46 protein-coding genes and 2 pseudogenes are annotated in these 50,869 nt (G+C 71.3%); 21 read left to right on the plus strand and 27 right to left on the minus strand.

Annotated elements, in window-relative coordinates; all coding sequences use genetic code 11:
• Window positions 1-205 (plus strand): annotated as a pseudogene (locus tag BM076_RS34325) (IS5/IS1182 family transposase); the annotation flags it as partial.
• Window positions 206-220: 15 nt separating this feature from the next.
• Here BM076_RS34325 and BM076_RS34330 read toward each other — a convergent pair.
• The 7 genes from BM076_RS34330 to BM076_RS34360 form a co-directional block, all read right to left on the minus strand.
• The gene (locus tag BM076_RS34330) at window positions 221-1,471 is read right to left on the minus strand and encodes an alginate lyase family protein (protein ID WP_093717698.1); all 1,251 of its coding nucleotides are present in this window, start codon (window positions 1,469-1,471) and stop codon (window positions 221-223) included.
• 156 nt (window positions 1,472-1,627) lie between these two features.
• Entirely contained in the window at window positions 1,628-1,981 is a 354-nt protein-coding gene (locus tag BM076_RS34335; RefSeq protein WP_093717734.1) for a VOC family protein, read from the minus strand.
• A 99-nt stretch (window positions 1,982-2,080) separates the two neighbouring features.
• Window positions 2,081-2,593 carry a peptide-methionine (S)-S-oxide reductase MsrA gene (msrA, locus tag BM076_RS34340; protein ID WP_093717699.1) on the minus strand — a complete coding sequence of 171 codons (513 nt, stop codon included), beginning with the start codon at window positions 2,591-2,593 and terminating at the stop codon, window positions 2,081-2,083.
• A 150-nt stretch (window positions 2,594-2,743) separates the two neighbouring features.
• Window positions 2,744-3,559, minus strand: coding sequence for a phosphatase (locus BM076_RS34345; protein WP_093717700.1), 816 nt, complete (start codon window positions 3,557-3,559; stop codon window positions 2,744-2,746).
• A 156-nt stretch (window positions 3,560-3,715) separates the two neighbouring features.
• Window positions 3,716-7,798 carry a discoidin domain-containing protein gene (locus BM076_RS34350; protein WP_093717701.1) on the minus strand — a complete coding sequence of 1,361 codons (4,083 nt, stop codon included), beginning with the start codon at window positions 7,796-7,798 and terminating at the stop codon, window positions 3,716-3,718.
• A gap of 301 nt (window positions 7,799-8,099) precedes the next feature.
• On the minus strand, window positions 8,100-9,065 hold the full coding sequence (locus BM076_RS34355; RefSeq protein WP_093717702.1) for a glycoside hydrolase family 6 protein: 966 nt from the start codon (window positions 9,063-9,065) through the stop codon (window positions 8,100-8,102).
• Between the two features lie 102 nt (window positions 9,066-9,167).
• Window positions 9,168-11,408, minus strand: a complete 2,241-nt coding sequence (locus BM076_RS34360) for a glycoside hydrolase family 9 protein (protein WP_093717703.1) — start codon at window positions 11,406-11,408, stop codon at window positions 9,168-9,170.
• Between the two features lie 330 nt (window positions 11,409-11,738).
• Here BM076_RS34360 and BM076_RS34365 point away from each other — a divergent pair, with 330 nt between their 5' ends.
• The 5 genes from BM076_RS34365 (at window position 11,739) to BM076_RS34385 (ending at window position 17,430) form a co-directional block, all read left to right on the plus strand.
• Window positions 11,739-13,028, plus strand: a complete 1,290-nt coding sequence (locus BM076_RS34365; protein WP_093717704.1) for an extracellular solute-binding protein — start codon at window positions 11,739-11,741, stop codon at window positions 13,026-13,028.
• A 94-nt stretch (window positions 13,029-13,122) separates the two neighbouring features.
• Window positions 13,123-14,091: a carbohydrate ABC transporter permease gene (locus BM076_RS34370; RefSeq protein ID WP_245796659.1), complete on the plus strand. Its 969-nt coding sequence runs from the start codon at window positions 13,123-13,125 to the stop codon at window positions 14,089-14,091.
• 2 nt (window positions 14,092-14,093) lie between these two features.
• Window positions 14,094-14,915 carry a carbohydrate ABC transporter permease gene (locus BM076_RS34375; protein ID WP_218160145.1) on the plus strand — a complete coding sequence of 274 codons (822 nt, stop codon included), beginning with the start codon at window positions 14,094-14,096 and terminating at the stop codon, window positions 14,913-14,915.
• A complete protein-coding gene (locus BM076_RS34380; protein ID WP_093717705.1) occupies window positions 14,912-16,234 on the plus strand; it encodes a GH1 family beta-glucosidase in 1,323 nt (440 codons plus the stop codon). Before BM076_RS34375 ends, BM076_RS34380 begins: the two co-directional genes overlap by 4 nt.
• A gap of 194 nt (window positions 16,235-16,428) precedes the next feature.
• The gene (locus tag BM076_RS34385) at window positions 16,429-17,430 is read left to right on the plus strand and encodes a LacI family DNA-binding transcriptional regulator (protein WP_093717706.1); all 1,002 of its coding nucleotides are present in this window, start codon (window positions 16,429-16,431) and stop codon (window positions 17,428-17,430) included.
• A gap of 118 nt (window positions 17,431-17,548) precedes the next feature.
• Here the strand turns inward: BM076_RS34385 and arfA are convergent, their stop codons facing one another.
• From arfA to BM076_RS34410, 5 genes are all read right to left on the minus strand, one after another.
• Window positions 17,549-19,057, minus strand: a complete 1,509-nt coding sequence (gene arfA, locus BM076_RS34390) for an arabinosylfuranosidase ArfA (RefSeq protein ID WP_245796660.1) — start codon at window positions 19,055-19,057, stop codon at window positions 17,549-17,551.
• Between the two features lie 70 nt (window positions 19,058-19,127).
• Window positions 19,128-20,063: a carbohydrate ABC transporter permease gene (locus BM076_RS34395; protein ID WP_093717707.1), complete on the minus strand. Its 936-nt coding sequence runs from the start codon at window positions 20,061-20,063 to the stop codon at window positions 19,128-19,130.
• Entirely contained in the window at window positions 20,053-20,982 is a 930-nt protein-coding gene (locus tag BM076_RS34400; RefSeq protein ID WP_093717708.1) for a carbohydrate ABC transporter permease, read from the minus strand. Before BM076_RS34400 ends, BM076_RS34395 begins: the two co-directional genes overlap by 11 nt.
• 5 nt (window positions 20,983-20,987) lie before the next feature.
• Window positions 20,988-22,271, minus strand: a complete 1,284-nt coding sequence (locus tag BM076_RS34405; protein ID WP_093717709.1) for an ABC transporter substrate-binding protein — start codon at window positions 22,269-22,271, stop codon at window positions 20,988-20,990.
• Between the two features lie 117 nt (window positions 22,272-22,388).
• Window positions 22,389-23,591, minus strand: a complete 1,203-nt coding sequence (locus tag BM076_RS34410; RefSeq protein ID WP_093717710.1) for a LacI family DNA-binding transcriptional regulator — start codon at window positions 23,589-23,591, stop codon at window positions 22,389-22,391.
• Window positions 23,592-23,883: 292 nt separating this feature from the next.
• Between BM076_RS34410 and BM076_RS34415 the strand changes: the two genes are divergently transcribed.
• A complete protein-coding gene (locus BM076_RS34415; protein WP_093717711.1) occupies window positions 23,884-25,740 on the plus strand; it encodes an arabinofuranosidase catalytic domain-containing protein in 1,857 nt (618 codons plus the stop codon).
• A gap of 15 nt (window positions 25,741-25,755) precedes the next feature.
• On the opposite strand, the gene BM076_RS34420 is transcribed toward BM076_RS34415, so the two are convergent.
• Window positions 25,756-28,110: an FUSC family protein gene (locus BM076_RS34420; protein WP_245796661.1), complete on the minus strand. Its 2,355-nt coding sequence runs from the start codon at window positions 28,108-28,110 to the stop codon at window positions 25,756-25,758.
• A gap of 275 nt (window positions 28,111-28,385) precedes the next feature.
• Here BM076_RS34420 and BM076_RS34425 point away from each other — a divergent pair, with 275 nt between their 5' ends.
• A complete protein-coding gene (locus tag BM076_RS34425) occupies window positions 28,386-28,592 on the plus strand; it encodes a cold-shock protein (protein WP_093717712.1) in 207 nt (68 codons plus the stop codon).
• Between the two features lie 76 nt (window positions 28,593-28,668).
• Here the strand turns inward: BM076_RS34425 and BM076_RS34430 are convergent, their stop codons facing one another.
• Window positions 28,669-29,202: a TerD family protein gene (locus BM076_RS34430; RefSeq protein WP_093717713.1), complete on the minus strand. Its 534-nt coding sequence runs from the start codon at window positions 29,200-29,202 to the stop codon at window positions 28,669-28,671.
• A gap of 362 nt (window positions 29,203-29,564) precedes the next feature.
• On the opposite strand from BM076_RS34430, the gene BM076_RS34435 reads away from it, so the two are divergent.
• Window positions 29,565-30,440 (plus strand): GH25 family lysozyme, encoded by an 876-nt coding sequence (locus tag BM076_RS34435; protein ID WP_093717714.1) that lies wholly within the window; start codon window positions 29,565-29,567, stop codon window positions 30,438-30,440.
• Window positions 30,441-30,567: 127 nt separating this feature from the next.
• Here BM076_RS34435 and BM076_RS34440 read toward each other — a convergent pair whose 3' ends face one another.
• Both BM076_RS34440 and BM076_RS34445 read right to left on the minus strand, forming a co-directional pair.
• Window positions 30,568-30,819 (minus strand): hypothetical protein, encoded by a 252-nt coding sequence (locus BM076_RS34440; protein WP_245796662.1) that lies wholly within the window; start codon window positions 30,817-30,819, stop codon window positions 30,568-30,570.
• 148 nt (window positions 30,820-30,967) lie between these two features.
• Window positions 30,968-31,777: a VOC family protein gene (locus BM076_RS34445; protein ID WP_093717739.1), complete on the minus strand. Its 810-nt coding sequence runs from the start codon at window positions 31,775-31,777 to the stop codon at window positions 30,968-30,970.
• A gap of 398 nt (window positions 31,778-32,175) precedes the next feature.
• Between BM076_RS34445 and BM076_RS34450 the strand changes: the two genes are divergently transcribed.
• Genes BM076_RS34450 through BM076_RS34460 form a run of 3 tightly spaced genes read left to right on the plus strand, consistent with a single transcriptional unit; the run spans window position 32,176 to window position 35,725 of the window.
• Window positions 32,176-33,858: an FAD-dependent oxidoreductase gene (locus BM076_RS34450; RefSeq protein ID WP_093717715.1), complete on the plus strand. Its 1,683-nt coding sequence runs from the start codon at window positions 32,176-32,178 to the stop codon at window positions 33,856-33,858.
• On the plus strand, window positions 33,855-35,378 hold the full coding sequence (locus BM076_RS34455) for an ATP-binding protein (protein WP_093717716.1): 1,524 nt from the start codon (window positions 33,855-33,857) through the stop codon (window positions 35,376-35,378). Before BM076_RS34450 ends, BM076_RS34455 begins: the two co-directional genes overlap by 4 nt.
• Window positions 35,375-35,725, plus strand: a complete 351-nt coding sequence (locus BM076_RS34460; protein ID WP_093717717.1) for a UBP-type zinc finger domain-containing protein — start codon at window positions 35,375-35,377, stop codon at window positions 35,723-35,725. Before BM076_RS34455 ends, BM076_RS34460 begins: the two co-directional genes overlap by 4 nt.
• 33 nt (window positions 35,726-35,758) lie before the next feature.
• Here BM076_RS34460 and BM076_RS34465 read toward each other — a convergent pair whose 3' ends face one another.
• Window positions 35,759-37,309: an FAD-dependent oxidoreductase gene (locus tag BM076_RS34465; RefSeq protein ID WP_093717718.1), complete on the minus strand. Its 1,551-nt coding sequence runs from the start codon at window positions 37,307-37,309 to the stop codon at window positions 35,759-35,761.
• A gap of 210 nt (window positions 37,310-37,519) precedes the next feature.
• Between BM076_RS34465 and BM076_RS34470 the strand changes: the two genes are divergently transcribed.
• Window positions 37,520-38,710 carry a zinc-dependent alcohol dehydrogenase gene (locus BM076_RS34470; RefSeq protein WP_093717719.1) on the plus strand — a complete coding sequence of 397 codons (1,191 nt, stop codon included), beginning with the start codon at window positions 37,520-37,522 and terminating at the stop codon, window positions 38,708-38,710.
• A gap of 20 nt (window positions 38,711-38,730) precedes the next feature.
• On the opposite strand, the gene BM076_RS34475 is transcribed toward BM076_RS34470, so the two are convergent.
• Entirely contained in the window at window positions 38,731-40,026 is a 1,296-nt protein-coding gene (locus BM076_RS34475) for a preATP grasp domain-containing protein (RefSeq protein ID WP_143120723.1), read from the minus strand.
• A 154-nt stretch (window positions 40,027-40,180) separates the two neighbouring features.
• Here BM076_RS34475 and BM076_RS34480 point away from each other — a divergent pair, with 154 nt between their 5' ends.
• The 3 genes from BM076_RS34480 to BM076_RS34490 are packed head-to-tail and all read left to right on the plus strand — an operon-like array spanning window position 40,181 to window position 42,124.
• On the plus strand, window positions 40,181-40,819 hold the full coding sequence (locus BM076_RS34480; protein WP_322937086.1) for a HemK2/MTQ2 family protein methyltransferase: 639 nt from the start codon (window positions 40,181-40,183) through the stop codon (window positions 40,817-40,819).
• Window positions 40,803-41,084, plus strand: a complete 282-nt coding sequence (locus BM076_RS34485; protein WP_093717722.1) for a CDGSH iron-sulfur domain-containing protein — start codon at window positions 40,803-40,805, stop codon at window positions 41,082-41,084. Before BM076_RS34480 ends, BM076_RS34485 begins: the two co-directional genes overlap by 17 nt.
• Window positions 41,081-42,124 (plus strand): iron-containing redox enzyme family protein, encoded by a 1,044-nt coding sequence (locus BM076_RS34490; protein WP_093717723.1) that lies wholly within the window; start codon window positions 41,081-41,083, stop codon window positions 42,122-42,124. Before BM076_RS34485 ends, BM076_RS34490 begins: the two co-directional genes overlap by 4 nt.
• A gap of 59 nt (window positions 42,125-42,183) precedes the next feature.
• Here the strand turns inward: BM076_RS34490 and BM076_RS34495 are convergent, their stop codons facing one another.
• A complete protein-coding gene (locus BM076_RS34495) occupies window positions 42,184-43,089 on the minus strand; it encodes a sensor histidine kinase (RefSeq protein ID WP_093717724.1) in 906 nt (301 codons plus the stop codon).
• A pseudogene (locus tag BM076_RS37135) lies at window positions 43,086-43,307 on the minus strand (winged helix-turn-helix domain-containing protein); the annotation flags it as partial. The pseudogene BM076_RS37135 and the gene BM076_RS34495, both read right to left, overlap by 4 nt.
• A 275-nt stretch (window positions 43,308-43,582) precedes the next feature.
• Here BM076_RS37135 and BM076_RS34505 point away from each other — a divergent pair.
• Window positions 43,583-43,813, plus strand: a complete 231-nt coding sequence (locus BM076_RS34505; RefSeq protein WP_245796663.1) for a P-loop NTPase family protein — start codon at window positions 43,583-43,585, stop codon at window positions 43,811-43,813.
• Here BM076_RS34505 and BM076_RS34510 read toward each other — a convergent pair.
• From BM076_RS34510 to BM076_RS36320, 3 genes are all read right to left on the minus strand, one after another.
• Window positions 43,761-44,111, minus strand: a complete 351-nt coding sequence (locus BM076_RS34510; RefSeq protein ID WP_093717725.1) for a DUF190 domain-containing protein — start codon at window positions 44,109-44,111, stop codon at window positions 43,761-43,763. The genes BM076_RS34505 and BM076_RS34510 overlap by 53 nt on opposite strands.
• Window positions 44,108-44,464, minus strand: coding sequence for a DUF190 domain-containing protein (locus tag BM076_RS34515; RefSeq protein ID WP_245796664.1), 357 nt, complete (start codon window positions 44,462-44,464; stop codon window positions 44,108-44,110). Before BM076_RS34515 ends, BM076_RS34510 begins: the two co-directional genes overlap by 4 nt.
• A 209-nt stretch (window positions 44,465-44,673) precedes the next feature.
• A complete protein-coding gene (locus BM076_RS36320; protein WP_143120724.1) occupies window positions 44,674-44,973 on the minus strand; it encodes a hypothetical protein in 300 nt (99 codons plus the stop codon).
• A gap of 214 nt (window positions 44,974-45,187) precedes the next feature.
• On the opposite strand from BM076_RS36320, the gene BM076_RS34525 reads away from it, so the two are divergent.
• Window positions 45,188-46,393: an amidohydrolase gene (locus BM076_RS34525; RefSeq protein WP_093717728.1), complete on the plus strand. Its 1,206-nt coding sequence runs from the start codon at window positions 45,188-45,190 to the stop codon at window positions 46,391-46,393.
• 31 nt (window positions 46,394-46,424) lie between these two features.
• Here the strand turns inward: BM076_RS34525 and BM076_RS34530 are convergent, their stop codons facing one another.
• Window positions 46,425-46,898 (minus strand): hemerythrin domain-containing protein, encoded by a 474-nt coding sequence (locus BM076_RS34530; RefSeq protein WP_093717729.1) that lies wholly within the window; start codon window positions 46,896-46,898, stop codon window positions 46,425-46,427.
• 188 nt (window positions 46,899-47,086) lie between these two features.
• On the opposite strand from BM076_RS34530, the gene BM076_RS38105 reads away from it, so the two are divergent.
• Together BM076_RS38105 and BM076_RS34535 are read left to right on the plus strand one after the other, a co-directional pair.
• Window positions 47,087-47,215: an LPFR motif small protein gene (locus BM076_RS38105; protein ID WP_265737128.1), complete on the plus strand. Its 129-nt coding sequence runs from the start codon at window positions 47,087-47,089 to the stop codon at window positions 47,213-47,215.
• Between the two features lie 21 nt (window positions 47,216-47,236).
• A complete protein-coding gene (locus BM076_RS34535; RefSeq protein ID WP_093717730.1) occupies window positions 47,237-48,367 on the plus strand; it encodes a carboxylate-amine ligase in 1,131 nt (376 codons plus the stop codon).
• Between the two features lie 108 nt (window positions 48,368-48,475).
• Here the strand turns inward: BM076_RS34535 and BM076_RS34540 are convergent, their stop codons facing one another.
• The gene (locus BM076_RS34540; protein ID WP_093717731.1) at window positions 48,476-48,802 is read right to left on the minus strand and encodes a plasmid stabilization protein; all 327 of its coding nucleotides are present in this window, start codon (window positions 48,800-48,802) and stop codon (window positions 48,476-48,478) included.
• Window positions 48,803-49,083: 281 nt separating this feature from the next.
• Between BM076_RS34540 and BM076_RS34545 the strand changes: the two genes are divergently transcribed.
• The gene (locus BM076_RS34545; RefSeq protein WP_093717732.1) at window positions 49,084-49,950 is read left to right on the plus strand and encodes an alpha/beta fold hydrolase; all 867 of its coding nucleotides are present in this window, start codon (window positions 49,084-49,086) and stop codon (window positions 49,948-49,950) included.
• 12 nt (window positions 49,951-49,962) lie between these two features.
• On the opposite strand, the gene BM076_RS34550 is transcribed toward BM076_RS34545, so the two are convergent.
• A complete protein-coding gene (locus BM076_RS34550) occupies window positions 49,963-50,292 on the minus strand; it encodes a SpoIIE family protein phosphatase (protein ID WP_093717740.1) in 330 nt (109 codons plus the stop codon).
• On the minus strand, window positions 50,289-50,705 hold the full coding sequence (locus tag BM076_RS34555; protein ID WP_177246759.1) for an STAS domain-containing protein: 417 nt from the start codon (window positions 50,703-50,705) through the stop codon (window positions 50,289-50,291). The genes BM076_RS34550 and BM076_RS34555 overlap by 4 nt, the downstream gene beginning before the upstream one ends.
• Window positions 50,706-50,869 lie beyond the last annotated feature (164 nt).

Consider the following 50,869-nt stretch of genomic DNA (forward strand, 5'->3'; position numbering starts at 1 on the left):
AGCCGCCAACCGCAAGCGGCGCGGCCGGCTCGGGGGCCGTCCACCGGCCTTCGACCGCAACGCCTACAAGCAGCGCAACACCGTCGAACGGTGCATCAACAAACTCAAGCAATGGCGCGGCCTGGCCACCCGCTACGACAAGACCGCCACCATCTACCTCGCCGGACTCCACCTCGCCGCCATCTTCATCTGGTCAGCCAGATGATCCAAAAGAAACGGCCTAGTTGGGATTCTCCGCGTTCGTCAGGGTCTCCCAGGCGACGAAGAGATTGTTGGAGCCCGCGGGCCGGTTGTTCTGCGTGAGGGTCTGGGTGTTGGTCATCGCGACACCCCGCCGGGTGTGCAGGGCGTTGAAACCGGTTTCTGTGATCGGGCCGAGGCCGCGATTGACGCTGCCGTTGCACAGCCAGCTCGGCGGCGCGGTGCCCAGTTCATACTTGGCCTGGAAGCCGAGCGCCTGCCGCAGCCGCTCGCCCACATCGGTGCCGTACAGGTCGTTGCCCTGGATGCGGCTGGTCTCGGCGATGTGCGAGATCGCGGAGATGCCGTATCCGGTGTGCACGAAGTCACGGCAGGTCTCCTGGGTCAGGCCGTCCACGAAGGTGGACTGCCCCTGCCAGTAGCTGACGATCTTCGCCTTGGTGTCGAGGTGCTGGCTCGGCACGGTCTTGGGCAGCGCGCCGTCCGAGGAGAGGTAGACATAGGCCGCGGCGCGCGTGCGGAAGATGCCCATCGCCTTGTCGTAGTCGGCCTTGTCGTCGAGGAAGACCGAGATGCCGACGGCCGCCTCCATCATCGACAGCTCCCAGTTCCCGTTGGAATTGGAGCCGTTGATGATCTCGGGCAGGTAGACGTCGCGCAGCATGGTGCCGAAGCGGCCGGCGTTCGGCCAGCCGCCGGTGTAGGTCGCCTTGATGATCTCGGCGGCCTTGGGCCAGGAGGAGCCCGCCCAGCCGGTCTGCAGCGGTGCGTTGCTGTTGGTGTGGCTCCTGATCGTCGCCGACCACGCGTCCATCAGCTTGATGGACTCCTGGGCGTAGCGCGCGTCGCGGGTGAAGTACCAGGCCAGCGCGTCGGTGTAGGCCGCTATCGCGTCCTCGCGCTCGTCGGTGCAGCCGTAGTTGGGGTTGGAGTACGAGCCGCACTCGACGGTCGCGCGCGGCTTGGGCGTGCGCGTCAGGGAGGCGTACGGGCTCGCCATCATCTGGTTGTACGCGCTCTTCCACGGCTCGGCGCCGGCCTGCACCTTGGTGCGCGCGTAGTCGAGCTGGGCGGCGGAGACGGTCACGCCTGGGTGGACGAAGGAGGCCGGTGCGGCATCGGCGCGCGAGGCGCTTCCGGGCCACATCGAGAAACCGGTTACAAGAGCGGCAGCCGCACAGGCGGCGGTTGCCAGCAGAACAGGGCGCCGGACGCGGCGGCGGTGGCGCGCGGGCGTCGGCGTGGGGGTGCCTGCCATGCGGGAGTCCATTCGTTCTCGTCTGTGAACGGAGCATTCATTTCTGAACACCTGGTTGACCGGAGACCATAAGTACGGACCAATCTCCCGTCAACCCCCGCCGCAGCCCCGGCAGTCGACCCGTGACGCGCCGCCGGCCTCACGCCCGTACGCGAGCAGCCGCGCCGATCACGCGGCGCGGCTGCTCAGCACGCAGAATTCATTGCCCTCGGGGTCGAGGAGTACGGTCCACGGGCGCTCCCCCTGTCCGATGTGGGCGCGCCGGGCGCCGAGCGCGAGCAGCCGGTCGACCTCGGCGTCGTGGTCGTCCGGCCGGAAGTCCGGATGCAGCCGGTTCTTGACCACCCGCCGGTCGCCGACCGGCACGAAGATCAGGCCCGGCAGCCGGTCGGCCGCCGGGCGGATCTCGTACTCCTGCGCCGAGTCGTTGAGCACCGTCCAGCCCAGTGCCCGCGCCCACCACTGCCCGAGCGCCACCGGGTCCGCGGCGTCCACGACGACCTGTTCCCATTCAAGAGCCATGCCCTTGAGCGTAGGCCCGCCGATCACCGCCCGCTCATCACCGCCCGCCGGGGAACAACCCCCCGGCAGGGCCGCCGGTCCTGTCGACCGGACCGCGCCTCAGTCCTTGGCGCGGGCCGGCAGCCGCCAGTTCGGACGGGGGAAGTGGCAGGTGTAGCCGTCGGGGTAGCGCTCCAGGTAGTCCTGGTGCTCGGGCTCGGCCTCCCAGAAGGGTCCGGCCGGCGACACCTCGGTGACGACCTTGCCGGGCCACAGGCCCGAGGCGTCGACGTCGGCGATGGTGTCCTCGGCGATCCGCTTCTGCTCGTCGTCCTCGTAGAAGATCGCCGAGCGGTAACTGAGGCCGATGTCGTTGCCCTGGCGGTTCTTGGTGCTCGGGTCGTGGATCTGGAAGAAGAACTCCAGCAGGGCCCGGTAGTCGGTCTGCTCGGGGTCGTAGGTGATCTCGATCGACTCGGCGTGGGTGCCGTGATTGCGGTACGTGGCGTTCGGCACGTCGCCGCCCGCGTACCCGACCCTGGTGTCCGTCACGCCCGGCAGGCGGCGGATCAGGTCCTGCATGCCCCAGAAGCAGCCGCCGGCGAGGACGGCCTTCTTCGTCTGAGCGGTCATCTCAGTCCTCCTCGTGTTCCGTGGCGGTAACACCTGACGTGCGCCCGGTGTTCCGGGCGCCGCGCGGGGGCGTCCGCGACGCTGGGGGCACCCCCGGCAGCGTACTGGCCGCGGGTCCGCCGGGCGCCGTACTCGACGGGTTCGCGGCGGTTATCGGACGGCCGTCAGGCCCGCCGCCGCCAGCAGATAGGCGGTCATCGGCTCGTACGACTGCGGGTCCACCACATGGTCGTCCAGCGGCACGGTCACCGCGACGGTTCCCTCCGCCTCGCCCAGGAAGAGCGCCGGGTCGTTGCAGTCGGCGAAGGCGACGGCCTTGATGCCCCGCTGCGCCGCGCGCCCGGCCCAGCCGTGGTCGGCGACCACCAGGTCGGGCAGCGGTTCACCGGCCGCCTCCAGCGCGTCGAGGATCGCCGACATCGGCTGCGGCGCGTGGGTGTGCCACAAGGTGGCACCGCGTTCCAGTACGGCGACGCTGCCGAACTGCCGCACATCGCCGCTGGTCCCGTCGTCGCCCTCGCCCACCGACAGGCCCTTGGGGATCGCCACCACGGTGGCGCCGGCCGCGCGCAGCGCCCGGGCGACGGCCTGGTGCACATCGAGCAGCCCGCCCGGGTGCCCGGTGGCGACCAGCACCCGCGCGCGGCGCGCGGCGGCCTCGCGCAGCGCCTCCGCCATCCGGTCGAGGCCGTCCACGGTGAGGTCCGCGTCGATGGTGTCCTGGCCCTCGCGGTGCGCGGGGTCGGCGACGACCCCCACCCGCTCGGCCATCACCGCGAGCACCTTCTCCTCGCTCCACCGCTCCCCCAGTTCCAGGCCCAGCCAGAAGCGCCGGTTCCCCTCGACCAGCTCCCGGTAGTGCCGGAGGTTGTTCTCCCGCGGGGTGGCGACGTCACCGGCGATCCGGGTGCGGCGCAGGTGGTCGGTCAGCTCGTCGCGTGTCAGTGGTATGTGCACCGAAGTCATGCCTCCATTGTCCGTGGCGCGTCCGCCGCTGCCGCACCGGACCCCCGCCACGCTGCGCGAACGCTGTGTGAATGCCGGACGAACGCCGCGCGGCACGCGCCTCCGGCCCGTCGCGCGTGCTGCGCGACGGGCCGGACGCGGCGGCTGCGGGGGGGGTCAGCCGCGGGTGGTGGTCGCCGGGGAGTTGTACGCCTCCGTCCGCAGCGCCGGGCGGTGCAGCGGCAGGGCGCTCGCGGGATAGCTGACGGTGATCTCGCGGGATTCGCCGGGGAGCAGCCAGAGGTAGTTGTCGCTGTAGAGGGTGGGCAGGACGCGGTCGCCGCTGTGGGCGTCCAGCAGTGACAGCCGGACCATGGCGGCGACGGCGTCGCCCCGGTTGCGGACGGTCGCGGTGACCGAGGCGCGGTCGCCGGAGCGGGTGACGCGGCCGAGGTCGGTGGAGATCCGCACCTGCTTGGCCTTGCTCAGCACCCGCATGTCCTCGGGCGCGCGGTAGCGCCAGTAGGTGTTCTCGGACAGCACGTGGCCGAGCGGGTCCTCCAGCCGCAGCCGCAGCAGGTGGAAGGCCGGCAGCCCGTCCATCTTGTCCGCGGTGAAGGCGGTGGCGGTGGAGGACGGCGCGATGTTGACCAGCTTGCGCTGCTCGGGCACGATCCGGCGGCCGTCGAGGTCGTAGTAGGCGGCCGTGACCCGGGCGCCGGTGACCGGGTGCGGGGTGTGGTTGACGGCGATGACCTGCCACTTGTCGGGGTCGGCCTGGACGTGCAGCGGTTCGCACGCGGTCCGCGCACCGTAGTAGGTGCCGTTGACGTCGAAGTCGTAGTCGTAGGTCTGCCAGACCGTGCTGTGCCACGCGGGGTGCGACATCCACAGCATCAGGCCGCTGGCGTCCTGCCACAGGTGGGCGTTCCACGCCTCGAACATCGCGCGGGTGTTCTCGTAGTTGACGAACTGCGCCTTGCGGGCGAAGTCGTCGAGGCCGGTGGCGGCGCCGAGCCGGGACTCGATGGCGGCCTGGTAGTTCTGCGGGGCCTGATTTCCCCGGGTGCTCCAGTCGTGGTAATACCAGGCCCCGCCGACCGGCCACTCGGGCTCGTCGCCCACCAGATTGCGCATGCTCTCGGCGGTGGAGACCACCGGCATGCCGATCTCGGTGTGGAAGCCGAAGCCGCCGCTGCCGTACGTGTCGGGCGAGTAGTAGCGCGCGGGCTCGACCCATCCGTACGGTCCGCCGCCGCTGATGATGCCGCCCGCGGAGTTGTTCTGGTACAGGATGCCGGGGGCCTGGGACTGCACCGCGGCGCGCATGCCGTTGTCGATCGCGGCCGGCGGATTGCCCTCGTTGGCGCCGCACCAGACCACGACGCTGGGGTGGATGCGGTAGCGCAGCACGGTGTCCGCGGCGAGGTCGTTGTACGCCTGGTGGTCCGGCGGGTCCATGCCCCACGCGTTGGGGAAGTCGTTCCAGACCAGCAGCCCGTACTCGTCGCACTTGGCGAAGAATTCCTCGCGGTTGCTGGAGGCGACCCAGTTGCGGATCATCGTGAAGTTCATGTCGCGGTGCATGCGCACCGCGGCGTCCATCCGCTCCACCGGCATGCGGCGCAGCAGTTCGTCCCAGCCCCAGTTGCCGCCGCGGGCGAAGACGCGGACGCCGTTGACGCTGATCTTCAGCGGGACGGGCGCGTTGTCGACGCTCTTCACATCCGTCCAGCTCTGCCCGTCGTCGGAGGTCTGGATGGTGTACGTCTTCGGGTAGGCGGCCTCCCAGACGATGACGACGCGGTCGAAGGTCCGCGCCTGTCCGAGGTCCACCTGGATCCACTGGTCGTCCAGGTACTCCGAGGACCAGCGGGAGCCCGGATTGCCGTCGGTGGCGTTCTTCGCGGGGTTGCCCGGGTCCTCGCTGGAGGCGGTGACGTCCTGGTGCAGGGCCAGGTCGGTGCTGGGCGCGGAGCTGTCGACGACGGACAGGCTCCACAGCGAGTTGCCCCAACTGGTCGCCCGGGCGCCACCCTTGATCCGTACGTAGCGGGCGGTCCTGGCGGTGAAGTCCTCGGTCTGCAGGCTGGCGTCGCCACCGTTGAAGGGCAGCGGCACCGCGGTGTTGTCGACGGCCTTGGCGTCGGTCCACGCGGAACCGTCGGCGGAGACCTGCACGACATAGGTCTGCGCGTACGCCTGCTCCCAGGTCAGGTCGACCCGGTCGAAGGCGACGGACGCGCCGAGGTCGACCTGGATCCACTGGTCGTCGTCGAAGGACGAGGACCAGCGGGTGTCGGGATTGCCGTCGGTGGCGTTCTCCGGGCCGTGGTCGGACTCGTCGGTGGAGGACGCGGTCGCCGTCTTGTGCAGCGCGAGGTCGGTGTCGGGCGCGGAGCTGTCGAAGACCCCCAGCGTCCACAGCGAGGAGCCCCAACCGGTGGCCCTGGTCAGGCACCGCACCCGTACGTAACGGGCCTTGCGGCCGCCGAGGTCGAGCGACTGGGTGTACGCGTCGCTGCCGCTGGTGAAGGGCAGCGGGGTGTCGTACTCGTAGCCGAACTGCCGGATGCCGAAGCGGGTTTGACGGCGGTCGCTGAGCCGGCCGCCGATCTCGGCGGTCAGCGTGAGGTCGTGCAGGTCGGGCGCGCCGTAGCCGTTGGGCCACCACAGTTTGGGGTTGCGGAGCTTCAGCTGCGCGTACGCGTCCGGTGCGAAGGTCACCTCGGCGCTCTCGCCCGCGGGCACGGTGACGGTGCGCGAGACGCGGACCCGGTCGAAGGCGGCGGTGACCGTCACCTTCTGGTCGGTGCCGGCGGCGTTGCGGACGGGCACCACGATCGTCACCTCGGCGCGCCCCGTGTCGGGCAGGCCGGGCAGGGTCGTGTCGACCCGGGGGTCACCGATCACGGCGTGGCCGGTGGAGCGCAGTCTGACGTGGTTCCAGATGCCGGCCACCCGGTCGCGGACGGCCGGCATCCAGTCCCAGCCGGAGGAGGCCAGATACGTGGGCGAGTTGCGGTTCATCATGGTGGCGCCCGCGTCCACGAAGGACAGGCCCTCGGGGCCCTTGTCGCCCGGGCTGCCGGGCAGCGGCATGGGGGTGATCCGCACCGCGAGCGCCTGCTCGCCGCGGGCGGTGAGCAGCGCCGTCACATCGTGCGCGGAGCGGGCGAAGGGGTAGGTCATGCCGCCGACCCGCTTGCCGTTCAGCCAGATGTCGGCGCTGTGGTTGACGCCGTCGAACTCCAGCCAGACGTGCCGCCCCGGGCCGGTGGCCAGGCCGTGCGGCAGGTCGAAGCCGCGCCGGTACCACCACGAGTGGCGGGACAGTGCCTCGGGGATGTGCAGATTGTTCAGGCCGGAGACCGGGTCGGGCAGGTGGCCCTGCTCGACGAGGCTGGCCAGGACGGTGCCTGGCACGGTCGCGGGCAGCCAGCGGCTGGTGTCCACCGCGGGGCGGGAGAGGTCGGCGCCCTCGCCGCCGGCCCAGTCGTCCATGGTGAGCGTCCAGCCGGACTCCAGCGGCACGGTGCCGTCGGCGGCGGTCTCCAGGGCGGGGGCCTTGCCGTGGTGGGTGCCCCAGTCGGTCCAGCCGGTCGCGGTGGGGCGGTGGCCGCGGGCGGTGCCGTAGACCTGGAAGCCGTTGAGGCCGAGGGGGTTGGCGTTGGAGCGCTTGCGGACGGTCAGCCGGACCCAGCGCGCGGTGACCGGGCGGTCCAGGGCGATCTTCACCACGCCGCCGGTGCCTGAGGTGGTGCGGTAGGCGGTGGTCCAGGAGTGCTGGTCGCGGGAGGTCTCCACGACGAAGTCCACCGCGCAGCTCGACAGGATCTCCTGTCCCGTCGTGCTGTCGCGCGGATTGCCGCCGGTGGAGGGGGTGAAGACCGGGTCCTCCACCGTCGCCTCGAAGACCAGGGTCACGGCGTCGACATCGCAGTCGGACTGGAGGTCGACACAGATCCACTGCGGGTCGCCGGCGGCCGCACGCCAGCCGGTGCCCCGCACTCCGACGGTGCCGATCCCGTCCACGGCGAATGCGCCGGGGGTGGGCGCGTAGTCGGTGGACGACACGGTGATCGGCCGGTAGGCGGCCAGTTCACCGCGGGTGGTGCCCGCGTTTCCCGCGGTGCTTCCGGTGGTCGGCGCGGTGGCCGAGGCGACGGACGGGAAGGCGGCCGTCAGACCGAAGCCCGCCAGGAGGGTAGAGCCGGTGGCGACGATGGTTCGCCGGGAGAGGTGAGGGTGATCCGACATGTCCAAAAGGTCCAATCCCAGGCGGGCCGGCGGAAGCGGGCAGCCCGGCTCCCAGTTGAAATGACAACGTTGCCATAGGCTGTAATCCCGACCGGCTTCTGTCAAGAGGCGCCGCGATGTCCGTTTCAGGAAAGGCCGGTGACATGGTTTCACGAAGGTCCGGTGACGCGGCCGGATCCGGGTCGGACACGCGGGGCGATCAGGCCGTTTCCGTCCGGCGGCGGGCGCGCCGATCGTGCGCGCCCGCCGCCGGGTCGGCGGTCCGTCAGGCGGTCTGTCGGACAGTTCGTCAGGCGGTCCGTCAGGTGCCGTTGATCAGCCGGGTCGCGAGATCCGGGCTGAAGGTGCCCGCGGGGACGGTCGGCGCGATGCCGCACTGCCCGTCGGAGTTGCCGGGCGTCTTCACCCACAGCAGCGCGTCCGCGCCGCCCCCGCTCTGCGGCGGCGTGCCGAGCTTGCGCCCGGCGGGATTGCACCAGACGCCGTTGGACCCGTTGCCGTTGCGGCTGGTGTCCACCACGAAGTGGGCGCTGCCGCCGCGCGAGGCCAGTGCGGAGTTGACCGCGCCCGCGTAGCTCTCCGAGGCGGAGGTGCTGTAGTAGTTCGAGACGTTGACGGCGAAGCCGCGCACATTGTGCACGCCGGCCGCGTTCAGATTGGCGGCCATGCTGTCGGGCGCGGTCCAGCCGGCGTTACCTGCGTCGAGGTACGCCCAGGTGTTGGGCGCCTTCTGCTGGAACATCCGGGTGGCGTAGCCCAGCATGTCGAGCCGGTCGGCGATCCGCGCGGAGGTCATGCAGTCGAAGTCGCCGAGCGCGTCGGGTTCGATGACGACGATCGCGGGCCGGTCGGCGACGGCCGCCGCGAAGGTGGAGATCCACGCCTTGTACGCGGCGACGCTGCCCGCGCCGCCCGCGGACTGGCCACCGCACGCGTCCCGGCCGGGGATGTTGTACGCGACGAGTACGGGCAGCAGGTCATGGCTGTTCGCGGCGCCCACGTAGCTCGCCACCTGGTCGCCCGTGCTGCCGGTGCCGAACCAGCGGGCGATGGGCCGGGCGGCGATGTTCGTATTGATGGCGGCCGCGCGGGAGTCGCCCGGGTGGGCGGCCACCCAGGCGGCCGGGCTGGAGCCGGGGTTGACGTAGAAGCCGGAGGTCAGGGTGATGGGGTCGGCGGCGGAGGCGGTGCCGGCGCCGGTGAGCAGGACGGCCGGGACCGCCACCAGGGCGGCGAGTACCGTCGTGAGCAGGGGTTTCGCACGCATGCTCGTGCTTCTTTCGGTGGGGGGTGGGGCCGCCGTCGGCCCCGTGGCTCGGTGCCGGTCCGCGCTCGTCCGGCGTGGGCCGGCACCACGGCCCGCGCTCGGTCAGCGTGCGGCGGCGAAGGTCGCCACCCAGGCGAGCGCGGAGTTCCAGTTGATCGCGACCTCATTGGTGGAGTACGCGAAGATCTCGTCGATGTAGCAGGTCGCGGGCGCGCAGCCGGGCAGATTCTGCTGGGCGACCGGGTCCTGGAGCGCCGAGTCGGGGCCGCCCGCGAGTGATCCCTTGGGCGGGTTGGGCAGCGCGGGGTCCAGTTCGTGCGCCCAGATCCGGGTGTGCTGATTGTGGCTGGCCCGCTCGCCGTAACCGGTCACAAAGGACTGGTTGAGCGCGTTGCGGCCGAGCAGGTAGTCCAGCGATTCCAGGACGGCGTCGCGGTAGCGGGCGCGGTGGGTGAGGTCGTAGGCGGTGGCGATGACCACGGCGTTGTTGGCCGCGGCGCTGTTGGAGCCCCAGACGTAGCCGCCGTCGGCGGGCAGGTACGGGTTGGGGTAGCCCTGGCGCTGCTCGTCGCGGACGAAGGCGTCGGCGACTGCGGTGACCCGCTTGCGGGCGGCGGCGGCCATGGGGGCGGGGAAGCGGCCCGGGAGGCGGGCGATGGTCAGGTCGGTCAGCCCGTCGGTGTCGCGCCAGGAGAATCCGTCGGTGCTGATCCGCGCGTCGATGTGCCGCAGATACGTGCGGTCGCCGGTGGTCGCGTACAGCTCGGTGGCCGCCCAGGAGAATTCGTCGGCCACGCGGGTGTCGTCGTAGGCGCCGCCGCCGACGCTGTCGCTGTCCGGGGCGAAGAGATCCGGGTGGGCGAGCGCGGCGTGCCAGGCGGTGGTGGCGGCGGTCAGGCAGCGGGCGGCGAACGCCTTGTCGTAGCGTGCCCATACCCGGGCGCACTGGGCGCCGGCGGCGGCCAGGTTGAGGGTGGCGGCGGTGGACGGGGCGTGCAGGTAGCGCGGCTGCGGGTCCTGGTCGGGGCGGGTCGGCAGTGCGGTCCAGGCCAGGTCGTGGATCTTGTGGTGGACCGTGCCGGCCAGTGGCTGCCCGGCGGGCACCTGCATGGAGAGCAGGAATTCCATCTCCCAGCGCGACTCGTCGAGCACGTCGGGCACGCCGTTGTGGTTCTCCGGGATGCTCAGCAGTCCGTCGCCCGCGCCCTGATGATTGCCCTGCGCGCGCGAGCGTTCGTAGGAGTCCATCAGCTGCCAGGCGGCCAGCGCCCCGTTGACCACGTATTTGCCCTGGTCGCCCGCGTCGTACCAGCCGCCGCTGACGTCCAGGGAGTAGTCGCAGGTGCCGGGCAGGCACGGGACGTCCGTGTCGCCCTTGTTGGGCGCCACGCCGACGTGGCCCGCGGGCCGGGCGTAGTCGGCGCCGGCGTACGCGGCCTCGATCGGGGTGCCGCTGCGGGCGGCGTAGAAGTAGCTCAGCGCGTCCTTGCTCAGGGCGGTGTACGGGTCGGCGCCGATGTCGAAGGGCTCGCTGCTGTCGTCGCCGACGTGCAGGGTGTAGCCGGTGCCCGGCCTGCGGTAGGAGCTGAAGTCGGCGATGTGCACATGGTCGCCCGATTCGGCGTCGTCGCCCTGGACACGGGTCATGCCGCCGCGCACGGTGCGGCCCCGGTCGTCGAGCAGCCGCCAGGGGACGGGCCTGCGGGAGGCGTTGACGACGGACGCCTTCTTGGGGCCCGAGGTCTGGTAGCCGTACTGATTGGCGCGCACCGGTGAGCCGAAGCTGCGCCCGCCGCCGGGCGGCACGACTCCCCCGGTCAGCGAGACGTCGTCCAGGCAGAGGGTGAACGGGACGGCCGCGCCGCCCTGCTGGAAGGAGAGCTGGCCGTGCAGGTCGGCGGTCTTCGACACGCCGGTGACGGTGAAGGTCCGCGGGGCCGGGGTGAGGGCGATCGCCTTGTTGAAGGTGGTGGTGTGCGGGGCGATGCCGAGTTGCAGCACGGCGTGGGTGGTGGCGTTCACCGAGGCGGACGCGGTGAACGTCAGGGTGTAGGGCTGATCGGCCTCCAGCGGGATGGTGTCCTCGGCGATCATCGAGTCCCACACGTTCGTGGTGCCCGCGGGGACGTCGGCGCAGAGCCGGCCGCCGGTGACCGTCGTGGGGGTACTGCCGCTGCTCCACCAGGGCGTCTTGGCGGTGTCGAAGGTGCCGTTGAGCACTCGTTCGTAGGGCGGGGCCGGCGTCGCGGGACCGGATGTCGCGGTGGCCGGGGCGGTGTTCGCGGTCGCCGCCAGCGCCGCCAGGGTGACGGGCACGGCGGCGGCGCGGAGTGTGCGTCTCATGGGATTCCGGGTCCTTGTCGAACAGGCCCTGGACAGGGCCGGGTCGGTTGCGGGAGCCCGGCTGGGAACGGCGTCAACGCCAGATCGTGAACCCGTGGCGCGGGGGTGTCAACGGCTGCGGTCACGTCGATTTTTTTCGTCGGACACTTCACAGCAACACGCGGACGTCCTACAGTCCCGACTGTAACCGCTCCCAGTTTTTGTACAGGAGTGGTCGCGCACACCGGCTGCACTGCGGCGTCATCCCAGGTGATCGGTGCCTTGATGGGCTTGGACCACACCATTCCGATTGTTACCGCTCCCGGTTTCCGGGGCTGGAGGGACTCGACAATGGCTCGACACAGACGCGGCGTCCTGGCGGCGCTCGCCGCCGCCGCGTCGCTGGCACTACTCGCGGCCTGTGGCGGCGGGGGCGGCGACGGCGGCTCGGGATCGGGCAGGACCACCCTGGTGGTCAAGACGTTCGGTCAGTTCGGCTACGACGAGCTGTACAAGAAGTACGAGGCGGCGCACCCCGGAGTGACCGTCAAGGAGGAGAACATCGCCAAACTGGGCGACTACGCGCCCAAGCTCCAGCAGTGGATGGCCACCGGGCGGGGCGCCGGCGACGTGGTCGCCCTGGAGGAGGGCATCCTCACCCAGTTCAAGGCCGACCCGGGAAAGTTCGTCAATCTGCTGGACTACGGCGCCGGTTCGCTGAAGGGGAACTTCCTGGACTGGAAGTGGCAGCAGGCGCTCACCACCGACGGCAAGGACCTGATCGGCCTCGGCACCGACGTCGGCGCGCAGGGCATGTGCTACCGCACCGACCTGTTCAAGAAGGCCGGGCTGCCGACCGACCGCGACCAGGTGGGCGCGCTGTGGCCGACCTGGGAGGCGTATCTCGCCACCGGTGAGCGCTTCACGAAGGCCGGCACCGGGGCGCACTTCTTCGACTCCTCGGGCAGCATCTACAAGAACATCCTGATCCAGCAGGGCGACCACACGTACTACGACACCTCCAACAAGCTGGTCATGGAGTCCAACCCGGGTGTGAAGGCGGCCTGGGACCAGACGGTGCGGATGATCACCGCCGGTCTGTCGGGCAACATCCTCAGCTACAGCCCGCAGTGGAACGCCGGCTTCAAGAAGGGCACCTTCGCCACCATCCCGTGCCCCTCGTGGATGCTCGGCACCATCGAAAAGCAGGCGGGTCCGGAGAACGCCGGCAAGTGGGACGTGGCCAAGGTGCCGGGCGCCGGCGGCGTCAACGGCGGCTCCTTCCTCGCCGTGCCCAAGCAGAGCAAGCACCAGAAGCAGGCCGCCGATCTGGTGAAGTACCTCACCGCCGCGCAGGGCCAGACCGCGGCCTTCCAGGCCAAGGGCAACTTCCCGTCCTCGCCGCAGGCCATCGACAGCCCGGCGGTGCAGGGCTACACCGCCCCGTACTTCGGCAACGCGCCGGTCGGGAAGATCTTCGGCGAGAGCGTCAAGGCGCTCAAGCCGCTGTATCTCGGGCCGCAGAACAACCCGATCAACGACGAGGTCACCAACGCCCTGATCGCCGTCGAGCAGGGCAAGCTCTCGCCGGACGCCGCCTGGAAGAAGGCCGTCGGCGACGCGAAACGGCTGGTCCAGTAGCCGCCGGCGGCGGGGTGCGTACGGCAAACCTGACCCGCCCGCGCACCCCGCCGCACCGGACCGGTCTCCTCCCGCGACTCCCGAAGGACTTCCCTTGGCCACCCACCTGCGGCCGTCCACGGCCGCGCCCCCGACCCGGGACGCCCCCGCGCCCGGCGCGCACCGCCCGCGCGAGAAACTGCTGTCCCGGCTGGACCGCGGCGGCTCGCCCTATCTGTTCATCGCCCCCTTCTTCCTGCTCTTCGCCGTCTTCGGCCTCTACCCGCTGGGCTACACCGCCTGGGTCTCCCTGCACGACTGGACGATCTCCGGCAAGGGCGACTACGTGGGCCTGGCCAACTACCGTCAGCTCTTCGGCGATCCGGATTTCTGGAACGCGCTCGGCAACACCCTGGGCATGCTGGTCGTGGCCACCGTGCCGCAGCTGGTGCTCGCGCTGATCGTGGCGAGCCTGCTCAATCAGCAACTGCGCGCCATGACCTTCCTGCGGCTGGGCATCCTGCTGCCGATCGTCACCTCGGTGGCCGCCGTCGGGATCGTCTTCAGCCAGATCTTCGACCGGGACGCAGGCATGGCCAACGGGCTGCTCGGCCTGGTCGGTGTCCATCCGGTGGACTGGCGGGCCGACAAGTGGTCGTCGTGGCTGGCGATCTCCACGATGGTCGACTGGCGCTGGACCGGCTACAACTCGCTGATCTACCTGGCCGCGATGCAGGCGATCCCGCGCGAGCTGTACGAGGCGGCGGCGGTGGACGGCGCGGGCCGGATACGGCAGTTGCGCAGCATCACCGTCCCGATGATCCGCCCCGCGGTGATCTTCACGGTGATCTCCTCGACCATCGCCGGGATGCAGCTGTTCACCGAGCCGCTGATCTTCGGCCAGGGCCCCGACGCCATTTCCGGCGGCAGTCTGCGGCAGTTCCAGACCGTCTCGATGTTCATGTTCGAAAAGGCGTTCAGGAACTTCGACTACGGCTACGGCTCGGCCGTCGCCTGGATGATCTTCCTGGTCATCATGCTGCTCACCGCGATCAACTTCTTCATCGTGCGAAGGATGAAATAGCCGTGCGCAAGGCAGGACCTCTGGTCTACCTCACTCTTTCCGGCGCCATTGTGCTGTCGGCCTTCCCGCTCTACTGGCTGTTCGTGATCGCCAGCCGGTCCAACGACGTGGTCGGCGACTGGCCGCCGCCGCTGCTTCCGGGCAGCCATCTGTTCGGCAACGTGTCGCGGCTGTTCGCCGCGGAGGACGCCAATTTCCTGAAAGGCATGGCGAATTCGGCGATCGCCTCGCTCGCCGTCACCGTCTCGGTGGTCTTCTTCAGCACGCTGGCGGGCTTCGCCTTCGCCAAACTCCGCTTCCGCGGCAAGAACTTCCTGCTGATGATCATCCTGGCGACGATGATGATCCCGGTGCAGATGGGCATCATCCCGCTCTACATGATCATGGTGAAGCTCGGCTGGGAGGACCGGCTGCAGGCGGTGATCGTGCCCTTCCTCGTCTCGGCGTTCGGCGTGTTCCTGATGCGGCAGTACGCCGAGCGCGCGGTGCCCGACGAACTCATCGAGGCGGCCCGGATGGACGGCTGCCACACCTTCCGGATCTACTGGACGGTCGTGCTGCCCGCGCTGCGGCCGGGCGCGGCGGTGCTGGCGCTGTTCACCTTCATGGGCACCTGGAACGAATTCCTGTGGCCGCTGGCCGTGCTGGAGTCGGACAACCCGACCGTGCAGTTCTCCCTCAACCAGCTCTCCACCAGCTACTACACCGACTACACGCTGATGTTCTCCGGCGCCCTGGTCGCCACCTTGCCGCTGCTCGCGGTCTTCGCCGTCTCCGGGCGGCAGATCATCGGCGGCATCATGGAAGGTGCGGTGAAGGCATGAGCACCTTCGGCCCCGACTTCCTGTGGGGAGCGGCCACGTCCGCCTACCAGATCGAGGGGGCGGTCGCGGCGGACGGCCGCGGCCCGTCCATCTGGGACACCTTCTGCGCCGTGCCCGGCGCGGTGCACGGCGGCGACACCGGCGCCGTCGCCGCCGACCACTACCACCGCTACCGCTCCGACGTGGCGCTGATGGCGGAGCTGGGCCTGCGCGCGTACCGCTTCTCGATCGCCTGGCCGCGGGTGCAGCCGGACGGCTCGGGCCGGATCGACCAGCGCGGCCTGGACTTCTACCGCCGGCTGACCGACGCGCTGCTCGACCGCGGCATCGAGCCGCGGCCCACCCTCTACCACTGGGACCTGCCGCAGCCGCTGGAGGACGCGGGCGGCTGGCCGCACCGCGACACCGCGGCCCGGTTCGCGGAGTACGCGGCCGCCGTCCATCAGGCGCTCGGCGACCGCATCGGCCACTGGACCACGCTCAACGAGCCCTGGTGCTCGGCCTTCCTGGGCTATGCGACCGGCCGGCACGCACCGGGCCGCCGCGAACCGGCGGCGGCGCTGCGGGCGGCGCACCATCTGATGCTCGGGCACGGCCTCGCGGCCCGCGCGATGCCGGGGGCGCGGATCGGCATCACGCTCAATCTCACCGATGTCAGCCCGCGCACCGGGGCGCCGGACGACCGGGACGCGGCCCGGCGGATCGACGGCATGCAGAATCGCTTCTTCCTCGATCCGCTGCTGCGCGCCGCCTATCCGGCCGATGTGCTGGACGACCTCGCGCCGGTCAGCGACTTCGCGCATGTCCGGGACGACGATCTCAAGACGATCGCGGCGCCGCTTGACCAGCTCGGCGTCAACTACTACTCCCCCATGCTGGTGGCCGCCGCCGGCACACCGGAGCCGTCGGCGTACGTCGGCTCCGAGCACGTACGGGTCGCCGACGGCGGCCGGGAGCGGACGGCGATGGGCTGGGAGATCGACGACGCGGGTCTGCTGGCGCTGCTGCTGCGGCTGCACGCCGACCATCCGGGGCTGCCGCTGTGCGTCACGGAGAACGGCGCCGCCTTCGACTCCGGGCTCCAGGACCTGGACCGGATCGGGTACCTGGAGAGCCATCTGCGGGCCTGCGCCCGAGCGATCGAGCTGGGCGTGCCGCTGACCGGCTATTTCGTCTGGTCGCTGCTGGACAATTTCGAGTGGTCGCACGGCTACCGGCACCGCTTCGGCATCGTGCACGTCGACTACCCGACCCAGCGCAGGACCCCCAAGGACAGCGCGTACTGGTACGCGGACGTGATCCGCCGCGGCGGCCTGTGAACGGCGGCCGGCACCGTACGGCGGGCCGCGCCGCGTTCCGTATCCGGACCCGCGCGCTGTACGGAACTGGGAGCGGTTACAGTGCGGGTACGCGGTCCGCGCCGCGGGCCCCGCCCGCGTCCGGTCCCGCCGCCTCCGCCGTCCGGCGCGCGCCGCGCCGCCGCTTCCGCACCCGCCCCAGGAGCCGTCCGCACATGACCAATCGGCAGCCCACGCTCGACGAGGTGGCGCAGCGCGCCGGTGTCTCCCGGGGCACCGTCTCGCGCGTGATGAACAACCGCCAGCACGTCAGCGGCAAGGCCCGGGAGGCGGTGGAGCGCGCCGTACGGGAGCTGGGGTACGTGCCCAGCATGGCGGCGCGGTCGCTGGCCTCGCAGCGCAGGGGCGCGGTGGTGCTGGCGATCTCCAGCGACGACAGCGCGCTGTTCTCCAATCTGTTCTTCGCCGAGGTGATCACCGGGATCAACGATGTGATCGAGGAGACCGATCTGGAGCTGCTGCTGGTGCTGGCCGCTTCGGAACGCGGCCGGAACCGGCTGGCCCGGATCCTCCAGTCGCGCGGCGCGGACGGCGTGCTGCTGCTCGCACTGCGCGAGAACGACCCGCTGGCGAAGATCGCAGAGAGCGGCGGTGTGCCGGTGGTGCACGGCGGCCGGCCGCTGGAGCGGGCGCCGCGCCATTACGTGGACGCCGACAACCGCGGCGGCGCCCGGCAGGCGGTGGAACACCTGATCGCCACCGGGCGCCGTGCCATCGGCACCATCACGGGACCGCTGGACATGCACGCGGGCGTCAACCGCTATCTCGGCTTCCGTGAGGCGGTGGCGCTCGCCGGCCTCGGCGACGAGCGGGTCGCGCACGCCGACTTCAGCCAGGCCGGCGGCGCCGCGGCCATGGCGGAGCTGCTGGACCGGCACCCCGACCTGGACGCGGTCTTCGTCGCCTCGGACGCGATGGCCGTCGGCGCCCTCGAGGTGCTGCGCGGCCGCGGCCGTACGGTGCCGGGCGATGTCGCGGTGATCGGTTTCAACGACATCGTCACCGCCCGGCACACCAGTCCGCCGCTGACCACCATCCGGCAGCCGATCGAGGCTCTGGGCCGGGAGATGACCCGGATGCTGGTCCGGCTGATCAACGACGAGAAGCCGACGTCACTGATCCTGCCGACGGAGCTGGTGATCAGGGAGTCCGCCTGAGGACCTCAGCAGCTCCCGCGACGGGGAATCCGGCCGGCGGGCAGGAAGTGCTTGCGAGGCACGCTGGGCACCGCCTGCCCGCCGGCTCCTTCCGCGGCGGGTCGCACCGCCGCGGAGCTCACTTGCGCACCGGCGCCGTCCTGATCATCGTCCAGGACACGGGCGGGAGTTCGGCCGAGAAGCCGCCGCCCTCGACGAAGTGGCGGGTGCTGGAGCGCGGCTCCACCCGGCGCGGCGCGTCCTTGGAGTTGGTCGCCAGCAGGTCCTGGCCGCCGAGCACCACGTGCTCGACGATGTCGTGCTCCTCGCCGGCCATCGCCAGCCGCAGCGTGGCGGCCTGGCTGTCGTCCCGGTTGACGGCGAAGATCGTCGTCTGACCGGTCTCCGGATCGCGGGTCGCCGTCACGTCGACCGCGGCCACGTCGCCGAGGGTCTCGGAGTGCAGGACGGGCGAGGTCGGCTCGACGCGCAGCACCTCGCCGCGGGCGTGCCGGGCGGTGAGCGCGAACGGGTAGAAGATGGTCTGCCGCCAGGCGCCGGTGTCGGGCTCGGTGCGGATCGGCGCGATGACGTTGACGAGCTGGGCGAGGCAGGCGATGTCCACCCGGTCGCTGTGCCGCAGCAGGCTCATCAGCAGATTGCCGAGCACCACCGCGTCCTCGACGGTGTACTCGTCCTCGATCAGCCGCGGCGCCCGGGCCCATTCGAGATTGTCCTGACCGGCGAACCGGCTCTCGTACCACAGGTTCCACTCGTCGAAGGAGAGCTTGAGCTTGCGCCGGGACCGCTTCTTGGCGGCTATGTGGTCGCAGGTGGCGACGACACCGTCGATGAAGGTGTCCATCACCTGCGCGGAGGCCAGGAAGCCGGTGCGGTCGTCGCCGTGCTGCTCGAAGTAGGCGTGCAGCGAGATGTAGTCGACGACGTCGTACGCCTCGTCGAGGACGTCGGCCTCCCACGAACCGAAGGTCGGCATCCGCTCGTTGGAGCTGCCGCAGGCGACGAGTTCGATGGACGGGTCGATGCGGCGCATGGCCTTGGCGGTCTCCGCGGCGAGCCGGCCGTATTCGGTGCCGGTCTTCTGGCCGACCTGCCAGGGGCCGTCCATCTCGTTGCCCAGGCACCAGGTCTTGATGTTGTGCGGGTCGCGGACGCCGTGGGCGATGCGCAGGTCCGAATAGCGGGTGCCGCCGGGGAAGTTGGTGTATTCGAGCAGATTGCAGGCGTCCTCGACGCCGCGGGTGCCGAGGTTCACGGCCATGATCGGCTCGATGTCGGTCTGCCGGGCCCAGGACATGAACTCGTTCAGGCCGAAGGTGTTGGGCTCCAGGGAGCGCCAGGCGAGGTCGAGCGTGACGGGGCGGTCCCCGACCGGGCCGACACCGTCCTCCCAGCGGTAGCCGGACACGAAGTTGCCGCCGGGGTAGCGGACGGCGCTCACGCCGAGTTCGCGGGTCAGCTTGATGACGTCGGCCCGCAGGCCGTCGACGTCGGCCTCGGGGTGGCCGGGTTCGTAGACGCCTCCGTAGACGCAGCGGCCCATGTGTTCGATGAACGACCCGAACAGGCGCGGTGGCACCGGCGCGATGGTGAAGGCGGGGTCGATGGTTGCAGTGCAGGTGAGCACACCGGTCTCCGGTTTCTCTTGGTACGTGCGTGTAGCGAGGGTGCTGCGGCGCCTTTGCCGGCAGGGGGGATCATTTGATGCCGGTGGTCGCCACGCCCTGGACGAAGAAGCGCTGCAGGACGAGGAAGGCGATGGCCAGCGGGCTCAGCGAGATCGCCGCGCCCGCCATCAGGGCCGCGTGGTCCACGCCCGACTGGCTGGAGAACAGCGTCAGGGCGGCGGGCAGCGTCTGCATGTCGATGTTGTTGGTGACCACCAGCGGCCACAGGAAGTCGTTCCACAGCGCGGCGAACTGGATGATGAACAGCGACGCGAGTGCCGGTTTGGCGTTCGGCAGGATGATCCGCCAGTAGACGGTGAAGTCGCCCGCGCCGTCGATCCGCGCCGCGTCGTCCAGTTCGCGCGGCAGCTGCATGAAGAACTGCCGCAGCAGGAAGATGCCGAGCGCGCTGGTGGCCCGCGGGATGATCAGGCCCTGGTAGGAGTTGAGCCAGCCCAGGTGGAACAGAGTGAGGAAGACCGGCACGAGGGTGACCTGGAAGGGCACCATCAAGGTGGCCAGGATCAGCAGGAACACCACGTTCTGGCCGCGGAATTTCAGCCGGGCCAGCGCGAACGCGGTCATCGAGTCGAACAGCAGCAGGATCACGGTGGTGCCGCCGGCGAAGACGAACGTGTTGAGCACGAGCTTGCCGAACGGCAACTGGTCGAGCACCGCGTCGACGCCGTGCATCGTCCAGTGCGTCGGCCAGAGCCGGGCCGGGTCGGCGTACAGGTCGCCGTTGGTACGGAAGGCGACGCCGAGCATCCACAGGAACGGGATGATCATCGCGATCGCGCCGATGGTGACGGCGGTCCACGACAGTACGGTGCCCAGCCGGGCGCCGTAGCGTACGGCGGTCAGCGCGGCGGACCGCAGCCCGGCGGGCGGGCCGGGGTCGGGACCGTCCTTGCGGGGGCCGAGGTGGCCTGGCGCGGTGTGCGGCCTGATGGTGTCAGTCGGCATCGCGGAACCTCGACAGACGCAGTTGGAGTGCGGAGATCGCCAGGATGATCACGAACAGGACCCACGCGACGGCGCTGGCGTAGCCCATCTGGAACTCCACGAAGCCCTTCTGGTACAGGTACATCACCACGGACTCGGTGTGGAAGATCGGCCCGCCGCTGGTCATCGCGAAGACCAGGTCGAACAGTTGGAGTCCGGTGACCGTGGCGATCAGCGTGGTGAACAGCAGCGCGGGACGCAGCGCCGGCAGCGTCACATGCCGGAAGCGCTGCCAGGGCCCGGCGCCGTCCAGCGCGGCGGCCTCGTACAGGTGCGGCGGGATCTGCTGCATGCCGGCCAGCAGGATGATCATCGTGAAGCCGACGTTCTTCCAGATGCCGACCGCGATCACCGTGGGCAGCGCCAGCGAGGTGGACTGCAGCCAGTTCGGCGCGCTGAACCCGAGGTCGGTCAGCCATGCGTCGACCAGACCGACCTGCGGGTCGAGCAGGAATTTCCAGACGATGCCGCTGACCACGAGCGAGGCGATGAACGGGAAGAAGTACGCGGTGCGCAGCAGCGCCGAGTACCACGTGGTCCTGCGCAGCCGGGAGGCGATGGCGAGCGCGATGGCGACCTGGCCGACGGCCACGGCGGCGGTGTACACCACCGTGACGCGCAGCGCGTTCCAGAAACGCGAATCGTGGTAGAGCGTCGTGTAGTTGTCGAGGCCGACGAATTTGTGGTGGGCCTCGCCGACCGTCCAGTCGTGCAGGCTCATCCAGCCGGACTGGACGATCGGTTCGGCGATGAAGACGCCGATGAGCAGGACGCTGGGCAGGATGAACAGATACGCGCTGTTGATCCGGGGTTTGCGGCGCGGTGTGCGCCGCGCCGCTTTCGACGGCCCCCGGGTGAACGGGAGTTGGGTGCTGGTCATGGGACTTACCGCTTGCAGCCGGTGTACGAGTCGATCTTCTTGGCGGCGTCGTCGGCCGCGGACTTGACGTCGGCGCCGCGTTCGATCTTCTGGATGAGCGGGACGTAGGCGTCGGTGTCGATCTTGGTGGCGTTCTCCTGGCCCGCGAGGTAGAGCTTCGCGTGCGGGAGGGCGGCGGCGAACTGGGCCGCGGTGGGGTTGGCGTTCACCGCGCTGCCGAGGTCGGTCCGGGCCGGCGGGAAGCCGGAGATCTTGGAGAACTGGGTCTGCGCTGCCTTGCCGGTGTACCAGGCCAGGAATTCCTTGGCCTGTTCCTGGTGCTTGCTGGTGCGCGCGATCATCAGCGGCACCGTGGAGGCCAGGGTCACCGGTCCGGCGGAGCCGACCGGCACCTGGGCGATGCCCAGGTCGACGCCCGCGGACTTGAATCCCGCCGCCGCCCAGGGCCCGTTGATCTCCATCGCGGCCTTCTTGGAGGAGAACAGCGTGTCGGCGTCGGCGCCGGCCTGACCGACCGGGCTGATGTGGTCCTTGTCGACCAGGCTGCTCCACTTGGTGAGCGCCGCGACGCTCGCCGGGCTGTTCACGGCCGCGCAGTTGTCGGAGCCGACGATGTCGCCGCCGCTCATCCACTGCAGGATCGGCCACATCTGGATGGTGTTGTTGTCGGCCAGCGACAGGCCGTACTGGCTGGGCTTGCCGCCGGAGCCCTTGGTGAGCTTCTTGGCGTCGGCGATGAACTCGGCCTCGGTGGCCGGCGGCTGGGTGATGCCTGCCGCCTTGAACATGTCCTTGTTGTAGTAGAGGACGAGCGTGGCCATGTTGGCGGGCACCGCGTACAGCTTGCCCTGAACGGTGAAGGCGGACTTCACCGTCTCCGGGAAGGCACTCGAGTTGATCTGAGTGCTGCCGGTGCCGACCGCGGAGTCCAGCGGCAGCACCGAATTGGTCTTGATGTAGTTGAAGATCGCGCCCGGGTCGGAGCTGGGGGTGGCCAGGTCCGGGCCCTGGCCGGTGGCCCAGGAAGCGGGCAGCTTCTGGCCGATGGTCGCCCAGGGCTCCGTGGTCATGGTGACCTGGATCTTGGGGTGACTGGCGTTGAACTCCTTGATCAGCGCCTGGTACGAAGGGGCGTCGGGGCCGGTGAAGCCGGTGAGCATGGTCAGTTTCACCACGCCGCCGGACGAGCCGCCGTCGCTTGCGCCGTTGTCGCCGCAGCCGGCGAGCAGGATCGAGACTGTCGAGGCGGCGGCGATGGCCGCGGCCGTTCTCCCGTATCTGACGTGCATGCCGATCGTTCCGTTTCGTTCACGCCCCACGGCGGTGTGGGGCTGGAGGGTCGATGGAGCTGTCTCCTTCCGCGAGCCGCCCGTCCCCGGCGGGGTCGCTCGACCGGAAGCGGTGACTCAGGCGGTGTGGCTTCCGCAGGACTCGCGGATCACGAGCTCGAACGGCAGCACGGTGTGGACCGGGTCGGGTGTCGTCCCGTCCACCAGGTCGAAGAGGATCGCCGCGGCCTGGCGGCCCAGCGCCTCGGCCGGGACATGGATGGTGGTGATCCCCGGCGTGGTGAGCCGGGAGACGCCGAAGTCGTCGTACCCGGCCAGTGCGATGTCCTCGGGGATGCGCAGTCCGCGGGAGCGGATCTCCAGCATCGCGCCGTAGGCCATCTCGTCGTTGGCGGCGAAGATCGCCTGGACGTCGGACATGCTGTCCAGCACCTGCCGGGCGGCGAGCATCCCCGATTCCTCGCTGAAGTCGCCGACGGCCAGGGTGTGGGTGCACTGCCGCCCCGATTCGGCGAGCGCGGTGCGGAAGCCTTCGTAACGGTCGACAGCCGTCTGATGGTTGAGCGGGCCGCTGATGTGCGCGATCCGGGTCAGTCCGTGGTCCTGCACCAGGTGCCGAGCGATCGCCGCGGCGCCCGCCACCTCGTCGATGCCGACGCTCGCCGCGTGCGGCAGATGGACGAAGCGGCCGACGAGGACCACCGGCAGGGCCGCGTCCACCATGCGGTTGACGTTGGGGTCGCTGATCGAGGCCGAGGCGACGATCGCGCCGGCCGCGGCCTGGGAGCGCAGCACCCGTTCGTACGCGGCGACGCCGTGCGACTCGTCGGGGTTGGTCGACACCACCAGCGCGGCGTCCCGGGCGTTGGCCTCGGCGGTCACCCCGACCAGCAGATGCATGAAGTAGGGGTGCCCGAAGACATGCTGGCCGGTCTGCGGCACGACGACCGCGATCGAGGTGGACCGGCCGGCCCGCAGGGCGCGGCCCGCCGAATTCGGCACATAGCCGAGCCTGGCGGAGGCGGCCCGTACCGCTTCCTTGGTCGCCTCACTGATCCGCGGGTGGTCCGCGAGCGCCATGGAGGCGGCGCTCTGCGAGACCCCGACGGCCGTCGCGACGTCCTTGAGCGTGACGGTGGCGCGCTTGTCGGCCGCGGCCGTGGGTCTGCGGCGGCCGCGGCCGCCGCCCGGCCGGTTCGCGTCGGCCCCCTCCGCCGGCGTGTCCCGTCCCAGCGGGACCACATTGCTGTCGGGGCGGCTCGCGTCCCGGTCCGGGCCGCGGTGCTCGTCACGGTGCTCGTCGCGCTCGGCCGCCGTCATCGCCGCGCTCCCGACGGGACGCCGCTGCGGATGTACGTCATGGGGTGCTCCAACCGAGTGTCCGACCGGGTCCGGACCTGCCGTCCGGACGGTGTTCAAGCGATCTGCTCTAACGATTCAGCACTTCGGACGCTAGGTCACGTCCTTGGCCACGTCAAGAGTCCGGCACGAGATTATCGAGCCGTAATCCCGCAGGTCCACGCCTTGACGGCCATGGCGCGCCGCCCTTAGCTTCTTATGCGCTGAATCGTATGAGCACACTGGAACGGGAGCACACGGAGAAAGGCCGACGATGACCCCCACCCCCCACCGGCCGCATGTGCGGCTCGCACAAGGACGCCTCCGCAGCGCGTTACTCGCCCTCGGCGCGACCCTGGCCCTGGCCCTCGGCTTGCTGGTCGGCGTCACCGGTCCGGCGCACGCCGCCACGGACCAGCCCTGCGACATCTACGGCAACGCCGGCACACCCTGTGTCGGCGCCTTCAGCACCGTCCGCGCGCTGTACGGCTCGTACGGCGGGCACCTGTACCAGGTCACCCGGGTCCGGGACGGCGCGACGCTCGACATCGGGCTCCTCGCGGCCGGCGGCATCGCCGACGCGGGACCGCAGAACGTCTTCTGCGCGTCGGGACCGTGCGTCATCTCCAAGATCTACGACCAGTCACCGCGCCACAACGACCTGACGATCGCCGGCGCGGGCACCGCGGGCGCCGCCAACTCCGGTGCGATGGCGGACGCCTTGCACGTCACCGTCGGCGGCCACGCCGTCTACGGCGTCTATGTGCCACCGGGTGTCGGCTACCGGCACGCGGTCGGCTCCGGGGTCGCCGTCAACGGCCAGCCCGAGGGCATGTACATGGTGACCAGCGGCACCCACACCATCAGGGACTGCTGTTTCGACTTCGGCAATGTCGAGGCGGCCGAGAACGACACCGGCGCCGGTCACATGGACGCGCTCAACATCTCCCCGATCACGGCCTGCAACCCCTGTCACGGCAGCGGGCCCTGGGTGCAGGCGGACCTGGAGAACGGCATCTTCCAGGCCGACACCAACGCGCACAGCGTCAACGGCGGCAATTCCAGCGCCTTCGTCACGGCCCTGCTCAAGAACAACGGCCAGACGTCCTTCGCCCTCAAGGGCGGCAATGCGCAGTCCGGCGCGCTGACCACCTGGTGGAACGGCGCGCTGCCGCCCGGCTACGCACCGATGCGCCAGGAGGGCTCGATCGTCATGGGCACCGGCGGCGACAACAGCAACCGGGCCGGCGGGTCGTTCTTCGAGGGGGTGATGACCTCCGGCTATCCGTCGGACGCCGCGGACAACGCGGTGCAGGCTAACATCGTGGCCGCCGGTTACGCGGGTGACACGGCCGGCGTCGCGCCCGCCACCGTGGCGGGCCCCGGCGGCAAGTGCATGGACGTCACCGGCGACGACGTCGCCGGCCGGTCCGCGGCCGTCCAGCTCTGGGACTGCCAGGCCAACGCCGCCGATCAGCACTGGACGCACGACGCGGACGGCTCGCTGCGCACGCTGGGCCGCTGCCTGGACATCAACGGCAACGGAACTGCCCAGGACACCCTGGTCGAGCTGTGGGACTGCAACGGTGTCGGCGGCCAGAAGTGGGTGCAGCGCTCCGACGGTTCGCTGCTCAACCCGCAGTCCGGCCGCTGCCTGGACTCCCCCAACGGCGCCACCGCCAACGGCACCCGGCTGCGCATCCACGACTGCAACGGGACCGCGGCACAGAAATTCGCCGTGAACAGCGGAGCGCCGGTCGTCGGCCCGGGCGGCAAGTGCGTGGACGTCGCCGCCGACGACACCGGCGGCAATCTCGCCGCGGTCCAGCTGTGGGACTGCCAGCCCTACGCACGCGACCAGCACTGGACGCACAATTCCAACGGCTCGCTGAGCACGCTCGGCCGCTGCCTGGACATCAACGGCAACGGCACCGCGCAGGACACGCTCGTCGAGCTGTACGACTGCAACGGGGTCGGCGGCCAGGTCTGGCAGCAGCAGGCGGACGGTTCGCTGCTCAACCCGCAGTCCGGCCGCTGCCTGGACTCCCCCAACGGCGCCACCGCCAACGGCACCCGGCTGCGCATCCACGACTGCAACGGCTCCGCGGCACAGAATTTCCCTCTGCTCTGACCTGCGCGCAACGGCTCAGGCCGCGGGCCGGCCGCTCTTGCGGCCGGCCCTGCCCGCGGTCACCGACACCCCGAGCGGCCGGGCGAGGCCGGCCACGCCCTCGTCGAGCCGCTGGAGGTGCCGCAGCACCCGGAAGGTGACGGAGCCGGACCGCGGCACCCCCGAGCCGCCGCCTTCCAGCATCGAGGCGATGCTCGGCTCGGTGCGCAGCGCGTCGTCCACGGTGCCGTGCCGCGCCGCCCTGCCCCGCGCGGCGTCCTTGATGTCGTCGGCGTCCTTGCCGCCCCTGGAGTCCCTGGGCCGCTCGTCGGTGACGTCCTCGACATGCGCGATGAGCACGTCGAGATTGTGCTCCAGGCGTACGCCGACGGCCGCCAGCCGGGGGTCGGCGGCGATGCTCGTGCTGTACGGCACCAGTTCGGCGGTCGCCGCCAGCGAACGCGCGTGGTAGGCGCAGGTCTCCAGCAGCGCCACGAGATAGCGGGCGGTGCGCCGCCGGCCGCGCAGCGGGGTGACCGGGTGGGTCAGCGGGTGCGTGGAGCGGCGCAGGTCGTCCAGCGCGGTGTCCAGTTCGCGTGCCATGTCCAGCAGGTCGACGGCGGGACCGCCGCTGAGCTGGGCGACGGCCGAGGTGGCGACGTCCCGCAGCCGCTCCAGCACCGTGACCAGTTGCTCGTCGGTGCGCAGGTCGGTGTGGACCGGGAAGATCAGCACCGCCGCGATGATGCCGCAGGCCGCGCCGAGCGCCGTCTCCTCGATCCGCAGCACGAGCACATGCACGCTGTAGGTGTGCAGCAGGCTGTAGAGCAGGCCGAGCATCGCGGTGACGAAGAACGACATCAGCGCGTACGACACAGGCGCGGTGAAGAACATCGCGAAGATCAGCACCAGCACGAGGACGAACGCGGTCACCGTGTGGTGGCCGACCGCTCCGGCGAGCAGCACACCGGCCACCACGCCGCAGACGGTGCCGATCAGCCGCCGGTAGCCCTTGACCAGGATCTCGCCGGTGGACGAGGTGTTGAGGAAGACCACCCAGCAGGTCAGCACCGCCCAGTACCAGCGCTGGGTGGACAGGAATTCGCCGCCCAGGATGGCCAGGCCGGAACCGGCGGAGACCTGGATCGCGGCTCGGGTCGTACGCCGTTTGAGGCCGGTGCGGTCCTGCTCCGTCTCGCCCTCGCCCGCCAGCGCCAGGTCCTCGGCCTCGAACTCCTCGCGGGACCTGATGGTCTCGGGGGTGTCGTCCGACTCGTCGCCGGGGCCGTCGAGCGCGAGCCGCAGGCCCAGGACGGAGCGCGCGGCCTCGCCGATGCCGCGGAAGGCGTCCTGCACGGCGAGCGAGGCGGACGGCAGATTCTCCTCGTCGCGGTAGGCCAGCAGGCGGTTGCGCACCCGTGCCACCGCGGTGCCGGGGTCGCCGGCGCCGAGCCGGGTCACCAGCAGGTGCAGGGCGCGCAGCTCGGTGCGGAGCTTGCGCAGCGCGTCGTCCTCGTCGGGCACCCGGCGGGCGGGTGCGGGCAGCGGTGCGTTCGGCAGGTGCAGGGTGAGGGTGTCGGCGCGCTCGCCGCTGCGGGCGGTGAGCAGCAGCAGGCCGAGCCGTTCGACGGCGATCTCGGCGTCGGCGACACGCCGTTGCAGCAGGGCGGCGGTGGTCTCGTCGTCGGTGCCGCCGTCGAGCGCGCCCTGGATCATCAGCGCGGCCTCGTGGAGGCGCGCGATGTCCTTGCGCAGGTCCGCGATGACGCTTTCGAGCCGTTCGGGCTCGGCGTCCAGCAGCTCGATCTGGGTGGCGACGAGCTGCGCGGTGCGGGCCCTGAACGCCTGCCGCAGCCGGTCAAGGGTGCGTTCCGGGGTCTCGGGGACCAGGGCGAAGCGCATGACGGCGCTGCACGCGAAGGCGATGGCCAGCGAGAGGTAGAGCGAGGGCAGGCCCGAGCCGGTGGCGTGGACGAACAGCGACAGGAAGTAGATCTGGAAGCCGATCATGCCGAGCGCGCTGCCCCGGTCGCCGAAGCGGCGGACGTAGGCGGCGCCGAAGATCAGCACGATGAAGGCGATGTCGCCGATGACGATGTGCGGGTTGAGCAGCGCGCCGAGCGACACCGAGGCGAAGGCGGTGGGCAGCCCGAGGGCGAGTGTGACGGCCTGGTCGCGGACCCGCTTCTCGCGGATGGCGAAGGTGGAGACCATGGCGGCCATCGCGCCGGCGACCATGTGGGTCACGGAGATGTCCAGCAGCGACAGGATCAGCAGGGTCAGGCCGATCGAGCCGACCGTGCGCAGACCCGCCATCAGCCGCAGCAGGCCGGGGTCGGATGCCGAATAGCGGTCCCAGACCCTGGTGCGGATCCTCCGTGCCGTTCCCATGCCGCCGCGTTTCCTTGTCAAGATCGGATCCCGACCAGCATCCCACGTGGCGGCCCGCCCGGCGTCGGCGAGGTCGCCCGGCACGCCGGGACGCGGCGGACACGGCCGCGCGAGGTGCGTGAGTACGCCTCGGCGGTCATCCGCGGATCCGGCGTGCATGCCGCGGCTCGCGACGGGGTACGTACGGCTGCGGGTGCCCGTAGGAAGGCATCCGGGGCGCGGTCCCTTCGGGGTCCGCGGCCGGTACGGCCCACAGACGCAGAGGACTTACACGCATGGCCAACGGCACGGTGAAGTGGTTCAACTCCGAGAAGGGCTTCGGGTTCATCGCCCAGGACGGCGGAGGCCCCGATGTCTTCGCCCACTACTCCAACATCCAGGGCAACGGATACCGGGAGCTGACCGAAGGCGAGCCCGTCACCTTCGACGTCACCCAGGGCCAGAAGGGCCCGCAGGCGGAGAACATCGTCCGCGGAGGCTGATCAGCGCGAAGGTCCTCCGGAGCCGGGTCCGCCGCCAGCGCGGCGGGCCCGGCTCCGTCCTGTCGGGACCGTACGGTCAGTGGGCGCCGCCGCCCATCAGACGGCCGAAACCGGCCGGGTCGGCGTCGTAGCCGCGGATGTCGGTGGCGAAGCGCCACTCCCCCGCGTCGCCGCGGAAGAATTCGGCGACGGTCGCCGCGGTGGACTCGGCCACGTCGGTGAATTCGTAGGCCAGCAAGGTGCGGTAGCCCTCCAGTAAGCGGATGTCGGGCCGCACCACCTCGCCGAAGGTCTGGCGCCCTCCGCCCTGCTGGATGGCGACGCCGATCACGACCCGGCCGTAGGAGTCCGAGAGCCGGTCGAGTTCCAGCGTCATCGTCTCGTCGGCGCCCAGGCCCTTGCCGGTCTTGCTGTCGCGGTTCAGGGTGATCGTGCCGTCCGGTGACCTGCTGCCGAAATGCACCAGGTAGGCGGGCGCGCCGTGCCGGTCACCGGTGGGAAAGGTCGCGGCGACCAGATCCAGGTCGGTGTCCGGCGCTCCCAACGGGCTCGGGTCCCAGCGCAGTTGGACCTCGATCCGGCTGCTGCCCTTGTTGAGTCCGCTGCTCATCGGGTCTCCCCCCTTGTCCGGTACGCCGGTGCCGGCGTGCCGTACGACCGGTCGCGTCCCCGTCACGGCCGCGGACGCGACCGCCGGGGCCTGTGCCTACCGATTAATCACACCGTCCGGCGGGCTGTCCACACCACACTCGGCCACGTCCCGCGCACTTTCGGCGTCCTTCACCGCACTTTCAGTGTCCGCCGCCGCCGTTTCAGTGCCGGGGCCCGTCGCAGCTCGGGGCCTTCGGCAGTGGTCCAGACCAATATTGTTCACCGGAGCCCCTTCCACCTCACCATTCCCCCTGCGTACGGTGTCGCGCTGTCATGACCGCATCACCAAGGAACCACCCCCCTCGCCCTTGGAGGCGCCCCATGCACAACGCCGGACACGACTCCCGGCGCCGGTCGGTGCCACGCCGCGCGCTCGCGGCGATCGGCACACTGACCGCCCTGCTCGCCCTGTTCGTCGCGGCGCCCGGCAACGCCACCGCCGCGGCCGGCCCGGCCGCGGCGCCCGCCGCGGGACACCGGACCGTCAACCCCGAGCTGGACTGGATGGGTTCGACCGTCGCCGCGCACGAGGGCCGCTCGGCGGACCGCGCCGCGGTGACCCCGATGGTCACCCAGACGCTCGGCTTCGACGTCAGCCACTACCAGGGCGCCATCAACTGGGGTGCCGCGTACGCCAACGGCGGCCGTTTCGTCTACATGAAGGCGACCGAGGGCACCAGTTACCGCGACCCCAACTTCAACGCGAACTACACCGGTTCGTACAACGCGGGCTTCATCCGCGGCGCCTACCACTTCGCCAACCCCAACGCCTCGTCGGGCGCGGCCCAGGCGGACTACTTCGTGGCGCACGGCGGCGGCTGGTCCAAGGACGGCAAGACCCTGCCGCCCATGCTGGACATCGAGTACGGGCCCTCCTCCACCTGCTGGGGCCTGAGCCAGGCCGCGATGCGCACCTGGATCACGTCGTTCCTCAACGAGGTGCACGCCAAGACCACGCGCTGGGCGACGATCTACACCACCACCAACTGGTGGACGACCTGCACCGGCAACACCTCCGCGTACAGCGGCAACGACCCGCTGTTCATCGCCCGGTACGCCTCCACCGTGGGCACCCTGCCGGCCGGCTGGGGCTTCTACACCTTCTGGCAGCACGCCGACTCCGGTGTCTTCCCCGGTGACCAGGACTACTTCAACGGCGCCTACACCGGTCTGCAGAATCTCGCCAACAACACCTGAGCCACGGTCCGTTCACCGCCGGGTCCGCTCCGGCGGGCCGCGCGCGACGGCCCCGCGTCCACAGCAATGCCGTGGACGCGGGGCCGCGCGCCGTACCGGAGCCGTCAGTCAGGGTGACGGCAGCCGGTCAGTGGGAGTGGTGGCTCTCGAAGGCGAAGCCGCCACCGGCCTCGAAGCCGCCCATGTGGGCGCTGTCCTTCGTGATGCCCCAGGGGCCGCCGAGGTTGACGTGCTCGGCGCCGGCGTAACCGCCCTCGGTGTGGAAGCCGCCCATTCCGGAGTGCCCGCCGTCGTGCGCGACGGCAGCGGCGGCCGGCACCGCCGAGAGGAGTCCGGCGGCGGAGACGGCGGCGACGGTGATGGCGATACGACGAAGCATGTCACTCTCCTGTGGTGTGGGTGGGTGAGCCTTCACCGTGACCCGCCCCGGCGCGGGCCGCACATGCTGGCGCGCGTATGGCTGACGCGGCGCGCAAACGGGTTGTCCGGGCGGCGGGTTGTCACGCGAACGGACCACCCACGGGCCGTCAGGAGTGCGGCACCGTCAGGGTGAACAGGCCGCCGTCCGGGTCGCGCACCACCGCCGACTCCCCGGTGGGCGCCGACGCCCGCGCGACCACGTCGCCGCCGTTGCCGCGTACGGCCCGCAGCGCGGCGGGCAGATCGCGCACCGTGAAGAACACCTCCCAGTGCGGCCGCTCCACCGGGTCGGGCGCGGCGGGCACGGCGCCGGGGCCGAGCCGCGCCACCACCCGGCCGGCGCTGCGCAGCACCACCTCGCCGCCCTCGTACGCCACCTCGCACGCCCCCGGCCGGTCGCTGGCCCACAGCAGCACACCGCCGTAGAAGATCGCCGCGTCGAAGGGGTCCTGGGTGCGCAGCCGCAGCCACACCGGCTGCTCGTCGCGCCACCGCGGCCAGGATTCGGAGAGCAGGCCCTCCCAGATACCGAAGACCGCGCCGTTGCGGTCCGCCGCCAGGGCGGCGCGGCCGGAGTCGAAGGCGATCGGGCCGACCGCGACGGTGCCGCTGCGCTCCCTGATCCGTGCCGCGGTCTCGTCGGCGTCCTCCACCGCGAAGTACGGCGTCCAGGCGACCGGCACCTGCCAGGCGGACGCCAGCTCACCGATGCCCGCGACCGGGCGGCCGTCGTCGAGGGCGACGCTGAACCGGCCGCCGAGCTTGGTCGCCCGGAAGGTCCAGCCCAGCACGGCCGCGTAGAAGCGGTGTGTGGCGGCCAGGTCGCGCGAGGTCAGGCTGACCCAGCACGGCGCTCCGAAGACGGCGTCGCTCGATGTCGCGCCCTGCGCGGGACGCGCGCTCGGGCTCTGGCGCATGGACACGGCGTTCACCACCTGCTCGGCTGCTCTCGGAAAAGGGCGGTCCTGGGCGCGGCGACCGGGCTGCTCGGCGTCGCCGGGCGGATCGGCCGCTCGCTCGCGCTGCCGGGCGCCACCGCTCGGCTCCGCCGCGGGACCGGGGCGCCGTCGCGCCGTCGCGACCGCCGCCCCTGACCAGTGTGCCGTCGATGCGCCCGGTCCTCCTGTCGAGCCGCTGCGGCCGTGCACGCTGAGTGACGGTGCGGTCGCGGGCGGGCGCCGGGCGCGGCCCTCCGTCCTCCCACAGCGAACGCCGCGGCCCTGCGGCGTGCGGGCCCCGTACCTAGGATGGGAATGCCGTGGCGCGGCCCCGCGCCCCGCCCCGGCACTGGTCATCCGCACGAATGGGGGCATGGATGCTGGGGACAGAGCCCAGCGGCGCGACACGGACCGTGATCGTGACCGTCGACGACGATCCCGCGGTGTCACGCGCGGTCGCACGCGACCTGCGCCGGCGCTACGGCGAGGGCCACCGCATCGTGCGCGCGGAGTCCGGCGAGTCCGCGCTGGAGGCGCTGCGCGAGATGCGGCTGCGCGGTGACGCGGTCGCGGTGATCCTCGCGGACTACCGGATGCCGGAGATGAACGGCATCGAATTCCTCGAACGGGCGATGGACATCTTTCCCGGCGCCCGCCGGGTGCTGCTGACGGCGTACGCCGACACCGGCGCCGCCATCGACGCGATCAATGTGGTGGACCTCGACCACTATCTGCTCAAGCCGTGGGACCCGCCGGAGGAGAAGCTCTACCCGGTGGTCGACGCGCTGCTCGACGCCTGGCGCTCCTCCGACCACCGGCCGGTGCGCGAGACCAAGGTGGTCGGCCACCGCTGGTCGGCGCGCTCGTCCGGGGTCCGCGAATTCCTGGCGCGCAATCAGGTGCCGTACCACTGGTACGCCTCCGACGAGCCGGAGGGCCAGGCGCTGCTGTCGGCCGCGGACGAGGACGGCGCCCGGCTGCCGGTGGTGATCACCCCCGACGGCAAGCCGCTGGTGGAGCCGACCGACCAGGACCTGGCCAGCAGCGTGGGTCTGGCGACGACGCCGTCGGCGCGCTTCTACGACCTGGTGGTCATCGGCGGCGGCCCGGCCGGTCTCGGCTCGGCCGTCTACGGCGCCTCCGAGGGGCTGCGGACCGTGCTGGTGGAGCGCACCGCGACCGGCGGCCAGGCCGGGCAGAGTTCCCGGATCGAGAACTACCTGGGCTTTCCCGACGGTGTCTCCGGCGGTCAGCTCACCGACCGGGCGCACCGGCAGGCCACCCGTTTCGGCGCGGAGATCCTCACCGCGTGCGAGGTCACGGGGCTCGAGGTGTGCGGCTCGGCGCGCACCGTGCACTTCGCCGACGGCTCGGCCGTCTCGGCGCACACCGTCATCCTGGCGACCGGCGTCTCCTACCGGCAGCTGCACGCCCCCGGCATCGCCGAGCTGACCGGGCGCGGGGTGTTCTACGGCTCCGCGCTCACCGAGGCGGCCCGCTGCCAGGAGCAGGACGTCTACATCGTGGGCGGCGCGAATTCCGCCGGGCAGGCCGCGGTCTATCTGGCCAGGGGCGCCAAGTCCGTGACGATCCTGGTGCGCGGCGACTCGCTGACCGCCTCCATGTCGCACTATCTGATCCAGCAGATCGCGGCGACCCCGTCGATCAGGGTGCGCACCTGCACCGAGGTCGTGGGCGCCGAGGGCGAGGACCACCTGGAGCGGATCACGCTGCGCGACACCGCCAACGGCACGACCGAGACGGTCGACGCGGGCTGGCTGTTCGTCTTCATCGGCGCCGCGCCGCTCACCGACTGGCTGGACGGGACGGTGCTGCGCGACGAGCGCGGCTTCGTCGTGGCGGGGCCCGATCTCGCGCCGCCGGGCGAGCGTCCCGCCGACTGGCCGCTGGAGCGGCCGCCGTATCACTTGGAGACCAGCGTGCCCGGCGTGTTCGTGGCCGGTGACGCGCGGTCGGAGTCCGCCAAGCGCGTGGCGTCCGCGGTCGGCGAGGGCGCCATGGCCGTCATGCTCGTGCACCGATACCTGGAGCGGCTATGAGCGCCCCGCAGTTGCCCTGCAGCGTGGAAGAGCTGCGGTCGCTGTTCCTGTTCGAGAAGCTGACCGACGAGCAGCTGGACTGGCTGTGCCGCAGGGGCCGGGTCCAGATGGAGGAGCCGGGCTTCGTCTACAAGGAGGGCGAGGCCGCGACCTGCTTCTATGTGCTGCTCGAAGGCACGGTGGTGATGTCGCGACGGGTCGGCGCGGACGACGTGGAGGTCTCCCGCACCTCCGACCGCGGGGTGTACGCGGGCGCCTTCCAGTCGTATCTGGGCGACCGGGTGCCGCAGGTCTACAACGGCTCGCTGCGGGTCACCGAGCCGTCCCGCTTCTTCGTGCTGTCGGCGGACTCCTTCGCGGAGCTGATGCGCGAGTGGTTCCCGATGGCCGTGCACATGCTGGAGGGCCTGTTCTTCGGCAGCCGCAACACCAAGCAGGCCATCGGGCAGCGCGAGCGGCTGCTGGCGCTGGGGTCGCTGTCGGCGGGCCTCACGCATGAGCTGAACAATCCGGCGGCGGCGGCGCTGCGCGCGACCTCGACGCTGCGCGAGCGGGTCGCGGGCATGCGGCACAAGCTCGGTTTCATCGCCTCGGGGCCGCTGGACCGGGCCACGCTCGCCACGCTGATGGAGCTTCAGGAGCGGGCGGTGGAGCAGTCCGCCAAGGCGGTGCAGCTGACGCCGCTGGAGACGGCCGACCGGGAGGACGCCCTCACGGACTGGCTGGACGACCACAACGTCACGGCGGGCTGGGACCTGGCACCGAATTTCGTGCAGGCCGGTCTCGACACGGACTGGCTGGAGCGGGTCGTGGCCGTGGTGACGCCGGACGCCCTGGACAGCGCGATGCGGTGGCTGAACTACACCATCGAGACCGAGCTGCTGATGAACGAGATCCAGGACTCCACCACCCGGGTCTCCACACTGGTCAACGCGGCGCGGCAGTATTCGCAGCTCGACCGGGCGCCGTACCAGGTGGTCGATGTGCACGAGCTGCTGGAGAGCACGCTGCACATGCTGACCGGCAAATTCGGTCCTGGCATCAAGGTGGTCAAGGACTTCGACCGTACGCTGCCGAGGATCCCCGGCTATCCGGGCGAGCTGAACCAGGTGTGGACGAATCTGATCGACAACGCGGTGAGCGCCATGGAGGGCACCGGCACCCTGACGGTGCGCACCGCGCTCGACCGCGACCGTGATCAGCTGCTGGTCGAATTCCGCGACACCGGTCCCGGTATCGCGCCGGAGATCCGGGAAAGGATCTTCGAGCCCTTCTTCACCACCAAGGCGGTGGGCGAGGGTACGGGTCTGGGGCTCGACATCTCCTGGCGCATCGTGGTCAACAAGCACCACGGTGACCTCCAGGTGGAGTCGGTCCCCGGCGACACCCGTTTCCTGGTCCGTCTGCCGCTGACCGCCGCCGCGCCGCCGGAGGACGGCGCGGCGCCCGCCGATGACACCGCGAGCCCGTCCCCCGACACCACCGGCAGCCCGTCCGCGACCCAGCAGGAGCCGTCATGACGACCATCCCAGGCATCGACCCGACCGCCGCGCCGAGCGGCCCCGGCTGCGCCGACTGCGACGCCGGCGGCGGCTGGTGGCTGCACCTGCGCCGCTGCGCGCAGTGCGGCCACATCGGCTGCTGCGACTCCTCCCCCGCCCAGCACGCGAGCGCGCACTCCAAGGCCACGGGACACCCGGTGATGCGCAGCTATGAGCCGGGCGAGGACTGGTTCTGGGACTTCACCTCCGACCAGTACGTCGAGACCGACGTCGCCCTCGCGCCGCCGCAGAGCCACCCCGAGGACCAGCCGGTCCCCGGCCCGGCCGGCCGCGTCCCGGACGACTGGCGCTCCCGGCTCAACTGACGGGCCGTCAAATCGCGGGGGCGCGCGGGAGGTTCAGTCGAGGTCCCGCGGCTCCAGGGGCCGTACCGCCGGTCCCTGGAGCACCGCGCCGTCCACGCCGAAGCGGGAACCGTGGCAGGGGCACTCCCAGGTGGTCTCGGCCGGGTTGTACGCGACCACGCATCCCAGGTGGGTGCAGCGCGCGGAGACCGCGTGCAGGGCGCCGTCCGCGTCGCGGTGGACGGCGCACCGCTTGCCGTTCACACGGACCACGGCGCCGCCGCCGGGCGCGATGTCCTCGACGGTCTCGGCGGGGGCGGTGCGCAGCCGGTCGCCGACGAAGTGCTGTGCCACCTCGGCCTGGTGGCCGAGCAGCGCGGGTGCTTCCTTCAGGACGGGCAGGACCCGCAGCGGGTCGTACAGGCCCGCCCATTGCGGCGGGGTGCCGTCGAGCAGCGCGGCCAGCAGCCGGCCCGCCATCACGCCGCCGCTCATGCCCCAGCCGCCGAAACCGGTGGCCACATAGGTGTGCCGGGCGCCGGGCCGCAGGCGGCCGACGAGCGCGACGGTGTCGGTGGGGTCGTTGTCCTGGGCCGCCCACCGGAATGCGGTCGGCCCGACGGGGAAGCGTTCGCGCATCCATGCGTCCAGCCGCAGGAAACGGCGGTGGGTGTCGCCCGCGCCCGGCGTGAAGCTCTCGCCCGTGACGATGAGCAGCCTGCGGCCGTCCTCCGGCAGCGGCGCGGTGCGTACCGACCGCTTGTTCTCGTCCTCGGTGATGTACATCCCGTGCGGGGCGGCGTCCGCGTCGATGGGCGCGGCGACGACGAGTTCGCGGCGCGGCGAGAGCCGGGTGAACAGCAGCGCGCGGTCGAAGACCGGATAGCCGGTGGCCACGATCACGTCGCGGGCGGTCACCTCGGCGCCGGATTCGGTGCGGACCCGGCAGGGTTCGCCCTCGTGCAGGCCGGTCACCCGTGAGCGTTCGTAGATCCGCCCGCCCCGGGCGACGAAGGCGGCGGCCAGACCCAGCAGATACTTGCGGGGGTGGAATTGCGCCTGGTCCGCCACCCGGACCGCGCCGGCGACCGCGAAGGGCAGCTCGGTCTCCTCGACGTACCGCGCGGGCAGTCCTGCCGCCCGTGCCGCCTCGGCCTCGGCCTTCAGCGCGGACCTGGCGGCGGCGTCCAGCGCATAGGTGACGGCCGGGGCCCGCTCCAGCTCGCAGTCGATGTCCAGTTCCGCGGCGAGCGCCGCGACATGGTCGACCGCGTCCTGCTGGGAGCGGGCGTACAGCCGCGCCGCGTCCTCGCCCCGGGTCCGCCGCAGCCGGTCGTAGACAAGGGTGTGCTGGGCGGTCAGCTTGGCGGTGGTGTGACCGGTCACGCCGGCCGCGATCCGGTCCGCCTCGACCACGGCGACAGAGCGGCCCGACGCCGCCGCCTCCCATGCCGCGCTGAGCCCGGCGATACCGCCGCCGATGACGACGACGTCCACCGTCACGGCGTCCGTGAGCGGGGCGAAGCGCGTGGTGTCGCCCGAGTGCATCCAGTACGACTCGTCGGCTCCGGGCAGGACGGGCGGTGACGCGGCGGGATTCGACATGCCCTGCGCCTGCCCGTCGTGGGCCGGGCCACGCGCGATACGGGTCCGGCTTTCACCACGTTTGTCCGGGTCGTGGCGGGGCACGCGGCTGTGAGCACGGGAAACGGCGCCGGATGCGTTGTCGTGTGCCGTCGGAACACCGCCGCGACACGGCGACCGGCCGCGCCGCCCTTGCGCCGATCATCCGCGAGGCGAAACGAGGCAGATCCGATGAGAGCCACCGTCTGGCACGGCAAGCGGGACGTACGCGTCGACGAGGTGCCCGATCCGCGGATCGAGGAGGACACCGACGCCGTCATCCGCGTCACCAGCAGCGGGCTGTGCGGCTCCGACCTGCACCTGTACGAGGTGCTCGCGCCGTTCATGACCCCCGGCGACATCCTCGGACACGAGCCGATCGGCATCGTGGAGGAGGTCGGCTCCGCCGTGCCGGACCTGGAGCCCGGCGACCGCGTCGTGGTGCCGTTCCAGATCGCCTGCGGCACCTGCTGGATGTGCCGGTCGGGCCTGCCGACGCAGTGCGAGACCACCCAGGTCACCGAGCACGGCATGGGCGCCCGGCTGTTCGGCTACACCAAGCTGTACGGGGCGGTGCCGGGCGCGCAGGCGGAGTATCTGCGGGTGCCGCAGGCGCAGTTCGGCCCGGTCAAGGTGCCGCACGGCCCGGCGGACGACCGCTTCCTCTATCTCTCCGACGTCCTGCCGACGGCCTGGCAGGCAGTGCGGTACGCGGACGTGCCGGCCGGCGGCACGCTCGTCGTGCTCGGTCTCGGACCGATCGGCGCCATGTCCTGCCGGGTCGCCCGGCATCTCGGCGCGGAGCTGGTCATCGGCGTCGACCGGGTCCCCGAGCGGCTGGAGCGGGCCAAGCTCGACGGCACCGTGGCCCTTGACCTGGACGCCTTCGACTCCGCCGACGACCTGATCGCGGCGGTCGGGGAACTGACCGGCGGCCGGGGCCCGGACGCGGTGATCGACGCGGTCGGTACCGAGGCGCACGGCAGTCCGGCCGCCAAGGCGGCGCAGACCGCGGCGGGGCTGCTGCCCCGCGAGTGGGGCGCCAAGCTGACCAGGACGGCGGGCGTCGACCGGCTGGGGGCGCTGGAGCTGGCGATCCGGCTGGTGCGGCGCGGCGGCACCGTCTCGATCAGCGGCGTCTACGGCGGCGCCGCTGACCCGCTGCCGATGCTGACGATGTTCGACAAGCAACTGCAGCTGCGGATGGGCCAGGCGAACGTCCGGCGCTGGACCGACGAGATCCTGCCGCTGCTCACCGACGACGACCCGCTGGGGGTCGACTCCTTCGCCACCCATCATGTGCCGCTCGACCGGGCGCCGGACGCGTACGCGATGTTCCAGAAGAAGGAGGACGGCGCGATCAAGGTGGTGTTCCAGCCCTGAGGCCCGAGGGGCCCCGGACCTCAGGCCGGGCCTTGAAGAGCCGGGCCCTGAAAAGCCTCACCGACCGCGGCCTCCAGCTCGTCCCGTGCGGCGGCCGAGGCGGCCACGGCCGCGTACCGCCAGCGCACGCCGTCCCCGGGCGCGTCGGCGTAGAGCAGGGCCCCCGTGCCGCGGCCGCTGTCGAAGTCCAGCCCCCGGGCGCGCAGGCGGCCGAGCGCGTCGGTGAAGGTGAGCGGCCCGGACGCCTCGGCGGTGGCGGTCGACCAGTGGACGGGCCGGCCACCGGTGAGCCGGACGACCAAGTCGTACGGCGTGGTGGTCGCGGTGCGGCGCACATTGCTCTCGGTGGCGTAGAGCGTGCCGTCGTCGCCGACGACGGCGTCGATGTCGTAGGGGCCGCGGTAGCCGTGCCGGATCAGCCGGCGGCCGAGGGCGGCGCCCCAGCGGCCCAGCTCCGCGCGGACCGCCGCGGGCACCCGGCCGTCGAGCGGGGCGCGGTAGCCGGTGAAGGCGCCGTCCTCGGTGCGCATGACGCCGTCGAAGAGCGGTCGCGGGCCGGTCGGCAGGGCCAGGAATTGCGCACTGACCGACGCCGTGTGCGGCACGTACTCCTCGACGGTCCACCGGCTGTCGGCGTCGGCCGCCTCGGGCAGCGCGTCGCCGCGCGCCACGAAGCGCAGTCCGTGACCCCCGGCCGACCGGTCCGGTTTGACCACCGCGCGCCCGGCCGCCGACCGCCGCAGCACGGCCCGTACGGTGTCGGCCAGCTCATCGCCGCGGCAGTCGTGCCCGTACGGCACACGGATGCCGGTCTCGCGGGCCGCCGACCGAAAGCCCGCTTTGGTGTTGCACAGCGCCGCGACCGCCAGCGCCTCGGCGCCCACCGGCGGCCCGCTCCGGCCGCAGGGCGACACCGGGATGCCGAGATCCGCCGCGAGCGCCAGGGTCGGCGCGTCGAGAGCCAGCGGCAGCAGCCGGGTGCCGGGCCGGGCGGCGGCATGGGCCCGCAGGTCGTCGGTCAGGCCGGGCGTGGTCCGTACGGTGTCGGCCGCCGCCAGACCCGGGCGGTCACGGAAGGTGACGATGCGGACGGTCTCCCGCGGCACCCCGGTGAGCCCGCAGGCGTAGCGCGCGAAGGGCTCGGAGACGGGCACCGGGGTCAGCAGCACATCACCCGGGCGGGTCAGCCAGACCTCGCGCGGCGCCTGCCGTGCCCACTGCCCGACCGCGCCCTGTTCCCACAGGTCGACGGCGAGTGCGGAGGCGAAATTGGCGAGCACGATCAACGATGGGGTGTCGCTGTCCCTCGGCGCCATAGGGGGTGGGTGCCCGCGATCGGGCGGTGGAACCGCCCGGACGGTGAATCCCTTCCCCGCCGTGTGACACCCGGACATCGGGGCACTCGGCCCAGTGAAAGCGTCCAGCGGTGACCGTACGTCACCGATGCCGTCGTCGGAGAGGAGCGGGCCCATGCTGACCGTGCCGGGCGTGTACCAGCCGCAGCAGGACACACACCTTCTGATGCGGGCCATGTGCCATGAGGGCGTGTCGCCCGGCACCGAAGTGCTCGACCTGGGCACCGGCAGCGGGGTGCTGGCGCTGTGCGCGGCGCGGTTCGGCGCCCGGGTTACCGCCGTCGACATCGCGTGGCGGGCGGTGCTCGCCGCCCGCGCGAACGCGCTGTTCGCGCGACGCCGGATACGGGTGCTGCACGGCGACCTGGCCGGTGACGACCGCCGTTACGACCTGGTGGTGAGCAATCCGCCGTATGTGCCCGCCCCCGAGATCGCGCCGCCGGAACGCGGCGCCGCCCGGTCCTGGGACGCCGGGCACGACGGCCGGGCCGTCGTCGACCGGATCTGCGCGACCGCGCCGCTGGTCTTGGCGCCGCAGGGCGTACTGCTCATGGTGCACTCGGCGCTGTGCGGCACCGACGACACACTGGCGGCACTGGCCCGGGGCGGGCTGCGGGCCGAGGTGACCGACCGCGAACTGATCCCCTTCGGACCGGTGATGCGCGCCCGGCTGCCGTGGCTGCGCGACACCGGCATCGTCGGCCGCGACCAGGACAAGGAGGAGCTGGTGGTGATCCGTGCGGAACACGCCTGAACGCCCCCGCCGGGTCGTCGTCGAGCGCGACGGCCCCGTGCTGGTCGAGGGACCGGTGACGGTCCTCGGCGACGACGGGGTGCCGGTGACCTCGCACCGTTTCGTGGTCGCGGTCTGCACCTGCCGCCGCAGCCGGACGTATCCGTGGTGCGACACCAGCCACCGCCGCAAATCGAAGAAGCCGCAGTCGGAGGGTGACGGTCCGGCGGACCTGTGTCCGGGGGCCGACGAGGACGGCGCCGCGCGGAAAGGAGAGCGCTCATGACCACGACCGCACCCCGCCAGGAGTCCCGGGCGACGACTCCCCCGCTGCCGCCGGCCCGCGGGCCGCTGTCGGCCGCCGTGATCGCGTCGCTGCGCGACAGCACGGCGCCACTGCCGGACGCCGGCGCCGTGACGGCGGCCGATCCGTACGGCGACGACGCGCAGCTCGCCCTCTATCTGCTGTACGAACTGCATTACCAGGGCTTCGCCGGGGTGGCCGAGGACCGCGAGTGGGACGTGGAGCTGCTGCGGCTGCGCGGCCGGCTCGAAGACCGTTTCCTGGCGCGGCTGCGCGCCGAAGCGCCGAGCCGCCCGAGCGCGGCGGACGCCATCGACGCGCTGCTGATCGAGCCGGTGGCCGACGAGGACGCCGGCGTCAGCCACTGGCTGCAATCCGCGGGCGGCCTGCGGGAGTTGCGCGAATACGCCGCGCTGCGGTCGCTGTATCACCTGAAGGAGGCCGACCCGCACGCGTGGGTGCTGCCTCGGCTGTACGGCCGCGCCAAGGCGGCGATGGTCGCGGTCGAATTCGACGAATTCGGCGCGGGCCACGCCGAGGACGTGCACGCCCGCCTGTTCGCCGACCTGATGGCGGACCTCGGTCTGGACACCGCCTACGGACGCTGGCTCGACGCGGCACCGGCCGAGGCCCTGGCGACGGTCAATGTGATGTCGCTCTTCGGCCTGCACCGGTCGCTGCGCGGCGCGCTCGTCGGGCACTTCGCCGCCGTGGAGATCACCTCCTCCCCCGGTTCCCGGCGGCTGGCGCGGGCGATGCGCCGCACTGGCGCGGGACCGGCGGCCGAGCGCTTCTACGACGAGCACGTCGAGGCCGACGCGGTCCACGAACAGGTCGTACGGCACGAGGTGATCGCCCCGCTGCTGGCCGCGGAGCCACGGTTGGAGGCCGATGTGGTGTTCGGCGTCGAGGCCACCGGCCTGCTGGAGGACCGGCTCGGCGCGGTGCTGCTGGACGCCTGGCGCGCGGGGCGCAGCGCTCTGCGCACCCCGCTTCCCGAAGGTGGCGGGAGAGCGCGCTGAGCCGGTCGGACCGTGGCCGGCGGGAGTCCGACGCGGACGGTGAGCCGGTCAGGCCGTGGTCAGGCCGTGGCCGGTGGGAGTTCGACACGGACGGTGAGGCCGCCGTCCGGGTTGGCGCGGGCGTCGGCGGTGCCGTGGTGGGCCAGGGCGATCGAGTGGACGATGGCCAGGCCGAGGCCGTGGCCCGCGCGGTCGCTGGCGATGCGTGAGCGCTGCCGGTAGAAGGGCTCGAAGAGCCGCTCCGTGGTCTCGGCGTCCACCTGCGGCCCGGTGTTCTCGACCTCGAGGACGATCACGCCTTCCCCGTGCGGGCTGTCGCGGTGCACGGCGATCTCCATCCGGCCGCCCGGGTGGTTGTAGGTGATCGCGTTGTCCAGGAGATTGGCGACCAGGCGGCCGAGGAGCGCCGCATTGCCGCCGACCGCGCAGCCGGTCTCGGTGTCGGCCTCGACGGTGATTCCGCGCTCGGTGGCGGCGGTGGTCCGTTCCGCGGCGCCGTGCCGCGCGATCCGGCCGAGGTCCACGGGCGCGCTGTCGAACGGCACGTGTTCGGCGCGGGCCAGTTCCAGCAGGGCCTGGACGACGGCGATATTGCGTTCGTTGGTCTCCACCAGCATCGGGGTCAGCTCGGCGAGTTCGGATCCGCCGGGTTCCCGGGCGGCGACCTGGAGGACGGCCCTCGTGGTGGCGAGCGGAGTGAGCGCGGTCGGGCTCGGGCTCGGGTACGGCGTGGGCCGGGGCGTGGTGGAGGGCGGCGGAAATGGCGGCGCGGGCACCGACGGGGTCCTGCCTGGCGGTTCCGTCGGTGGACCGGCGGCGGGGCCGAGTTCGTAGGCGGGGACGTAGCGGATGCCGATGTGGATGATGGCGACCATCAGCGCGGCGACCACCGCGAGGGCGCCCGCGAAGCCGGCGAAGAGGCGGCCGTGGATGCCGAGGGTACGGCGCCGCCCGGGGCGGGTCACCGGCTGCCGAGGTAGTAGCCGGCGCCGGTCGCGGTGTGCACGAGCTGCGGGGTGCCGAGCTTTCTGCGCAGGGTGTGAATGACCAGGCGGACCGCGTTGGTGAACGGGTCGGCGTGTTCGTCCCAGCCCTTCTCCAGCAGATGTTCGGCGCTGAGGACCGCGCCGTCGGCGCGCATCAGCAGTTCCAGAACGGCGCATTCCTTCGGGGCCAGCCGCACCCGGCCCCGGGCCAGCAGCGGGACGACCGGCCGCTGGACTTCGTCGTCACGGGTGTCTACAGGAGCGGCACCGCCGACACCGGCCAGTACGTGCCGGCGATGATGGACCCGGCGAACCGGATCTACGTCACCGCCGACGGCGCCAGCAGGCTGCTCGGCAACGGCACGGGCAGGGACGGCGTCGTCAAGACGGCCACCCTCACCCTCCGAGACCCGGGCGACCTCGACCGGCTCAGGCACGCCGCGAAGGCGGCGCTCGCGCCCTCGCCTGCGAGGTGGACATTCTCTTCGCCGACGAGCCGGCCGGCCGCCTCGATCACGAGACCGCGGCCGACATCGTCGCCGTCTTCCGCCGGCTCGCGCGCGACGAGGGCACGTGCGTCTTCACCGTCACGCACTCGCAGCAGGTCGCCGCCACCGCGTACGAGGTGCTGCGGCTGAAGCGGGGCAATCTCAGCCGTCAGTCGCGCGGTGCGCCGGCACATGGACGTGGACGGTGTCCATGACGGCGACGCCGGGCACGGCGAGGATGTCGTCGAGGTCGGCGAGGAAGTCGCGCAGCCGCTGTTCCTCGGCGATGAGGACGACCGCGACGGGTGTGCGGTCGCGCAGCCGGGACGGGTGCTCCTGGTGGACGTGCAGGTGTCCGCCGAAGCCCTCGATCGCCGCGAGGGCGCTGGCCCCCGGCAGGCCGGCCCGGCGGGCGCGGTGCACGATCTCGGCGTGGACGGGCCGGTGGTGCCATATGGCGCCACCGGTCAGGTGGACGGTCAGTCGCGCGGCGGGACCCGCGGGAAGGCTCATCGCTTCTCCTCGCGGTCGCCTGCGTCGTGGACGTGGCGGACCACCTCGACCTGGTCGAGAGCGGTCACACCGCCGATGCCGAGGTCGTCGAGCCGCGGCAGGAACGCCCTGACCGCTTCCTCGGTGTCGACGATGACGACGGCCACCGGCAGGTCCTCGCTCAGTGACAGCAGCCGGTTGGTGTGCGCGACGGAGGAGGCACCGTATCCCTCGATGCCGCGGAAGACGGCCGCTCCGGCGAGACCGGCCTGTCGCGCGCGCTGCACGATCTCGTTGAACAGGGGCCTGTGCCGCCAGGTGTCGCTCTCGTTGACGATGATGGTGACCCGTAGGGCGGGTCCTGTGACCTTCACTGGTGCCTCCGTTCGACGGAGCGCCGGCCGCGGCGCCGGCCCGATCCGCATCGCCGCCCGGGGTGACCGGGGCGGCGGGTGCCACCAGAATCCCGCTGCCACGCCCTTGTACCCACCAGGCGCGGCGGACGTCATCCGAGGTGGAATCGGAACGACGACCGCCTCCGGTCGCCCGCGCACGTCTCGGGTGCGTCCCGACGTTCGCCGTACTACTCGCTCGGCGAGCCGGGCGTATGCCGGCCAGGTCGGGAATTGCGCGGTGCCGGGCCGTAACCGCCTTCCGGAGCAGGGGCACGGCTGCGGTGACGCAGCCGCCGCAGGCGCGCGGTCAGCAGCCTGATCACCGGCGTCCGCTGACGATGGGCGCTCTCGTACCGGACGAGCTGCTCCAGCTCGTCCTCCTCCATCGCCCCGATGCTTCCTTCGATGCTCACCCGCGGGAGATGGTCATAATCGTTCAGCGGGAGATCTTCCTGATCAGCGACTTTTCTCTGACGCTCGTCCGGCATACCGCCGTCACCCCCAATGATGTCGTGGTGCCGGATGCCCTCAGCAGAGCAGGTCAAACAGGCGTACGAACGATGAGGTCGGCCGCTGCTGTGTCCAGGTCTCTATGGGCCGCAGGGGCGGGAGCCGGGTTCGGCGGGGTCGACCCGTCCGCGAGCGATGGCGGTCGCGCCGACGGGTAGTCGCTTCGTACCGTTCGATCGTGTGGGAGGCGTTATGTCGGCACAGGAGCTGTACGGCGATGTCGAGCGCGAGGTGGACGCCCACGGCGGCCGCCTGTGGCAGGTGGCGCTTCGGCTGCACGAGCACCCCGAACTCGCCTATGCGGAGCACGACGCCGCGCGGCTCCTCACCGGCGAGCTGACCGGCGCCGATTTCGACGTCACCATGGGCGTGGCCGACATGCCGACCGCATTCGTGGGGCGAGGCGGTTCGGGACGGCCGACGGTGGCTCTGCTCATGGAGTACGACGCCCTGCCCGGACTCGGCCACGCCTGTGGCCACAATCTGATCGCCGCGGCCGGGCTGGGCGCGGCGATCGCCGCTCACACGGTGGCCGCACGATACGGGGTGCCGGGCACGGTGCTCGCGGTCGGCACGCCCGCGGAGGAGGACGGCGGGGGCAAGGTCGCCGAAGTCTCGGCGGGCGTCTTCGATGACGTGGACGCCGCCCTGATGGTGCACCCGGGCGTACGGAACCAGATACGGGCGCCGCTGACGGCGCAGGTTCAGGTCCGGGCGCGTTTCCACGGGCGGGCCGCGCATCCCACCGGAAACCCCGGAGAGGGTATTGATGCCCTCGCCGCACTGGTGGAGACCTTCAACCTGCTCGGCGCGGTCGGCCGCCGGTTTCCGGCCGGGTCGCATGTGCAGGGGATCGTCGTCGACGGCGGCACGGCCACGAACATCGTCCCCGACCACGCGGAAGGGCTGTTCGGCTGCCGGGGGCTCACGACGAGCGCCCTGGACGATGTCGTCGCCGACGTCACCCGGTGCGCGCAGGCCGCGGCGGCAGGTCTCGGTGCGAGCGTCGAAGTGGACCGGGTGGGCAACGGGTACCGGCATTTCAGCGACAGCACGCCACTGTCCGCCCGGTTCGCCCAGCACATCAGCCGCAGCGGCATCACCTTGACCGACTCTGAGCCGAACACCTACCTCGGTTCGTCCGACATCGGCGATGTCAGCGGAAAGGTGCCGGCGATCCACCCCTTCGTCGCGATCATGGACTCCGACGGGTCCGACCACACCGCCGCGTTCGCCGCGGCTGCGGCAAGCGACCGCGGTCGCCGGGCGATGCTGGCGTCCGCTAAGGCCCTCGCCTGCCTGGCCGTCGACATCCTGCTGGAGGAGAACGTGAGGGACGAGGCATGGGCATGCCTTCGGGCCGAGGTGCGGGCCGCCCCGGCCCGAACCGGGGTGTGAGCACGGCATCGGCCGGGGCCTCCCGCAGCGGCTATTTCCTGGCGCTCTGCACGGCCAGCGGGTCCCGCGGTGCCTCGGTCTTCGCCGCTTCCATCCGTTCGCCGAGGTCCTTGAGCCGATTGCGGCCCATGGCTTTGCGCACCTCGGGGAACCACTCCTTCTCCTCCTCCTCGACGTGGTGCCGCACGTTCTCGATGAGAACGGTCATCTTCGCGTCGAAACGCTCGTCCGACGCGTCGAGGCCGGCCAGCTCCGACAGCATCCACACCACGACGTGATGTTCCTCGACGCTCTCCAGGACGTGATCCTTCGTATCGGGCGCCGCTTCCCTGGCGGCGGGATAGAAGATCTCCTCCTCGATGAACGCGTGGACGGTCAGCTCCTCGATCACCTGGCCCGCGATCTTCTTCTTCGTCTTGACCGCGTTGTCGCCCGCGGCCTCGAACTTCTTGAACAGCTTCTCCACCGTCTTGTGGTCTTCCTTGAGCAGAACGATCGCGTCCACGACAACTCCTGACGAAGCGGGCCCGGCGAGAAACCGGCTGCAGTCCTCCCTTCCCCCGATCCCCCGAAACCTCTCACCCGGCGGAACTGATGCCGCCCCCATGCCTGACCGCTTTCCGGGTACTCGGTCCGCAAGGGGCACGTAATGAGTGCCGAAGAATGCCGCCATCGACAAGAGAAGGACAAGCTGTGCTCAAGGCCATCGCTGATGTACTGGGAAAGATCGGCAGTGCCATCGCCACTGTCGTCACGCTGCCTTTCCGTGCCGTCGCCCGTCTCTTCGGCGGCGCGTCCGACTCCGCCCACGGCCACCACTGACAACCCCGCCGACTGGTGAGCATGACGACAGGCGTGACGCTCGGGGTGGAGGAAGAATTTCTGCTGCTCGACCGCCGGACCGCGCTACCGGTGCCGCGCGTCGGCCGACTCCAAGCGGCAGCAGACAAAGAGCCGCGGCTGGAACACGGGGACGTCGACAGTGAACTGCTGCAGGCCCTGGCGGAAGTCGCGACCCCCGTCTGTTCCGATCTTGGGGAGGTCGCCGCGCATCTGGGGCGGTTCCGGCAATCGCTGAGTGCCGCGGCACGCCGGGTCGGCTGCCGGCTGGCCTCAACCGGCAGTGCGCCCCTCATGGCCGAAGCGGCCGTGCCCGTGACGGGCACGCGGCGGTACCGGGAGATGCGTGCGGACGCGGCACGGCTGGTGGATGAGCAGCTGATCTGCGGCATGCACATACATGTCGCTGTTCCTGACCGCCAGGCGGGAGCCGCCGCGCTCGGCCGGCTGCGGCCGTGGCTGCCGGCGCTCGTGGCCCTGGGCGCCAACTCGCCGTTCTGGGACGGACATGACACCGGCTTCGCCAGCTGGCGCACCGTCGTCTTCGGCCGGTGGCCGGTCAGCGGGCCTCTCCCCTTCTTCTCCGGCGCCCACGCCTACGAGGAGTCGGTGGCCGCTTTGCTGGGCAGCGGAGTGATCACGGACCGGCACCAGCTCTATTGGCATGCCAGGCTGTCCGAGGAATACCCGACTCTGGAAGTGCGGGCGCCCGACGTGCAGCTGGACGTCCCGAGCGCCGTCACACTCGCGGGCATCGCCCGCGGACTGGTCGTGACCGCGCTGCGCGAGGACTCCCGGGGAATCCGCCCACTGGACCCGCCGGCCGCCCTCCTCCAAGCAACAAGCTGGCACGCCGCCCGCCATGGGCTGACCGCCGACCTGGTGGACCCGCGCACCGGCACCCCCTTCCCGGCAGCCGACGTGATCGACGCCCTGCTCGACCGCATCACACCCGCTCTCAAAGAACTCGGCGATGTCGAGCGGGTGACAGCGGGAGTCCAGCAGCTGATCACCGGCGGCACCGGGGCGGAAAGGCAGCGGGCCGCGCTCGCTCACGGCGGTACGGAGAACCTGCTCGACCTCATCGCGCCCGAGGCACCCGAGCCGAACGAGACGGCACGACCCGAAAACTAGTCCCGCAATATGTCGGGCACCCACGGCGACGAATTTCCAGATCCGCGACGGCAAGGCCCGGATGCGCGCCGGGGCGAGACTCCAGCGCGGCGGATGGCCGCCCGCCTGTCAGCGGCCCAGCGCTTTACGGAGTTCCTGCTTGTTCATACGGGAGCGGCCCTCGATGTTCTTCCTCTTGGCCTCCTCGTAGAGCTGGTCCCGGGTGGGGCCCTGGGCGCCCTGGTGGGAGCGCTCGCCGCCGCGCTGGGAGGCGGACTTCGGGTCCTTGGTGGACGTGCGGCTCGCGTTCTTGGACTCCCCGGAACGGGCGCGTTCCTTGTTCACGGTCCGCGCCGCGATCTCCTTTGCCCGGCCCTCGGACTCGCCGCGTTTCTTCGCGCTTTCCTTGATGTGTCCGTACTGCCGTTCCCGCTTGGAACTGGATCCTGCAGGCATGGTCGCGCTCCTTCTCGCCGGGCCTTCCCTGCCGGCGTGTCCGGCGGGGAGTTTCCGAGTTCCCACCTCACGGCATTCCAGTCCCGGCGGCCACCTGTGTACGCCCATCGGCGTCCGTGCGTGCTGTGATCCACCGGACGGGGAGCCGCCGGTGGCCTGCCGTCGCCGTCCGCGGAAGCGAACCGCCCTGCGTCCGCTGGGCAGGGAGGGCAGAAGAGAGGAATCGACGTTGCGACGGCACGCAAGAGCGGAGCCCGAGCCGGATCGGACGGAGGCAGCAGGTGTTCGAAGGGTTTCAGGACAAGCACGTCGGCGTCGGTGAAGCATCGGTGTTCGTGCGCTTCGGTGGTGACGGGCCGCCGGTGGTGCTGCTGCACGGCCATCCCCGTACGTCGGCCACCTGGCACCGCGTCGCACCGCGGCTCATGGCCGCCGGCCGCACGGTGGTCTGCCCCGACCTTCGCGGCTACGGCCGCTCCCGCGGGCCGCGCTTCACAGCGGATCACACCGGCTACTGCAAACGGGCCGTCGCCGCGGACATCGTGGCCGTCATGCGCGATCTCGGGCATCGGCGGTTCGCGGTCGTCGGGCACGACCGAGGGGGCGCCGTGGCGCTGCGTCTCGCGCTCGACCACCCCGACGCCGTCACCCACGCGGTGTTCCTGGACTGCCTGCCGGTCAGCGAACACCTGTCGCGGATCACCGCGACGTTCGCCACGCAGTGGTGGCACTGGTTCTTCTTCGCGCAGCCAGGCATCCCCGAACGGGTGATCAACGCCGACCCCGACAGCTGGTACCACGCAGATCCCGAGACGATGGGCCGGGAGAACTACCAGGAGTTCCGGCGGGCCACCCGTGATCCCGATGTGGTGCGGGCCATGCTGGAGGATTACCGCGCCGGTCTGACCCTCGACCGGAAACACGAGGAAGCCGACCGAGAGGCCGGCACACGCGTCCGCTGTCCGGCGCTGATGCTCTGGTCACTCCAGGACGATCTGGAAGATCTCTACGGCGACCCCCTCGCGATCTGGCGCAACTGGGCCACCGACGTCCACGGCCACGGCATCGACTCCGGACACCACGTGGCAGAACAGGCCCCCGCCGCCCTGACCTCCGCCCTCGCGGACTTCCTGCCACGAGCGCGCTGACCCGAGGGTCCGTCACCGGCACGCGGGCGCCGAGGGCAGTTCGCCAGCGACGGTGGCCCGGACGATCGCCTCGGTGAAGCGCTCCATGCCGAACAACGTCCCGTCGGTCATCCGCGCTTCGGTGACGCCGTCGGTGTACAGCAGGACGCGGCCGCCGGGCAGGAGCCTGGTCTCGTTGATCTGCCGTGGTCCCGCGCCCAGTTGGGCCGCGATGCCGAGCGGCGGTTGAGGCGGGCTCGCGAGTGCGTCCGGGACCACCTGGTGGTTGCGGATCAGCAGCGGCGGCGGGCGGGGCGCGAACGTTTTGCCGGCCCGTCGACCGCAGTGCCGTCCTGGTGTCAGGCGGCGTGGACTCGGGCCCGTCGGTGACCGACCGGGGTACGGGGTTGGGGCGGCCGGTCCGACGGGGCCGCGTCCGTACCGGCCATGCCGGCCAGGCCGAGCAGCGGGCCGGTGCCGGTCAGGTCGAGCACGCGGCGCACGGCCGGGCTGACGTCGGACAGGCGCAGCGTCGCGCCGGTCCGGTCGGCGACGGCGCCGGCTTTGAGCAGGGCGTTGAGGCCGGTGCAGTCGAAGAAGTCCACCCGGCTCAGGTCCACCTCGAGCCGGTCGCACGCGCGCAGCACATTCCCGGTCAGCGCCCGCCCGAACGTCTCGGCGTTGGCATGGTCGATCTCGCCGCTGACCGTGGCCCACACAGCACCGTCGGCGTGCGTCAGGTGCACGATCAGGCCGCTGGACGGATGGGTGATCACCTGAGGATTCGGTGCCGCCTCGGCTCCGGCCCCGGGAAAAGGTCGTCGCTCTGCTGCGGACATCTCAAGGCCCTCTCTCATCGGCGTGCGGCGTCCCTCTCATGCTGGCCACCGACCGGGAGGCACGTCAAGTAAAACGTGAATGAGAATTCATCCTTTGCGGA

Origin of the sequence: Actinacidiphila alni, from assembly GCF_900112845.1 — a bacterium.
In the GTDB taxonomy this organism is placed as follows: Bacteria; Actinomycetota; Actinomycetes; order Streptomycetales; family Streptomycetaceae; genus Actinacidiphila; species Actinacidiphila alni.

Coding starts and splice junctions, on each gene's coding strand:
- BM076_RS34455 (WP_093717716.1), top strand. CDS start 33,855: ATGAGCGCCCCGCAGTTGCCCTGCAGCGTGGAAGAGCTGCGGTCGCTG.
- BM076_RS34480 (WP_322937086.1), top strand. CDS start 40,181: ATGCTGACCGTGCCGGGCGTGTACCAGCCGCAGCAGGACACACACCTT.
- BM076_RS34405 (WP_093717709.1), bottom strand. CDS start 22,271: ATGCACGTCAGATACGGGAGAACGGCCGCGGCCATCGCCGCCGCCTCG.
- BM076_RS34470 (WP_093717719.1), top strand. CDS start 37,520: ATGAGAGCCACCGTCTGGCACGGCAAGCGGGACGTACGCGTCGACGAG.
- BM076_RS34400 (WP_093717708.1), bottom strand. CDS start 20,982: ATGACCAGCACCCAACTCCCGTTCACCCGGGGGCCGTCGAAAGCGGCG.
- msrA (WP_093717699.1), bottom strand. CDS start 2,593: ATGACCGCTCAGACGAAGAAGGCCGTCCTCGCCGGCGGCTGCTTCTGG.
- BM076_RS34350 (WP_093717701.1), bottom strand. CDS start 7,798: ATGTCGGATCACCCTCACCTCTCCCGGCGAACCATCGTCGCCACCGGC.
- BM076_RS34465 (WP_093717718.1), bottom strand. CDS start 37,309: ATGTCGAATCCCGCCGCGTCACCGCCCGTCCTGCCCGGAGCCGACGAG.
- BM076_RS34425 (WP_093717712.1), top strand. CDS start 28,386: ATGGCCAACGGCACGGTGAAGTGGTTCAACTCCGAGAAGGGCTTCGGG.
- BM076_RS34430 (WP_093717713.1), bottom strand. CDS start 29,202: ATGAGCAGCGGACTCAACAAGGGCAGCAGCCGGATCGAGGTCCAACTG.
- BM076_RS34435 (WP_093717714.1), top strand. CDS start 29,565: ATGCACAACGCCGGACACGACTCCCGGCGCCGGTCGGTGCCACGCCGC.
- BM076_RS34445 (WP_093717739.1), bottom strand. CDS start 31,777: ATGCGCCAGAGCCCGAGCGCGCGTCCCGCGCAGGGCGCGACATCGAGC.
- BM076_RS34525 (WP_093717728.1), top strand. CDS start 45,188: ATGTCGGCACAGGAGCTGTACGGCGATGTCGAGCGCGAGGTGGACGCC.
- BM076_RS34360 (WP_093717703.1), bottom strand. CDS start 11,408: ATGAGACGCACACTCCGCGCCGCCGCCGTGCCCGTCACCCTGGCGGCG.
- BM076_RS34410 (WP_093717710.1), bottom strand. CDS start 23,591: ATGACGGCGGCCGAGCGCGACGAGCACCGTGACGAGCACCGCGGCCCG.
- BM076_RS34490 (WP_093717723.1), top strand. CDS start 41,081: ATGACCACGACCGCACCCCGCCAGGAGTCCCGGGCGACGACTCCCCCG.
- BM076_RS34335 (WP_093717734.1), bottom strand. CDS start 1,981: ATGGCTCTTGAATGGGAACAGGTCGTCGTGGACGCCGCGGACCCGGTG.
- BM076_RS34540 (WP_093717731.1), bottom strand. CDS start 48,802: ATGCCTGCAGGATCCAGTTCCAAGCGGGAACGGCAGTACGGACACATC.
- BM076_RS34450 (WP_093717715.1), top strand. CDS start 32,176: ATGCTGGGGACAGAGCCCAGCGGCGCGACACGGACCGTGATCGTGACC.
- BM076_RS34420 (WP_245796661.1), bottom strand. CDS start 28,110: ATGGGAACGGCACGGAGGATCCGCACCAGGGTCTGGGACCGCTATTCG.
- BM076_RS34395 (WP_093717707.1), bottom strand. CDS start 20,063: ATGCCGACTGACACCATCAGGCCGCACACCGCGCCAGGCCACCTCGGC.
- BM076_RS34440 (WP_245796662.1), bottom strand. CDS start 30,819: ATGCTTCGTCGTATCGCCATCACCGTCGCCGCCGTCTCCGCCGCCGGA.
- BM076_RS36320 (WP_143120724.1), bottom strand. CDS start 44,973: ATGCCGGACGAGCGTCAGAGAAAAGTCGCTGATCAGGAAGATCTCCCG.
- BM076_RS34355 (WP_093717702.1), bottom strand. CDS start 9,065: ATGCGTGCGAAACCCCTGCTCACGACGGTACTCGCCGCCCTGGTGGCG.
- BM076_RS34475 (WP_143120723.1), bottom strand. CDS start 40,026: ATGGCGCCGAGGGACAGCGACACCCCATCGTTGATCGTGCTCGCCAAT.
- BM076_RS34385 (WP_093717706.1), top strand. CDS start 16,429: ATGACCAATCGGCAGCCCACGCTCGACGAGGTGGCGCAGCGCGCCGGT.
- BM076_RS34510 (WP_093717725.1), bottom strand. CDS start 44,111: ATGAGCCTTCCCGCGGGTCCCGCCGCGCGACTGACCGTCCACCTGACC.
- BM076_RS34330 (WP_093717698.1), bottom strand. CDS start 1,471: ATGGACTCCCGCATGGCAGGCACCCCCACGCCGACGCCCGCGCGCCAC.
- BM076_RS34460 (WP_093717717.1), top strand. CDS start 35,375: ATGACGACCATCCCAGGCATCGACCCGACCGCCGCGCCGAGCGGCCCC.
- BM076_RS34415 (WP_093717711.1), top strand. CDS start 23,884: ATGACCCCCACCCCCCACCGGCCGCATGTGCGGCTCGCACAAGGACGC.
- BM076_RS34535 (WP_093717730.1), top strand. CDS start 47,237: ATGACGACAGGCGTGACGCTCGGGGTGGAGGAAGAATTTCTGCTGCTC.
- BM076_RS34380 (WP_093717705.1), top strand. CDS start 14,912: ATGAGCACCTTCGGCCCCGACTTCCTGTGGGGAGCGGCCACGTCCGCC.
- BM076_RS34365 (WP_093717704.1), top strand. CDS start 11,739: ATGGCTCGACACAGACGCGGCGTCCTGGCGGCGCTCGCCGCCGCCGCG.
- BM076_RS34345 (WP_093717700.1), bottom strand. CDS start 3,559: ATGACTTCGGTGCACATACCACTGACACGCGACGAGCTGACCGACCAC.